General features: G+C 39.4%; 47 protein-coding genes, 3 pseudogenes and 1 riboswitch (1 of these 51 running past the window's edge). Of the genes and pseudogenes, 24 read left to right on the top strand and 26 right to left on the bottom strand.

All coding sequences use genetic code 11. From position 1 onward, the window contains the following. Window positions 1-782 carry the 5' portion of an amino acid aminotransferase gene (locus F8B77_RS14725; protein ID WP_151656164.1) on the bottom strand. The gene continues 409 nt to the left of window position 1, outside the view, so the window shows 782 of its 1191 coding nt (coding positions 1-782); the start codon lies at window positions 780-782; its stop codon lies off the left edge, out of view. A gap of 188 nt (window positions 783-970) precedes the next feature. Beyond that, on the bottom strand, window positions 971-2146 hold the full coding sequence (purT, locus tag F8B77_RS14720) for a formate-dependent phosphoribosylglycinamide formyltransferase (protein WP_151656162.1): 1176 nt from the start codon (window positions 2144-2146) through the stop codon (window positions 971-973). Window positions 2147-2377: 231 nt separating this feature from the next. On the opposite strand from purT, the gene F8B77_RS14715 reads away from it, so the two are divergent. Further along, window positions 2378-3529, top strand: coding sequence for an amidase family protein (locus tag F8B77_RS14715; RefSeq protein ID WP_244298267.1), 1152 nt, complete (start codon window positions 2378-2380; stop codon window positions 3527-3529). 69 nt (window positions 3530-3598) lie between these two features. Here F8B77_RS14715 and cdd read toward each other — a convergent pair whose 3' ends face one another. The 8 genes from cdd to F8B77_RS14670 all read right to left on the bottom strand — a co-directional run bounded on the left by cdd (window position 3599) and on the right by F8B77_RS14670 (window position 11571). Further along, a complete protein-coding gene (gene cdd / locus F8B77_RS14710; RefSeq protein ID WP_151656160.1) occupies window positions 3599-4507 on the bottom strand; it encodes a cytidine deaminase in 909 nt (302 codons plus the stop codon). Window positions 4508-4655: 148 nt separating this feature from the next. Continuing rightward, a complete protein-coding gene (locus F8B77_RS14705; RefSeq protein WP_130047939.1) occupies window positions 4656-5333 on the bottom strand; it encodes a CidB/LrgB family autolysis modulator in 678 nt (225 codons plus the stop codon). Continuing rightward, window positions 5333-5683 carry a CidA/LrgA family protein gene (locus F8B77_RS14700; protein ID WP_151656158.1) on the bottom strand — a complete coding sequence of 117 codons (351 nt, stop codon included), beginning with the start codon at window positions 5681-5683 and terminating at the stop codon, window positions 5333-5335. Before F8B77_RS14700 ends, F8B77_RS14705 begins: the two co-directional genes overlap by 1 nt. Further along, window positions 5680-7104: an exodeoxyribonuclease I gene (gene sbcB / locus F8B77_RS14695; protein WP_151656156.1), complete on the bottom strand. Its 1425-nt coding sequence runs from the start codon at window positions 7102-7104 to the stop codon at window positions 5680-5682. The genes F8B77_RS14700 and sbcB overlap by 4 nt, the downstream gene beginning before the upstream one ends. Before the next feature lie 531 nt (window positions 7105-7635). Continuing rightward, a complete protein-coding gene (locus F8B77_RS14685) occupies window positions 7636-7794 on the bottom strand; it encodes a hypothetical protein (RefSeq protein WP_151656154.1) in 159 nt (52 codons plus the stop codon). 152 nt (window positions 7795-7946) lie between these two features. Beyond that, entirely contained in the window at window positions 7947-8969 is a 1023-nt protein-coding gene (locus tag F8B77_RS14680) for a J domain-containing protein (protein ID WP_151656152.1), read from the bottom strand. Between the two features lie 160 nt (window positions 8970-9129). Continuing rightward, window positions 9130-11028 (bottom strand): molecular chaperone DnaK, encoded by a 1899-nt coding sequence (dnaK, locus tag F8B77_RS14675; RefSeq protein ID WP_151656150.1) that lies wholly within the window; start codon window positions 11026-11028, stop codon window positions 9130-9132. Between the two features lie 123 nt (window positions 11029-11151). After that, complete coding sequence (locus F8B77_RS14670; RefSeq protein ID WP_151656148.1) at window positions 11152-11571, bottom strand: Hsp20 family protein; 420 nt, start codon at window positions 11569-11571, stop codon at window positions 11152-11154. Window positions 11572-11968: 397 nt separating this feature from the next. Between F8B77_RS14670 and F8B77_RS14665 the strand changes: the two genes are divergently transcribed. Together F8B77_RS14665 and F8B77_RS14660 are read left to right on the top strand one after the other, a co-directional pair. Beyond that, window positions 11969-13066, top strand: coding sequence for a YcjF family protein (locus F8B77_RS14665; protein WP_151656146.1), 1098 nt, complete (start codon window positions 11969-11971; stop codon window positions 13064-13066). Further along, window positions 13053-14669, top strand: coding sequence for a GTPase family protein (locus F8B77_RS14660; RefSeq protein ID WP_151656144.1), 1617 nt, complete (start codon window positions 13053-13055; stop codon window positions 14667-14669). The genes F8B77_RS14665 and F8B77_RS14660 overlap by 14 nt, the downstream gene beginning before the upstream one ends. Window positions 14670-14725: 56 nt before the next feature. Here F8B77_RS14660 and F8B77_RS14655 read toward each other — a convergent pair whose 3' ends face one another. Further along, complete coding sequence (locus tag F8B77_RS14655; RefSeq protein ID WP_151656142.1) at window positions 14726-16411, bottom strand: amidohydrolase; 1686 nt, start codon at window positions 16409-16411, stop codon at window positions 14726-14728. 133 nt (window positions 16412-16544) lie between these two features. On the opposite strand from F8B77_RS14655, the gene F8B77_RS14650 reads away from it, so the two are divergent. Further along, on the top strand, window positions 16545-17432 hold the full coding sequence (locus F8B77_RS14650; protein WP_151656140.1) for a LysR family transcriptional regulator: 888 nt from the start codon (window positions 16545-16547) through the stop codon (window positions 17430-17432). Here the strand turns inward: F8B77_RS14650 and F8B77_RS14645 are convergent. Further along, on the bottom strand, window positions 17395-17934 hold the full coding sequence (locus F8B77_RS14645) for a CIA30 family protein (RefSeq protein ID WP_151656138.1): 540 nt from the start codon (window positions 17932-17934) through the stop codon (window positions 17395-17397). The genes F8B77_RS14650 and F8B77_RS14645 overlap by 38 nt on opposite strands. A gap of 1 nt (window position 17935) precedes the next feature. Then, the gene (locus tag F8B77_RS14640; RefSeq protein WP_151656136.1) at window positions 17936-18211 is read right to left on the bottom strand and encodes a DUF3081 domain-containing protein; all 276 of its coding nucleotides are present in this window, start codon (window positions 18209-18211) and stop codon (window positions 17936-17938) included. 174 nt (window positions 18212-18385) lie between these two features. Between F8B77_RS14640 and F8B77_RS14635 the strand changes: the two genes are divergently transcribed. From F8B77_RS14635 to F8B77_RS14625, 3 genes are all read left to right on the top strand, one after another. Then, complete coding sequence (locus F8B77_RS14635; RefSeq protein ID WP_167512831.1) at window positions 18386-19690, top strand: DASH family cryptochrome; 1305 nt, start codon at window positions 18386-18388, stop codon at window positions 19688-19690. 83 nt (window positions 19691-19773) lie between these two features. Next, window positions 19774-19914: a DUF2256 domain-containing protein gene (locus F8B77_RS14630; RefSeq protein ID WP_130087298.1), complete on the top strand. Its 141-nt coding sequence runs from the start codon at window positions 19774-19776 to the stop codon at window positions 19912-19914. Between the two features lie 37 nt (window positions 19915-19951). After that, entirely contained in the window at window positions 19952-21523 is a 1572-nt protein-coding gene (locus F8B77_RS14625) for a cryptochrome/photolyase family protein (protein ID WP_151656131.1), read from the top strand. A 189-nt stretch (window positions 21524-21712) separates the two neighbouring features. On the opposite strand, the pseudogene F8B77_RS14620 reads toward F8B77_RS14625, so the two are convergent. The 3 genes and pseudogenes from F8B77_RS14620 to F8B77_RS14610 form a co-directional block, all read right to left on the bottom strand. Next, window positions 21713-22339, bottom strand: a pseudogene (locus F8B77_RS14620) (HipA domain-containing protein); the annotation flags it as partial. Then, the gene (gene hipB / locus F8B77_RS14615; RefSeq protein WP_425277993.1) at window positions 22339-22590 is read right to left on the bottom strand and encodes a type II toxin-antitoxin system antitoxin HipB; all 252 of its coding nucleotides are present in this window, start codon (window positions 22588-22590) and stop codon (window positions 22339-22341) included. The pseudogene F8B77_RS14620 and the gene hipB, both read right to left, overlap by 1 nt. Before the next feature lie 166 nt (window positions 22591-22756). Further along, window positions 22757-23002 (bottom strand): annotated as a pseudogene (locus F8B77_RS14610) (carboxypeptidase M32); the annotation flags it as partial. Between the two features lie 230 nt (window positions 23003-23232). Here F8B77_RS14610 and F8B77_RS14605 point away from each other — a divergent pair. The 5 genes from F8B77_RS14605 to F8B77_RS14585 are packed head-to-tail and all read left to right on the top strand — an operon-like array spanning window position 23233 to window position 30508. Then, window positions 23233-26934 (top strand): ATP-binding protein, encoded by a 3702-nt coding sequence (locus F8B77_RS14605; protein ID WP_151656127.1) that lies wholly within the window; start codon window positions 23233-23235, stop codon window positions 26932-26934. 2 nt (window positions 26935-26936) lie between these two features. Next, window positions 26937-27569 carry a hypothetical protein gene (locus tag F8B77_RS14600; RefSeq protein ID WP_151656126.1) on the top strand — a complete coding sequence of 211 codons (633 nt, stop codon included), beginning with the start codon at window positions 26937-26939 and terminating at the stop codon, window positions 27567-27569. Beyond that, complete coding sequence (locus tag F8B77_RS14595; RefSeq protein WP_151656124.1) at window positions 27569-28810, top strand: hypothetical protein; 1242 nt, start codon at window positions 27569-27571, stop codon at window positions 28808-28810. Before F8B77_RS14600 ends, F8B77_RS14595 begins: the two co-directional genes overlap by 1 nt. Beyond that, complete coding sequence (locus F8B77_RS14590; protein WP_151656122.1) at window positions 28803-29675, top strand: DUF7281 domain-containing protein; 873 nt, start codon at window positions 28803-28805, stop codon at window positions 29673-29675. The genes F8B77_RS14595 and F8B77_RS14590 overlap by 8 nt, the downstream gene beginning before the upstream one ends. After that, window positions 29672-30508 (top strand): helix-turn-helix transcriptional regulator, encoded by an 837-nt coding sequence (locus F8B77_RS14585; protein WP_151656120.1) that lies wholly within the window; start codon window positions 29672-29674, stop codon window positions 30506-30508. Before F8B77_RS14590 ends, F8B77_RS14585 begins: the two co-directional genes overlap by 4 nt. A 67-nt stretch (window positions 30509-30575) precedes the next feature. Here the strand turns inward: F8B77_RS14585 and F8B77_RS14580 are convergent, their stop codons facing one another. Then, on the bottom strand, window positions 30576-32057 hold the full coding sequence (locus tag F8B77_RS14580) for a carboxypeptidase M32 (RefSeq protein WP_151656118.1): 1482 nt from the start codon (window positions 32055-32057) through the stop codon (window positions 30576-30578). Between the two features lie 153 nt (window positions 32058-32210). Further along, window positions 32211-32342 (bottom strand): hypothetical protein, encoded by a 132-nt coding sequence (locus tag F8B77_RS18050; RefSeq protein WP_130044623.1) that lies wholly within the window; start codon window positions 32340-32342, stop codon window positions 32211-32213. 235 nt (window positions 32343-32577) lie between these two features. Here F8B77_RS18050 and F8B77_RS14570 point away from each other — a divergent pair, with 235 nt between their 5' ends. Further along, entirely contained in the window at window positions 32578-33207 is a 630-nt protein-coding gene (locus F8B77_RS14570) for a LysE family translocator (RefSeq protein WP_151656116.1), read from the top strand. A 66-nt stretch (window positions 33208-33273) separates the two neighbouring features. Here the strand turns inward: F8B77_RS14570 and F8B77_RS14565 are convergent, their stop codons facing one another. Then, the gene (locus F8B77_RS14565; protein WP_151656114.1) at window positions 33274-34962 is read right to left on the bottom strand and encodes a mechanosensitive ion channel family protein; all 1689 of its coding nucleotides are present in this window, start codon (window positions 34960-34962) and stop codon (window positions 33274-33276) included. A gap of 382 nt (window positions 34963-35344) precedes the next feature. Beyond that, window positions 35345-36715, bottom strand: a complete 1371-nt coding sequence (locus F8B77_RS14560) for an alanine/glycine:cation symporter family protein (protein WP_151656112.1) — start codon at window positions 36713-36715, stop codon at window positions 35345-35347. A gap of 97 nt (window positions 36716-36812) precedes the next feature. Further along, window positions 36813-36918, bottom strand: a riboswitch (glycine riboswitch). A gap of 300 nt (window positions 36919-37218) precedes the next feature. On the opposite strand from F8B77_RS14560, the gene F8B77_RS14555 reads away from it, so the two are divergent. From F8B77_RS14555 to F8B77_RS14545, 3 genes are all read left to right on the top strand, one after another. Beyond that, the gene (locus F8B77_RS14555; RefSeq protein WP_130044619.1) at window positions 37219-37377 is read left to right on the top strand and encodes a hypothetical protein; all 159 of its coding nucleotides are present in this window, start codon (window positions 37219-37221) and stop codon (window positions 37375-37377) included. Between the two features lie 79 nt (window positions 37378-37456). Beyond that, the gene (locus tag F8B77_RS14550; RefSeq protein ID WP_151656110.1) at window positions 37457-38203 is read left to right on the top strand and encodes a hypothetical protein; all 747 of its coding nucleotides are present in this window, start codon (window positions 37457-37459) and stop codon (window positions 38201-38203) included. Window positions 38204-38296: 93 nt separating this feature from the next. After that, window positions 38297-39766: an MATE family efflux transporter gene (locus F8B77_RS14545; RefSeq protein WP_151656108.1), complete on the top strand. Its 1470-nt coding sequence runs from the start codon at window positions 38297-38299 to the stop codon at window positions 39764-39766. Between the two features lie 111 nt (window positions 39767-39877). Here the strand turns inward: F8B77_RS14545 and F8B77_RS14540 are convergent, their stop codons facing one another. Further along, window positions 39878-42559: an ExeM/NucH family extracellular endonuclease gene (locus F8B77_RS14540; RefSeq protein ID WP_151656106.1), complete on the bottom strand. Its 2682-nt coding sequence runs from the start codon at window positions 42557-42559 to the stop codon at window positions 39878-39880. 367 nt (window positions 42560-42926) lie between these two features. Here F8B77_RS14540 and F8B77_RS14535 point away from each other — a divergent pair, with 367 nt between their 5' ends. After that, on the top strand, window positions 42927-43781 hold the full coding sequence (locus tag F8B77_RS14535; RefSeq protein WP_151656104.1) for a DNA ligase: 855 nt from the start codon (window positions 42927-42929) through the stop codon (window positions 43779-43781). A 57-nt stretch (window positions 43782-43838) separates the two neighbouring features. On the opposite strand, the gene F8B77_RS14530 is transcribed toward F8B77_RS14535, so the two are convergent. The 5 genes from F8B77_RS14530 to fucP form a co-directional block, all read right to left on the bottom strand. Then, the gene (locus F8B77_RS14530; protein WP_151656102.1) at window positions 43839-44846 is read right to left on the bottom strand and encodes a substrate-binding domain-containing protein; all 1008 of its coding nucleotides are present in this window, start codon (window positions 44844-44846) and stop codon (window positions 43839-43841) included. A gap of 75 nt (window positions 44847-44921) precedes the next feature. Then, complete coding sequence (rbsK, locus tag F8B77_RS14525) at window positions 44922-45839, bottom strand: ribokinase (protein ID WP_151656100.1); 918 nt, start codon at window positions 45837-45839, stop codon at window positions 44922-44924. A gap of 77 nt (window positions 45840-45916) precedes the next feature. Further along, window positions 45917-46336: a D-ribose pyranase gene (gene rbsD / locus F8B77_RS14520; RefSeq protein WP_151656098.1), complete on the bottom strand. Its 420-nt coding sequence runs from the start codon at window positions 46334-46336 to the stop codon at window positions 45917-45919. A 144-nt stretch (window positions 46337-46480) separates the two neighbouring features. Beyond that, on the bottom strand, window positions 46481-47491 hold the full coding sequence (locus F8B77_RS14515) for an aldose 1-epimerase family protein (protein ID WP_151656096.1): 1011 nt from the start codon (window positions 47489-47491) through the stop codon (window positions 46481-46483). Between the two features lie 60 nt (window positions 47492-47551). Next, window positions 47552-48883, bottom strand: a complete 1332-nt coding sequence (fucP, locus tag F8B77_RS14510; protein ID WP_151656094.1) for an L-fucose:H+ symporter permease — start codon at window positions 48881-48883, stop codon at window positions 47552-47554. Between the two features lie 512 nt (window positions 48884-49395). Between fucP and nadS the strand changes: the two genes are divergently transcribed. The 7 genes and pseudogenes from nadS to F8B77_RS14475 form a co-directional block, all read left to right on the top strand. Then, window positions 49396-49683, top strand: a complete 288-nt coding sequence (gene nadS / locus F8B77_RS14505) for a NadS family protein (RefSeq protein ID WP_151656092.1) — start codon at window positions 49396-49398, stop codon at window positions 49681-49683. Between the two features lie 252 nt (window positions 49684-49935). Beyond that, entirely contained in the window at window positions 49936-50646 is a 711-nt protein-coding gene (locus F8B77_RS14500) for a Clp protease/crotonase-like domain-containing protein (protein WP_151656090.1), read from the top strand. 105 nt (window positions 50647-50751) lie between these two features. Continuing rightward, window positions 50752-51384, top strand: a complete 633-nt coding sequence (gene catB / locus F8B77_RS14495) for a type B chloramphenicol O-acetyltransferase (protein ID WP_151656088.1) — start codon at window positions 50752-50754, stop codon at window positions 51382-51384. A 68-nt stretch (window positions 51385-51452) separates the two neighbouring features. Then, entirely contained in the window at window positions 51453-52718 is a 1266-nt protein-coding gene (locus F8B77_RS14490; RefSeq protein ID WP_151656086.1) for a DEAD/DEAH box helicase, read from the top strand. A gap of 107 nt (window positions 52719-52825) precedes the next feature. Continuing rightward, window positions 52826-52987: a hypothetical protein gene (locus tag F8B77_RS14485; protein ID WP_151656084.1), complete on the top strand. Its 162-nt coding sequence runs from the start codon at window positions 52826-52828 to the stop codon at window positions 52985-52987. A gap of 370 nt (window positions 52988-53357) precedes the next feature. Continuing rightward, a pseudogene (locus F8B77_RS18060) lies at window positions 53358-53466 on the top strand (IS5/IS1182 family transposase); the annotation flags it as partial. A 277-nt stretch (window positions 53467-53743) separates the two neighbouring features. Then, a partial coding sequence (locus tag F8B77_RS14475; RefSeq protein WP_151656082.1) for a hypothetical protein occupies window positions 53744-57671 on the top strand: 3928 nt, incomplete at its 3' end.

Here is a 57671-nt window from a genome sequence, read left to right as displayed (position 1 = left end):
ACAAGAGTAAATGCACCAACACGCTCGTTATATAAACCAAAGTTCTTAGAGAACGAACTTGCTACAAGCAGCTCTGGGCAGTATTCAGCAAAAGTACGTAAACCAGCCGCATCTTCTTCAACACCTTTTGCAAAACCTTGGTATGCGAAATCAAACAGTGGAAGTAGACCTTTATTTGCACACAGTTTAGCTAGCTCTTCCCACTCATCAGCCGTTGGGTCGATACCTGTAGGGTTATGACAACAACCGTGTAGAAGAACCACATCACCAGCTTCCGCTTGTTGTAAATCCGTTAGCATTGCAGCGAAGTCTTTAGATTTCGTTTCTGCGTTGTAGTAAGTGTATTGCGCTGTTTCAATACCTGCAGCAGTAAATACACCAATGTGGTTTGCCCATGTAGGGTTACTGATCCAAATTTTCACATCGCCAAGTTGACGTTTGATGAATTCACCAGCTACACGTAGTGCACCAGTACCACCAGGCGCTTGAGCTGTTTGTGCACGTTTTTCAGTGATCACTTGTGCATCAGAGCCAAACAGTAGTTTTTGTACTGCAAGGCCGTACTCTGCGGTACCTTGAATGGTTAGGTATGACTTTGTTTTTTCTGTATCAAGCAATACTGCTTCTGCTTTTTTAACCGTAGTTAAAACAGGAGTTTGACCCGCTTCGTTTTTGTAAATACCAACACCAAGGTTGATTTTTTCAGCGCGAGGGTCATTTTTAAATTCATCTGTTAAGCCAAGAATTGGGTCAGCAGGAGCGGCAGCGATTTTTTCAAACATAGTCATCATCCATGGTGTAAGTAAAATAAAAGAGTTAGCTTATTTATACCTGTTAATCCTGTAAGTTTGCAACGGTTAGGTAACGAAAAAAGCAAATTAAATGGATTTAACAGTAAAAAAAGAATAAGAAGGTTAAAAAAGTACAACAGAACGGTATTTGAAACCATTCTGTTATACATATTTTTAACTTAATAGATCACTTGTACTTTATTTGAAGCCGTTACTGCATCCTCAATAGCGGTTTCAAGATTGTTACGACGAGTCATTGCTACGCCTAAACGTCGACGTCCATCAATCTCTGGTTTACCAAATAACTTTATCTGAGTTTGAGGTTGAGAAAGTGCGTCAGTTAAACCATCAAAACGAATATTAGCCGAAGAGCCTTGGCCAAGAATTACAGATGATGCCGAAGGGCCATATTGAGTAATTTGATTAATTGGCATGCCAGTAAAGGCGCGAACATGAAGCGCAAATTCAGACATTTCTTGAGATATTAGCGTTACTAAACCTGTGTCGTGTGGGCGAGGAGAGACTTCATTGAAGTAAATTTGATCACCTTTAATAAATAACTCAACACCAAATAAGCCATAACCACCTAGGGCATTAACGACTTTTTCAGCAGCGCGTTGGGCCAGTTTAAGTGCCGCTTCCGTCATTACTTGTGGTTGCCATGATTCACGATAATCTCCATCTTCTTGTCGGTGACCAATTGGCGCACAGAAATGAACGCCATCAACAGCGCGAACGGTTAATAATGAAATCTCATAATCAAAATCCACAAACCCTTCAATAATCACGCGACCGGCACCAGATCGTCCGCCATCTTGAGCGTAATCCCAAGAGGCTTTAATGTCCGCTTCAGTTTTAATTACACTCTGACCTTTGCCAGAAGAGCTCATTACGGGTTTAATAACGCAAGGCATACCGACAAATTTAACCGCTTCGACCAGTTCTTCGTAGGTATCTACAAAGCGATATGTAGAAGTAGGTAGCCCTAATTCTTCAGCGGCTAAGCGACGAATACCTTCACGGTTCATTGTGAGTTTTGTTGCATTCGCTGTAGGAACGACATTAAGCCCTTGTTTTTCTAATTCTACCAATTTATCGGTTGCGATTGCCTCAATTTCAGGAACGACGTAATCTGGCTGCTCTTTTTTAATAATAGCTTCAAGGGCGTCTGCATCAAACATATCAATAGCATAGCTACGATGAGCGACTTGCATCGCTGGCGCATTTAGGTAGCGATCAACAGCGATAACTTCTAAACCTAGGCGTTGACATTCAATAGCGACTTCTTTGCCAAGTTCACCAGAACCAAGTAATAAAACTTTTGTTGCAGAAGAGGATAGAGCAGTACCAAACATAATTAATTCTCATGTAATAGTGGGTAGTGGTTATATGAGCATGATACTAAAATTAGATAAATACGCAAACGTTTGCTTTATTTTTCATCACTTTCTATCTGTAGCTTCATGAGAGCTTAATCACACTATTAACTAAATGATAAGTTTGCTGAATATGATTATTTGTAATCACTATAATGATAGGTATGCTCCTTTGTTATTAAGTACTTGTATGAAATGATGGATAATTTGATGCCTTGCGTAACTCACTCTGGAGAGCAACAACAAAGTGCATTTTATGGCGCTTTAGAAAATAAAAAATTTGTCGTAAGTGATTGTATCAATATTAAAGATACGCCAAATGGATTAGGTAACCCTACTTGGTTATCCCAACAGAAAAAAGCAAAAGAAAATGCACCAGTAGTTGATCTGATATTACAAAAAGGAGCACTATTTGTTGGGAAAACCCAAGTCGATGAATTTGGGGTTGGGCTACATGGCAATAACCCGCATTACGATCCAATTTTAAATCCTAATAGTCCGAATCGATCCATCGGAGGAGCTTCTTGTGGTGCTGTTGCAGCTGTCGCTAATGGCTTTGCTGACTTTGGTTTAGGGACAGACTTAAATGGTGGAATTCGTATTCCAGCGCTATATGCTGGCTTATATGGATTTAAAGCATCAGTCAGCGGCATTAATATGGACGGCGTGTTTTCTATCGCTCAAGAAGAGACTGCATTAGGTTGGGTTGCTCGAAATTTATTAGATATTAGAAAAGTAGCAACCGTATTAACGCCAATGTCACCATTGGTAACCGTTGAGCGAATAGTGGTGCTAGACAGTCTATTCAGTGATATTCCTGAAGAAGCGAAAAATAAATTAGAGAAATTATTGTCGTCATCGCCATACGATGTGGTAAGAAGTAAAGCGATCAGTAAGATCATTACCACTAAAGCAGCGGAAAGCTTTAAAGTTATATCAGCAACCAAAGGGTTACGAAATATCGAACCATGGATTGAGCAAAATAGCCCAGAATTAAGCAATGAAATTAAGCTGCAATTAAAATGGCTTGATACATTAAAATATAAAGATGAACGCATTGCATTAGAGCAAAAAGAGCTGGTTCTCTCAGTGTTGGACTCTCTTTTGGATGAGAAAACACTCATATTGATGCCAACAACAGCCAACACGGCACCACCAATTTCTGCATCAGTAGAGCAGTTGTATAATTTGAACGATAAGATATTGAGATATACATCGTTAGCAAGTTTGGCTGATTTGCCTCAATTGCATTTGCCGTGGTTTACCGTAAATAATTCACCTTGGGGGATTTCTTTATTGGGTAAGCAAGGCATGGATAGACAACTGATTGATGCTGCTATCCGTTGGAAAAGTAATCAATAATAGCGATTAGATAGAAGAAAAAAGAGGAGGTTAAATTAATAACCTCCTCTTGTTTTTAGTGATTCTTTATTAAATAGATGCGTATTCTAATGTTACATCAGGGTTCAACGCCTCTAATGTACTTTGAGTGATAGCTAAATGGCTTATCTCACCTTTATGGCTTTCAACGAGCGCTGCCGCTTTAACTTCAGATAAACACTCGCGTGACATATTGGCATGAATAAGGGCCACTTGAAGTGGTGGTAAGCTTGGGTTGAATGCCGCATTCTCAGCGTACATACCGTGATAAACATGACCGCTTTTCATTTCAAGCGCAATACCACTGATGTTATGTGAATAAGGTGCATGGCTATGATTCGCCGCTTCTACAGCACTAATCAATAAAGCAGAATCCGTCTCTAGTGTTAGATTATGCGATACAGACGCTAATAAACCGCCTTCAATACCCAGATCTTTTGGACCAAAAGATTCAGGTAAATATTCTTGTAGAGACTTCTCATCGCGCTCAGGTAATTGAATCATCAAGCTATCAGCCGTTGTTAGCTCGTTCATGAATTGACGACAATGACCACAAGGGCTGAAGTTGATAGTGATATCAGAAATACCCGTTTCGCCTTTGATCCACGCATGGCTAATAGCAGATTGCTCAGCATGAATGGTTTGGCCTAACTGAACCCCACTAAACTCCATATTGGCACCAAAATAAAGATGACCAGAGTTACCACGTACAATAGCACCAACATAAAAATTAGAAATAGGGGCAACAGAGAATGCCGCAGCAAGAGGAAGCAAGGCTAAACGTAATTCTTTATCATCGAGTTTGCTGTCAGCGAGTAGGCCTTGAAATTGCGCTTTAGTAATAACGCCTTTAAATTGGGTATTAATGAAAGAAGACAGCGCTGATTGTAAATCTGCAGGCAGATCAGAAAGGGCATTTTCTAAGCGTTGTTGTACTGTTGTAGAGTGTAGAGTGGTCATCGGTGTGATCCTTTTTAATTTCTTCTGGGCTCATTATTAGGGACTATAGCCATAGAAACATAGATCAATATCACACTCATTGATGTAAAGATACATTATTTACATCAATGAGAGAGATGTCACACTGATTTGAAGGAGTTTTAAGCAATTAGCCTTTTATAAATACCAATAATGTATAAATAAGTGGAGCAACTAATGAAGTGATGATCCCACAAATAACCAAGGCAAGAGAGCTAAACGCCGCATCTTGAGAGTTAACTTCAGCAGCTTGTGCAGTACCAAGGGCGTGAGAGACATTGCCCATGGTTAATCCTCTTGCCAGTGAGCTTTTAATTCCCAACATATTATAAATAGGGTAAGCACAGATAGCGCCCATTAAGCCTGCTAATAACACTAAGATAGCCGCGATAGCCGCCTCACCTTGTAATTGACTTGAGATAGCCATCGCAATTGGTGTGGTCACTGATTTTGGTAAAATACTCGCAACCAACTGCATATCAGCCCCCATCCATACCGCTAAGAACGCACCTGACAGCATAGAGAACAGTGAGCCAACACTACAAGCAAGTAGGATGATTTTCCAGTTTGCACGAATATGCGGTAACTGCTCATACAGTGGGTACGCCAGAGCAACAACAGCAGGTTGCAGCAAGTAACTTAAAAACGCATTGTCAGCGTAGTAGGTTTCATAAGGTACCTGTAATACCATTAAGATCGGGATAACGATAAAAACACTCAGCAATAATGGATTATTGATTGGGTGAGGAAAACGTTTAGCGAACCAACGCGCCGAATAAAAAACAATAACGGTTAAAATGACCCACATTATTTATTTCCTCTATCAAGACGATCAATAAGTAATGAAAGGCAAACTAAAACTAATAATGAACCACCAGCGGTACTGACAATGATTGGAATCGCATTGTTGATTAATAAATCGAAATGCGTCATTAACCCAACAGAGATTGGAATAAATAAAATCAACATATTCCGCATGAAGAATTGGCAACCTGGCGCAGCCCAGTCCGACCTGCATACACCAATGACCATTGCAGTGAATAAAATCAGCATTCCAATAATACTGCCCGGTACTGAAATATCTAGCCACGATTGAATGCCGTTTCCAGCAAACAGTGAAGCAAAAATCCATGCGAAAGAGTAAAGGTATTTAATCATGATACTAACTGTTGTACGTAATTATAAACGGCCCGCAAAATAGCGGTTTTCTTGTCATTACCTTCAGATTCCAAGTACAAAGTTTCAAAACTTGATTCGTAATCAGGTAAATGGGTTTGGAAATAATCTTGCAGGTGAGCCTGCCACTTTAATTGTTCAGCTTCATTGAGTGTATGCGGAAAATTACGCGCACGGTAACGGAACAATAACGGTTTAATACGAGGGTCAGTGACATTAGGTTCAAAATCGATAAGCTGCTCAGGCGTTGATTGACGGATCATATCAATCGTCGTTTTATCAGCATGAGAGAAGAAACCATCATATAGAAGCGTATCTACATTGGTTGATTTCTCATAATTAGGCTCGATGCTGTAAAGCGCAATTAGCTTTTGTCTGATCTCTGGATTATCACGGATTACTTTAAGATTGCTTAGGCAGGCTTCTCTGTCCACATTGAGGTTCGCAGCATTCTCAGCAGTCAGTGTTTTAGCCGGTGCAAGAACAGGGCATTTGTTTAAATGCACTAACTTAACCGGAACTGGCAAATCATCAGGCGCGAGATCTACACGCTTGGTATACATTCGTTGATGCAATTGTTCTATATCTAATTCTAGGAATACACTTGGGTCTAACGCTAAATCAATCGTAATCACAGCGTTGTTATTGGTTGGATGCCAAGCAACAGGAACAATCCAGCTAATGTTGCCTCTATCTACGCCAAACATGCCAGATACATGCATTAATGGCGTCATTTCTACTATGTCTATTAATGTCGCTGCTTTTTTCTTGTTACGCATAGAAAGCAAGTAGTTAAACATTTTTGGTTGTGCTTTTTTAACGACTTTTGCTAACTCGATAGTGGCAATTACATCGGCCATGGCATCGTGGGCATTTTCATGCTCAATGCCATTTGCTTGAGAGAGTTTTTCTAATCTAAAGCTTGGTTTGCCTTCTTCGTCTTTTGGCCATTCGATGCCTTCAGGACGTAGGGCATAAACAGCCCGCATCACATCAAGTAAATCCCAGCGAGAGTTACCGTTCTGCCAACTCCAACCATACGGTTCAAAGAAGTTGCGATATAAGGTGTAGCGAGAGACTTCATCATCAAAACGAATGTTGTTGTAGCCTAATGAACACGTATTTGGCTGTGATAATTCATGATGGATTTTGGCGATAAACTCAGGCTCTGATAACCCTTTGCTTACTGCGGTTTGTGGTGTGATACCCGTAATTAAACATGCTTCAGGAGAGGGTAGATAATCAATAGGGGGGCGGCAGTAAATAACTAATGGCTCACCAATGATATTGAAATCTTCATCGGTACGAACCCCAGCAAATTGGCATGGGCGATCGAGAGATGGGCTAGTTCCCCATGTTTCATAATCAAAGAAGAAGAAACTTGGTGCGTTATCCTGCGGCATAAGTGTGTCCAATTAAGAGCAATACATTAATTATCAGAGATCTATCACATAATCGCAAGCCATTAGAAACAGAAGAGGAAGAAAAATGAGAACTATATTAGCCTTTCTTAATGAGAGGGGAGTATTTCAAATGTCGGAAATTTCAAGATAAATCAGTGTTGCAGCTCTTAGAATTATATCTTAAAAGTAAAAATAAGAGATAAATGAAAGCCTAAAAGTGTCTATTTTGTTAATCATTACCTATATTTTTTGAACAAAAACTTGATTCGGGATAAAAAATTAATGCGAAATCAAGAGATGAAAATTATATAGGAATCATTATGAATAAATACATGGCAGAGTTTATAGGTACGTTTTGGCTAGTTCTGGGTTGCTCCGATTGTAGGTGCCGTAATTGGTGCGCTTATCTATAAAGTAATGACAAAAGAGTCATAATCTTCTAGATATTGAATACAAAAAATGCCGATGATTGACGTCATCGGCATTTTTTATTTAACTTCTTTTCTGATGAGTTAAATGATTACTTTTGGTTTACTTTTCCATCTCAGCTAAATCGTATTCTCTGATATCGATTTTAGCGTAATCATTACAGCTTGAGCAGGCGTAGTACTTTGCGCCATCACAGTATTGATGCTGTAATACCATCGCTGGTTTTCTACACCAGTCGCAGTGACCTTCTAAATTAAACATATGACTTTCTCTATTATTTATTCTTTGAATTGATACGCTATATGAATATTGTTACATTTTTATAACATATAAAAGTGATGCAGATTATATAGAGATGCAATAATTTGTAAAGGCCTTCTGAGTTTTTTGTCGAGTAGCTTTGACGAGTAGCACTATTTGATTCGGCTATAGGCCTTATTTATTTCGGCTAACATCACACCATCAGTGCCATGATCAGGGTGGTGGAGTTGAGCAAGCTTACGATACTGCTTCTTAATATCAGCACTGCTGCTGTTTATATTAATGCCGAGTAATTGATACTGAGTAAATGATGAAGAAGATGATTTCTTTGCCGCCTCTAATTCAATGTGTAAACGCTTGATCGTGATCTCTTGAGCGTCCGCTCTGATCTTCAATTTATCATTGCTGTCTTGCAGTTGCTTTAACTTCTCATTTTGTAATGATTTTGAAAAACTGCTTTGTTGATCGTTATTACCTTTAGTTCGCGCAAGGGTCTGCTTTAATCGTAATAGTAAGAAAACAAGCACAACCACCATTATGGCAATAAGCAAATAGCCCCCAAGAGTGACAAGCGCAGTCGGCTTTTCCATCTGTGTTATGAAGATGGTTTTTGATTCGGGTTCGGACACAGGTACAACCGACTGTTCTAGTGTCACTTCTTTAGGCTTAACTTCTGTGGTTTCTTGTTGTTCAACGACCGGGTTTTGCTGCTGTTCGGCTAAGGAGTGTAATACTCGTTTATAGCCAAGCATTGCTTCGCCATGACCATTATGAGACGCGATTTGGTACCACAATGAGGCATTGTATAAATCGACACTACCGGACAAACCATATTCGTAAATCTCACCTAAATAGAACTGAGAAGGAGGGTGGTTTTGTGTGGCTGCTCGAGTAAACCAATAAATGGCTTGTTTTGAATCTTGAGCAATGCCATAGCCATTTTTATAGATCTGACCAAGGTTAAATTGTGCGGTTGTATTGTCTTGGATTGCCGCTTGTTTATACCATTGAATAGCATGGTCAATGTTAACAGGGCGATTAGTTCCAGATTCATATTCCATTGCTAATTTTACTTGTGCGCGAGCATCGCCTAACTCTGCTTTTTCCTCAAGAGGATCGGCATGTGAAGTGAGACTGAAAAGTAAAACAATAGCGAGTAATAGAGAGCGGATCATAAATTGTCAGTTATTAGCAATAAAAAGGCGGCAATAGTGTAGCGATAGGAAGGTAGAAAAGTAAAGATAAAAGGTTTGTACCGCTGAGTTGTAAGAAAAAGGGCGTATTGAGTTTCCTCTATACGCCCGAAATCTACTTGTTAACACTTAATTTGAGGTATTATTTTACCTCTTCAAACTCTGCATCAACCACATCGTCTTCTTGCTTAGGTTGCGCTCCAGCTTCAGCACCTTGTTGTGCTTGAGCTTTCTGTTGAGCGATTTCCATTAGCTTTTGTGCTGCTTGCATTAGCTCTTGAGTTTTCGCATCGATTGCTTCTTTATCATCACCTGACTTAACGCCTTCTAGTGCTGTAATTGCGGCTTCGATTTTTTCTTTCTCGTCAGCTGGAAGTGCATCGCCTGCTTCTTCGATTTGTTTTTTCGTACCGTGGATCATTTGATCCGCTTGGTTACGTGCTGTTACTAACTCTTCGAACTTTTTGTCCGCGTCTTTGTTTGCTTCAGCTTCTTGTACCATTGCTTCGATTTCTTCAGGAGTTAAGCCACCCGATGCTTTAATCGTGATCTTCTGCTCTTTACCTGTCGTTTTATCTTTTGCTGATACGTTTAGGATACCATCAGCATCTAGGTCGAATGTTACTTCGATTTGTGGCATACCACGTGGTGCTGCTTGGATACCTTCTAGGTTAAATTGACCTAGAGATTTGTTGTATGTCGCTTGCTTACGCTCACCTTGAAGTACGTGGATTGTTACCGCACTTTGGTTATCTTCAGCAGTTGAGAACGTTTGGTCCGCTTTAGTTGGGATTGTTGTGTTCTTCTCGATTAGCTTAGTCATTACGCCACCCATCGTTTCGATACCGAAAGAGAGAGGAGTCACATCTAAAAGAAGGACATCTTTAACATCACCCGCTAGTACGCCACCTTGAACTGCAGCACCCATTGCTACTGCTTCATCAGGGTTTACGTCACGGCGCGCTTCTTTACCGAAGAAATCAGCAACTTTAGCTTGAACCATAGGCATACGTGTTTGGCCACCAACTAGGATTACGTCAGTGATTTCGCTTACTGATAAATCAGCATCAGCTAGAGCAACTTTTAGTGGCTCAAGCGTACGGACTACTAGTTCTTCAACTAGAGATTCTAGTTTTGCACGTGTCACTTTAACGTTCATGTGCTTAGGACCGGTTGCATCAGCAGTAACGTAAGGAAGGTTTACGTCAGTTTGTTGAGCTGAAGACAGTTCAATCTTCGCTTTTTCTGCCGCTTCCTTAACACGTTGCATAGCTAGTGGATCATTTTTTAAATCAATACCTTGTTCTTTTTTGAACTCGTCAACTAAGAAATTGATCATACGGTTATCGAAATCTTCACCACCTAGGTGAGTGTCGCCGTTTGTCGCAAGAACTTCGAAAGTTTGCTCGCCATCAACGTTGTCGATTTCAATGATGGAAATATCGAAGGTACCACCGCCAAGGTCGTATACTGCGATAGTGCGCTCGCCGCCTTTTTTGTCTAGACCGTAAGCCAGTGCTGCTGCTGTTGGTTCGTTGATGATACGTTTAACATCAAGACCTGCGATACGACCTGCATCTTTCGTTGCTTGACGTTGAGCATCATTAAAGTAAGCAGGAACCGTAATTACCGCGCCAGTTACTTCTTCGCCTAGGAAATCTTCCGCTGTTTTCTTCATTTTCTTAAGAATTTCAGCAGACACTTGAGGAGCAGCCATTTTTTGGCCTCGCGCTTCAACCCAAGCATCACCGTTATCAGCTTTAACGATTTTGTACGGCATGATTTGGATATCACGTTGAACTTCTTCGTCTTCAAAACGACGACCGATCAGGCGCTTAATCGCAAACAATGTATTTTGTGGATTAGTAATCGCTTGACGTTTAGCTGGCTGACCAACAAGTGTTTCGCCATCTGTGTAAGCAATTACCGATGCAGTTGTACGTTCGCCTTCCGCATTTTCTAAGATACGTGGTGTGTCGCCATCTAAAACAGCAACACAAGAATTCGTTGTACCTAGGTCGATACCAATGATTTTACCCATAATAATTTTTCCTTTGAATTCGCATTAGTTATTTTAATGCAAATAATTTAAATTAGATGTTTTTTGTAAGCGTAAACCGAGTATAAAGATATAGGTTTACGCTATTCTCAATGAAATATATTGCTATTTGTTGATGGCAATCTTACGTGCTTGGACGGCTTCTGGTACTTCTCGAACAAGATCGATATGAAGTAATCCATTTTCCATGCTTGCTGCAGATACGGTTACATAATCAGCAAGTTGAAATTTTCGTTCAAAGTTGCGCTCTGCAATGCCTTGATAAACGTAAGTTGGTTTTATTTCAGATGAAGCAATGTCACCTGACACAATCAGCATATGTTCGTCTTGAGAAATTGTTAACGAATCTTCAGAGAAACCAGCAACAGCCATAGTAATACGGTAGTTGTTCTCGTCTTTCTGTTCGATGTTATAGGGTGGGTAACCATTTTGAGATGGTTTGTTAGCGCTGTTTTCTACAAGATTAAACAGGCGATCAAAACCAATGGCATGACGGTATAGGGGAGAAAAATCGATATTACGCATAATACTATCCTTTAAAATAAGCAATAGTTCTCGACGCACTAAGCGAGGAGAAAGAACACATATTCAGAGCCAACATAGACTCATTAATGACATATGGTTCAGGATTAAATGTTAGAAACAACGCTACTATTCTTTAGTAAGTAATCAGTAGAGCCGCTTCATTTTGATAACGTTCTGTTCCCTATAATAAGGCGAACTAGTTATCAATGAACTCCAAATGGCAATTCATGTAATCAATATATGCTTCCGAAACTTTGGTGTCAATACTTTGATTAGAAAATTTAATGATTATTTTTTGATTTGTATTTTTAATGCAGATATTCGCTTCCAATGATGATTGATCTTTTAGGTGTTATAATTGAGAGATACTTTATTCTTTTCGATTAGTTGGAATGATATGTTCGATCAAATCAAAGCATTCATAAACCCAAGTAAAAACCAAGACTTAACTCAAGCTCACGAGTTTCAGCGCAAGCATTTACCTACCTTATGGCTACTCGGTAAAACAGGTGCGGGTAAATCTTCATTCATTCAAGCCTTAACTGGATTATCATCGGTTGAAGTAGGTAATGGCTTTGCTCCTTGCACCATGACCGCCGAGGCGTATGAGTTTCCGCAAGATAAGCCAATTATGCGCTTTTTAGATACTAGAGGGCTAGGTGAGGCAGATTACGATCCAAAAGACGATCTTGAAGAAATTGGTCAATCAGGTCATGCCCTCGTTGTTGTAATGAAAGCAGATGAACCAGAACAATCTTCAGTCATAGCGGCACTAAAACAGATCAAGAAGAAAAAGAAAATTAAGCATTTATTGCTGATACATACCGCGGTACTTCTTAGTGAAAAGGCAAACCGTGATCGCCAAACGACCTTTAACGAACAGCAGGTTAAAGAGGGATGGGGTAAAAATGTTGAGGCAATCTCGGTTGATTTTAAAACCAGCGACGGCACAGTATATAACTATGATGAGTTAATAGAAAAACTCACTAAGATATTACCCGTCATCGGCATGATGGTGGATGATAAAGATCACGCCACTGTTGAAGAAGCAAATTTTGATAAAGTTGAGAACGAAGTGCTTTGGTATTCAGGCAGTGCCGGCGCTAGTGATTTAATTCCAGGGGTAGGGTTAGTCTCTGTTCCTGCCATTCAAGCCAAAATGTTACACAGCTTAGCCAATCAATACGGCGTTGAGTGGAACAAGAAAACCTTTAGTGAGTTGATCGGTACGCTTGGCAGTAGTTTTGCTTTGCAATATGGAGTAAAACTAGGCGCAAGGCAATTGGTTAAATTTATCCCCGTTTATGGTCAAACCGTGGGTGCGGTGGCCGCTGCTGCAATGAGTTTTGGAACCACTTACGGATTAGGCAGAGCCGCTTGTTTCTACTTTTATCATAAGAGTAAAGGCGAAGAAGTATCAACTCAGGACATGCAAGATCTCTATAAAGACTCTTTGAAAAAAGGTAAGGAAGCGTCAGGTTATGCACAAGATTAAACGCCTATATCGTCTATTATCGGATCTCTCTGGTGGACGTTGGGAGATTATCATTATCTCCTCAGTGCTTCCTATCATTATTATGATGGGTTTCGCTCTGTTTCTTGCAGTTAAATATGGCTACCTATTAGAGCTGTCTATTACCATTGCTATCAGCACGTTAGCGGTCAGTATTCCTTTATTTATTCTAAGCCGCACCGCAGATAAACCAGTTAAAGCCGTAACAGAAGAAACCAAAATTGAGATTAAACAGGGTCTGGTTAAAGCCTCTGAAGAGTGGTCTCATAATGAAGTCGCCATATGGAAGCAATCACAGCATTATTCACGAGAGTTACTCAAAGACAATGTTGTGTGGGGAAACCTTGATGAAATTGGGTTAGAGATTCTTGAATTTGTGGCAACAAAATTTGATAAAAAAGCGTTAGATTTCTCAATTCCTGAAGGCTTAAAACTGTTTGAAGAGATCAGCAAACGATACAAAGTCGTGGTGCACGAACATATTCCCGGTATTGAGTATTTAAAGCTCTCGTACATTAAAGCGGGATATGACGCTTATGATAAATATGGCGATGTGGGTCAAAAGATAATAAAAGCTGCGATCTGGGCAAATCATGCAAAAAATCTTTATTATAATCCGCTAAAAGTCGTATCTGATCTCAGTCGAGAACAAGCCACCTCATCAATGACCAGAGGGGTTGTGTCTGATATGCAGCAAACAGCCAAAGAAGCGTTATTAGATGAAGTCGCTGCGGTTGCTATTGATTTATACAGTGGTCGATTTAGTTTGGAAGAGGGCGATTTACAAGCATCAAAGATTTCAAAGCAAGATGAAAAGAGAGTAGCGACAGAGTTAGAGCCGATCCGTATTGTGATGGTAGGTCAAACCAGCTCTGGTAAGTCATCGATTATTAATGCATTAAAAGAGGAATTTGTCGCAGAGGTGGATGTACTGCCATCCACCGATAACGTGACGGTTTATAGTGCACTCGTCAATGAAGCCGAAGTGAATGTGGTTGATTTACAAGGACTAGACGGTAACGAAAAAACTGAAAAACAGATGTTAAAAGAGATGACCCAAGCGGATTTAGTGTTGTGGGTATTAAAAGCCAATCAATCGGCTCGTGATCTTGATAAGCAATTGAATGAAAAATTCGAGTGCTATTATGCCGATCCAAAAAATATCTCTCGTAAAAAGCCAACCGTTATTTCAGTGGTAAACCAAGTCGATAGATTAAACCCCGCTTGGGAGTGGGAGCCACCTTACGATCTAGAACAGCCAACAGCAGCAAAAGCAAAAGTGATTAAACAAGCGATGGAATACAACAAAAAGCTGTTGTGTTCCGATCTTGTTTTACCGTTATCAATCTCAATAGATAAGACGCATTTTGGTGTTGAAGAGTTAAAACAGACGTTAGTAGACAAAATCACCGAAGCTTATAACGTACAGCGTAATCGTCAGCGAAAAGAGGCGATGGAGAGAGGCGCATCATTGAAAAAACAACTGGGACGCGCAGTTAACGTCGGTAAGAAGGTAGTGCCAAGTGCCCTAAAAGCCGCCGCACCAAAACTGGCTGAAATGGCAATAAAGAAAACAATAAAATAGGTTTTTGTGTTAACTCGCCACCTTTAATAATAGAGGTGGCGATGATTTACCTCGGACTAGTCGTCACTATTTACATAGACCGTTTTCCCATCTTTAATCGTTTCTAAAATAGCGATGTCTTTTATCTTCATTGGGTCAATCTCAAGTAGGTTATCATTTAAGATCACCAAGTCGGCACGTTTTCCAACCTCAATAGATCCTTTATTTTTTTCTTCAAAGTTTTGATACGCCGCATTAATGGTTATCGCTTCTAATGCTTGATATGGCGTGATTTTATGGTGCTCGCCGAGTGTCTGGTTGCTTCGAGTTACACGGTTTATCGCACTCCACATATTAGTCATCATGTCTGGGAATAACACAGGGGCGTCCATGTGAATCGTAAACATCAACTCATTTGAATTTGCCCACCCCATAGGCGAGATGTTAGACGCACGCCAAGGACCTAACACTGAATCACGATGCCAATCTCCCCAAAAGAAGGTGTGAGCTGGGAAGAAAGAAGGGATCATCTCATTTTTCTTCATTCGCTTTATTTGGTCTAAACGTGTGGTTTGAGCGTGGATCACCACTGTTCGACGATCTTCTTTGCCATATTTCGCATCAGCAAGCTCAACCGCATTTAATAGGATATCTGCCGACGCATCGCCGTTACTGTGGCTTAGGATCTGAGCATTCATTTGATACGCGGTATCTACCCATTGATTCATTTCTTCTTGAGTTAACACTGGGTAGCCGTGGTAATCATAAGCGTGGCTGTGTGGCGGCTCAAAATATGGCGTTGATAGATAAGCAGTTTTACCTTGTGGAGAGCCGTCACCCACCATTTTCACTCCTGCTAACGTTAAGCCATTAATGGATGACTTCATTGGCATTATTTTTACCGCTTCTTTTAAATCGACCCATTTGGCATAAGCAAGCAGATCTATTTTTAGCAAATCATTCTCTGCCATGGTTTTCATTGCATTAAGTGCAGGAAGCGTCGCTAAGCCTTCTTGTGTGGTCGTAATGCCATAACCTGCGTATAAATCCTGAACCTTACCAAAGCGACGAACCGCATCTTCTTGCGTCATTTCAGGAAGGTTTCCTAAAATAGGATAAATGGCAGATTCTTCTAATACACCAGTCAGCTCACCATTATCGTTACGGCGTAACACACCGCCATCTGGGTTTGTGCTTTGTTTGTTAAATCCAATTAAGTCTAGGCCTTTGCTGTTACAGGTCGCAAGGTGTCCTGATATATGTATGGCACAGAAAGGGTACTCTTTACTGAACGTATCAAAGAACTGCTTCGTTGGGTGTTGTTTCTCTTTTAGCTCGGCATCGTCATAACCAAAAGCCACATGAAGGCTATTTTTATCAAGATTTGGTTGATTAAAATAGGCTGTCATTATCTGTTCAATATCACCAAACGAGTTCACCTTTCCCATTGGTGAAGGGTAAAGAAACGGGCTTTCAATTAAAGGCAGATATTGAGCAAAGTGTCCGTGACTGTCGATAAATCCCGGCGCAAGGGTTTTGCCTTTTAAATCTCTTACTTGGGTAGTGGTGCCTTTTTGTTTAAGGATCTCTTGGTTATTGCCTACCGCCACAATAATGCCATCTTTAATAGCGATAGCCTCTGCGTGATCAGATTCACCCGTCACCGTGATTACGTCACCATTGGTAAAAATCAGATCAGGTGAAGCCAATACAAAAGGTGAAACAAGAAAGCCTGCAAGTAAACTCAATGGGAACGTCTTCATAATGTCCTCTCTGTTTTTGCCATAACTATAAATTAAGTAATATCTTTTCATGTAATATCAAAACAAAGAAGTCAGTTATGATAGGGTATACCTAACAAGTTGGGTGGAAATATAAAATCAAAGGAGTGATTGAATGCATACATTAGAACAAGTGAGCGCTTTTGTTGCCGTATATGAACAAGGCTCATACAGTAGCGCAGCAAGAAAGCTTAAAAAATCCCGAACCACAGTACGTGAACATGTGGTGGCCTATGAAGATCTGTTAGGTTATTCGCTGTTTGTGATTGAAGGCAGAAAAGCCATTCCAACAGAGAAAGCTGATCATTTGTATCACCGTGCTAAGTTAGTTGAAAAACAAAATCGCTCTCTGTTTGTGCAAAGCCAAGCCTTGTACGAATCTAACGTTCATACCGTTACGATCTATTATGATGTGATCACGCCTCTCAGTTTAATTACGCACATTGAAAAACGTGTGATGGATTACAACTCAGACATCGTTATAAATTGGAAGCATCGCACTCGGCAAGAAGCAATGGATAAATTGCAAGAAGGTGAATGCGATATAGCCATCATGCCATATCGTGGGCAGTTGTTTGCAGAGAAAGAAGTTACATGGAAGGCGATAAAACCGATCCAAGTTGGGTGCTATGCAGGCGTCAACTCGCCTTTGGCATTAATTGATAATTTAAAGATCGAAAACTTAATGCTAGATACTCAATACGTCACAGAGAACTTCGTAACTTTAAAATTAAATTTTACCTCGGTTCAAGTTTCACCAAAAATGCACACCGTCAGTAATAACGATCTCCTATGTGAGTTAGTAAAACAGCATGGCTGGACAATTATGCCAAGGCATTACATGACGTCATACGTAGAGCGAGGAGAGGTGGTTGAATTGAAGCTAAAAGAGTTAGGAAGTAATGTGTCGTTTGGCCTCAATGCCTTTTATTGTTACGGCAAAGCAGAGGTGGAAGTGTTTGGGCTTATTCTGGAATGGATTGAGGAGTGGGATGGTTTTTGAGTGTTTTAAACTGAATTTGAGCCAAGTTTAGATTAAAGGGTGATGTTTGTTTATTCGTAATGAGAAAGCCAACTTGCTTGATGTCTTCCGCCACAAGATCGGGAGCGTGACTAAGTAATTGCCCTCTAAAAACAGCTTGAAAATTGTGTAAGTGAAATGTCTTTGTCTGCTGTTTACCTTTGATGGTAGTGAAATCGTGTTTGTATTGAATACGCTCACCATTCTTCCACATTGTAAGTCTTAATTGATAGGTATGCCCATCGCCCGTGAACATAAATTCTATTGTGTTTACTTCTTTAGATAGAGACTCAATATAGCGCTTTATAGAGCTAAAGCCTCCATTGTTTTCTAGTGATAATGCACCTAGAAATCGACATGTTTTCCCATCGTAGTAAAGCTGGCCAATTGAAATGCCACCCATTACGTTGTCATTTACCGCAGACCATCGTTGATACTCGTAGGGGTTTGTAAAATCAATAATTTCAAATTGTTGTTCACTCATCCTAACTTTCCTTAACACTATGATTTTCCGAGAGCACTGACAAACACTGTGTCGTGAAATCAGAATAGTTTGATGCGCGGTCAAATTCGATTTTGAGAGAGCCATGAAACATCAACGTGACGGTCACATCTTTATAGCCCAACCAACAGGTATATCCATCGTAATCGTGCCATGCACAGAGATCGCCCAATACATATTTGTCATTGAGAATATGTCCTGATGAGCGAACGCACTCAAATACTCTAAGAAACTCTTTAATGGTAAGTCTGTTTTCCATGAGAAACTCCTGACTTGTCTACGGGAGAGAGTAGTTTTTGTTATCTAGCTAACTACGACTGAGTGCCGTACCTAGATCACTCTGAATATAAATGAGTTGAAATAGTTGATTTTTTTGTGAACCACAAAGTGCTTTATTACGTAAATTTTAAGTAGTCAGATAATGAGGTTGAAGATGAAAAAAGCATTGTATTGGTTTAGTCATGATTTACGTTTGCAAGACAATTGCAGTTTGGCGTCATTATTAAAACTGGCGGATAAAATTGCCTTTGTCTATGTGGTCGATCCTAGATGGGTTAACTCTGATAATTACGGTCATAAGCAGGTAGGGTATCATCGTTGGCAACTGATATATCAATCGTTGCAACAGCTTAATTCACAGCTACGGGATCACGGGCATCAGTTGCATATTTTATATGGCCGTTGCGAGCAAGTGATAGTCTCTTTAGTGAAAGAGCAAAAAATTGATTTACTTGGTCATTCACAGCAAGTGGGTGTTTACGAGCAAAGCCATTGGCAAAAGGTTCAACAACCACTACCAGAGGTTCATTTTGTATCACATTGGGATTCAACCTTATTTTCACCAAACCAATTAACGTTATCTGAAAAAAATTTAGCGTCCTTTTCAAAATTTAGAAAATCAGTAGAAAAAGCGCCTATAGACCCTTATGAAATCACCGCTATTTCTCTTGAGTCGTTACCACAACCTATGCAAATTATGGATGCAGCAACGGCTGAGGCGGGATGGGCAAAAGCCAACACTTTATCTGCCGACGTTTATGGCAAAACAGAACACCATCATGGGCCATTTATAGGCGGTGAATTATGCGCAATAGATCATGTCATCGCTTACTTTGAAACCGATAGACCAAGCAGTTACAAAACAACCAGAAATGCGTTAGATGGCTGGGATAATTCAACAAAAATGAGCCACTTTCTAGCCCTTGGTAACCTTTCAGCCAGACAAATCTGGCACCACTTAAAATACTATGAAGCACATTACGGGGCGAACGAATCCACCTACTGGATTGGCTTTGAACTGCTCTGGCGTGAATACTTTCAATGGTTGGCCTTGCAGTTAGGTTCGCAATTATATCGCTTTCAAGGGGGTGCTGAACATGAGCCAGTAACACAGTATTGTGATGATCGTTTCATTCAATGGTGTGGGGGCAATACATCACACCCACTTGTGAATGCATGCATGAAAGAGTTAAACAATACTGGATATATGTCTAACCGAGGGCGACAAATCGTAGCCAGTTGCCTAGTTAATGAATTAGGAATTGATTGGCGTTTTGGTGCAGCTTATTTTCAACAACAATTGATCGATCACGATGTCGCCTCTAATTGGGGAAATTGGCAATATATCGCAGGAGTAGGCGCAGATCCTCGTGGTGGACGTCACTTTAATATTGAAAAACAGACTCAGCAATATGATCCAGATGGTCACTACACTAACAAGTGGCAAGCCGAAGAATAAGGATCACTTATAAGGTCGAGCCCTGAGCTCAAAGACTAATGGGTTAGGGCGTTATCAAGACAGATTAGATCAGGCATAAAACGATGAAAAAATCACAGTTACCAGAGAAGATATGCGTAGTTTGTGAAAGGCCATTCAGTTGGAGAAAGAAATGGGAGCGAGATTGGCCTATGGTTAAATATTGCTCTAGGCGTTGTCGGTCTTTACGGCATCAAAGTGAATAATAATTTTACAAACAAAGGTTTAAAATAAAGGATGATTATGAACGATACAGCTGACCGATTACGACTTATTTTAGGCGACCAATTAAATGCCAGTCATTCATGGTTTCAACACCGCGATCCACAAACGATTTATGTGATTGCAGAAATGCATCAAGAAACCGCCTATGTAAAACACCATGTGCAAAAAGTGTGTGCTTTTTTTGCTGCGATGACCCAGTTTGCAACCGCATTAGAAAGTGCAGGGCATCGAGTGATGCACTTAACCTTGGACGATACAGAGCCATTTGAAAAAATAGACGATCTATTAAATCACCTTATTGCTAAACACCAAATTACCCATTTTGAGTACCAACTCCCTGACGAATACCGTTTACGTAACATGCTCGATAAATACTGTTTGTCGTTAGCCATATCTTCTCAATCTTATGAAAGCGAACACTTCTTTCTCTCTGAAGCGCACATTGAAAAAGAGTTTAAGCCGAACCATCATCATCGTATGGAACCCTTTTATCGTAAAATGAGAAAGCGCTTTAATATTCTGATGGAAGAGGGGGATCCCGTTGCAGGGAAGTGGAACTTTGATGGTGCAAATCAAAACAAATTAAAGGCAGGTGAGTTTGACAGTGTACCCACGCCATTATTATTCGCGAACGATGTCACTGATATTCTTAAGCGCCTAGAACGTCATAATGTAACGATGATAGGCCAAGTAGATAATCATCTATTGTGGCCTGTAAATCGGCAGCAGGCGAGTGAGTTATTAGTGTTTTTCTGTCGTTATTGCTTACCCTTGTTTGGGAAATTTCAAGATGCAATGACATGTAAACTTGATGATATGCTCACGCAGAAACAATGGAGCTTGTTTCATAGCCGTTTATCCTTTGCTCTTAATGCAAAAATACTCAGTCCTATGCAAGTGATTGATGCTGCTATTACGGAATTTAATCAACGCCCAGATGCCATAGATATTGCTCAGATAGAAGGTTTTGTTCGTCAAATTCTAGGGTGGAGAGAGTTTGTGCGTGGGATTTACTGGCGCAATATGCCTGATTATCAAAACCTAAATAAACTTGAAGCGTCATTATCATTACCAAGTTGGTTTTGGACAGGGAAAACAAAAATGAATTGTATGCATCATGCAATACAACAGTCTCTTGATTTCGCCTATGCACACCATATTCAACGTTTGATGATCACGGGTAACTTTTGTCTATTAACAGGTATTAAACCTGACGAAGTAGATGAGTGGTATTTAGGGATTTATATTGACGCAATTGAGTGGGTTGAAATGCCAAATACGCGGGGCATGAGTCAGTTTGCAGATGGTGGCATTGTTGCCTCTAAGGCTTATGCCGCCAGTGGTAACTACGTAAATAAAATGAGTGATTATTGCTCTGATTGCCACTATAACGTGAAGCAAATAACTGAACCCAAAGCGTGCCCACTAAATGCACTGTATTGGCACTTTATGCATACACATATTGAGGCGTTTAATAACAATCCCCGCACCAGAATGGTTTATGCAAATTGGAAGAAAAAATCAGAAGAGCAGCAGCAAGTTATTTTAGATAGAGCGGAGCAGTTGTTGTTGAATATTGAGGAGTTGTAGGTATTATTGATTAAAACGTTGAGTAATGTGACTTGTTTTTGTCTCGAAGTTTGTTAGGTCAAATACTCATTTATATACTGTTAATGTAACTTTACTTTATCAAAATTTATCTGAAATCCTCTGTAGTGGTACGGTAAATTTGGTCACTTAGTTAGAGTCATTGTTATGGCCTAGTCGATTTGACCGTATTCGTAATACCTGAAATCGTATAAAAGCATCACGATCTTTTAGTGATTGGCTTGAGCCCATAAGACGATCCATAATGGTTTTTATACTTGGGCCGCCATCTGCTTCATATTTGATTGATGAGGGTAATCCAAATGCTTGGCACATATCTTCTTGCGGTAATCTTAATAGCTTGGTGTTATTTTTTAATCCATCGTCTATCAAATCGCTCTACAGCAATGGCTTTTATTCCATCGCAATGAATTATTTCAACATTAGGTACATTGAATCCTAACTTCTTCGCTAATTGGATGCACAGGTATTCATTTTCTACACTATTCATTATTTATTCTGAGTAACGCTGTCTTTTCCAACTTCATGAAGTAAATCGAACGTTTGACGAGATTTAGCTTGGTATCTGGCAACGATGCGATCTCTGACTTCTGATAAATCAGGTAATAGGTTGTCGAAGTAATTAATAACGCAATCACTGGTTATCTTTGGATACTGTAGGGGGAGAGATAATGAAAGAGGTCTTCCTACCGTGCTTTCAATCTATGATTTATCGTATTGAAACTGATGTGCACCGTTACTGAGTTTAGTAAATTCTCCAACACGCTCACCATTCATGTATGCAATTAATACAGCCATTACCACGCCTCATCGTCTAAATTGTCTTCGTGACTTGTTGGGACTTGCTCTTGAATAATGCAATGAACTTCTAATGCATGAAGGATCTTAAAGAGTGTTTGTAACTGAGTAGTTTCAGGATGATTCTCGAAGCTAGATAGAGTGGATTGTTTTACAACAACTTTTTTAGCAAGTTCTGTTTGAGTCAAATTGCGTTTGGTTCTAATAAGCTTTAAATGGTTAGCTAATTGCTTTGGATTATAAATCATCATACACCTCATCATATTATGTGATATCCCCGATCGAGTATAAAGTAGGGCTCATCCCTTGTCGGGGATAAAGTGATACTCAAAAACGAATTACAAAAAATGGATGCAGCCAAAACCACATCCATTTTCTTAATTACGTAGAGTAAAGTGACGAATTAACGTTTAGCTCTTACCCTAAATAACGCTTCTCTAGATGCGCCTTAAAGAAACTCGCATTCAGCACATCACCCGTTGCTTGCTTGACTAAATCATCGGTTGAGAATAGTGATGCCTTGCTCCAGATATTATCTGATAACCAAGTGAAAATAGGGCTTAAATCACCGCTTAGTGTGGCTTTCTCTACATCTACGGTTTGTTTCATTGCTGCCATAAACTGTGCTGCGTACATTGCGCCTAATGTGTAGCTTGGTGTATAGAAATGTTTTCTAATACTTCTATTCTGAGGGAACTTCAATTAAGAAAACTGTTCATCGTGATTGGTTTTCTTATTTTTAGCCATAGAGAAATAAACAAACTCTTTTTCAAGTCTTTCAGTAGATGACTTAGTGTTTCCGCAGATTATCCGTTGTACAAAAAAACAACTATCAATGTATATTGATTCAATGTACATTGTATTGGTGTATATTTGGTCAATTAGGTGTCGAAATGGAAAGCGGACTTCAGAAGATCTACCTTCATCACAGTTACTTCAAAGGAAGATTCACAGAAGTTGAGTGTGTTGGACATACAAACAATATGGGTACAAACGGTGCTGGTAAATCGACCATGCTTAGCCTTATTCCTTTTTTCTATGGTAAAGAACCGAGCTCACTGGTAAATCGAGCTGGAGAGAAGAAAGCATTTGCTGATTTTTTGTTACCATCAGCGCGGTCAATGTTGATTTTTGAGTATAAGCGTTTGGATGAACTCAAGTGCGTTGTAATGTATAAGTCGAAGAAATCGGTAGCTTATCGATTTGTTGATTGCAGTGCAGAAGGTGGCTTGTTTCAACAACATCTTATGGATCAGTTGCCCAGCACTAACGATGCGCATGATTGGTTGAAACACGTTGTATCTAAAAACTTTTATGTAAGTAATCAGATTGGAAGTTCAATTGATTACCGAGCAGTTCTACTAAACGATAAAAAGCGCCTGCAAAAGAAACGTAAGTCCCATCAATCATTATCCTCAACTGCTTACCAGTTTTCACTTTGTACAAACGACACCCAGATGCAGCATATCGATTCTTTGACAGCAGTAATGTTGAGACACGATAAGCTCCTTGCTCAATTTAAAACGATGGTGGTAGACAGCTTTTTATCTGACCAGATAGATATCGGAGATGCGCCTTTCCACAAGGACGATGCAGAATATATCAACAGCCTTAATGTATTGGTTGAGATTGAAAAGCATAGTGCTACGTTTCATGGTGCTTTGGATAAAGATGTAGAACTCAAAGAACAATGGTCGTTATTGCTAGCCTATAAAAAACAGTTAGACCAAGCTGCTTCTGAAGTGGGATTAAATCTGAGTACTACAGAGGCTTTAATAAAAGACTTGGAAATTCAAACAGGTGATCTGGAAGATGATTATAAAAGTAAAACAGCCGCATTAAGAGAACGTTATAACAACGAGTCTAATAACCTAGAGGGTAAAAATAGCCTAATTCAGACGATATATGATGAAAGAGAACGGTGGGAGGGGAAGGAGAACATTACAACCAAGATATCCCAGTATGAAGAATTGTCTGGCTATGAAGCCAAAATGAACAGTGATAGTAACCACTACACAGGTTTATTAGAAGCGGTATCACAGCAGGCTGATGCCCACCAAAAAAAAATTGGTCAACTGGAAACAGATACAACGAATAAGTTAAGCAAGGCAAAGGAAGAGCGATCCTCATTAGATAACTCAATGTCTAAGCATTTGAGGCTTGCTCTGCAAAGGGAAAGTGATTGCTCTGACGAAATGCATGTGCAAATTCGTGAATTTTTAAAAAGTCGAACCTCAGAAAAACAACGTATTAATGATGATGTTCAAGCGCTCTACGCTGATAAAACAGAGGCTTCTTTGTATTCTGAAGACGAGAATAAAGAAATAAATTCATATGAAAACCAGATTAATGAAATTGAAGAACAACTAGTAAAGCAAGCTAAAGATATATCGGAGAAACGAAGACAATTTGATAGTGATAAAAAGCTTCAGGACGGCAAACTAGATGAACTAGAACTCAAAAAGAAAGCACTGGGTAAGACGGAAAAAGAAAGAGAGAAAATCACTAGGCAGTTAAATCCTGAGCCTGATAGTTTGCATGAATTTTTGAATGAAACGAAATACGCTTGGAGAGACACAATAGGGAAAGTGATTCGACCTGAGCTCCTTAGCCAGAAGAATTTAAATCCTCAATTAGTCGGTGGGGAAAGTTCCCAAGCTCTGTATGGACTCGAAATAAACCTCAACCTTGTTGAACCGAACGAGTTTACTAAGTCTGAGAATCAGCTAAAGCAACAAAGAGAAGTTCTAAAAAAAGATATCCTTAATTATGAAGAAGATATAACTCGTATAAAAACAGAACTTGGAAAATTTAACAAGCAGGTCTCCCAGTCCGAAAAAGAACTATCTCAACAGGGAAGAGAAGAAGACAGATTGAACACTGAAAAAAAAGAGATAGGTCTATCAATAAAAGCAAAAAAAATTGATATAGAGAAGGCCATAACCAATAGGGTTTGGGAAATTGATAAACGTATTCAGCAGAGTATTTTAGAGCTAAAAGCATATGATCATGAAACGGATAGTGGTGTTGAAAAGTTAGAAGAAACTGCCAGACAAGGGATACTAACTTTGAAAGCCAACGCTTCGGTTGTAGAAGCAGCAATTCAAGATCAAATCGATCTGAAAGATCAATTAATTACAGGCATTAAAGATACTGCGGATAATCAACGTAAAGAGCTTGAGAAGATCTTTGAGGCGGTATTGAAAAATAAAGATATCGATCCTTTGACTGAGCAAGTAGCTAAAGAAAGGGCGGTCAAGTCTAAGAGTGAATATGAACTAATAAAAAGCTACGCACAGCTAATCAACGACTATCGTAGCTGGGAAAAATCGTTGTGGGTACATATAAATAAGCATGAAAAAGAAGCAACTGAACTTTCAGTATCAGTTGCTCGCCTATCTAGTCAGCTTGACGAAAAAAAGAAAAATCACCAAGAGCGATTGAAAGAACTAGAGGCCAAGATCAAAGAACAAAAAACGAAGCTAGGTCGGTTAGAGAAGGAGCACAAGAGTATAAATAACGCCTATGCAGATGTTAATGATGCACTTGATAAAGTCCCTGCTACACATGAATCATCCGAAATAAGAGATAATTTATCTTTAGAGCTGCTACTTGAACGACTAACAAAGAACATTAATAGGATTAAAGTATTGCGTCGAAGCATCGCTGATGCAGTAAAGAAAGTGGGAGAGGTGCTAACAAGTATAGGTTCAAAAAATAAAATCTATGCTTTGTGGGAGAACATGGAACAAGACAGAAGTCGTCGTTCGATTCATGCCAATTACACTGAAAATTTCTTAATTGAGGGTGTCGATGATGTAAAACGTCTGTTGGAGGTAGCCATCCCCGACATCAGAGAAGTTACCCTAGAGTCACTCAAAACTGTAGGTGAACGATATGTGCGTTTCTACCATTCATTGGACACATTAAATAGAAAAGTGAGATCAATTTCCTCAGCACTTGGTGAAGAGATAAATACAACAAATCACTTTGAAGCACTAAGCGACATTAATATAGAGTTGGTATCAAAAGTCGATGAATTTGATATATGGAAAGATTTAAAGGCGTTTAGTGAGGTCTGGTCTAACTGGGTGGAAAACGAACGGAATGTTCTTCCTAGTAAAGAATTTGTCACGATATTCCAAAGTACGACAGACTCTTTACGTAGTTGTCAGATAAGTAATGATATAGAGTCTTTAGTCGATATTGATATCTCGATGAGAGAAAATGGTCGACCTGTAAATATAAGAACCGATGCAGATCTTAAGGGGCTTAGTAGTGAAGGTATATCTACTTTGGCAGTGATTGTTGTGTTCTGCGGAATGACTCGTTACTTATGTAAAGACAATAATGTTAGGATACATTGGCCATTAGATGAACTTGGTAAAATTTCAGACGAAAACGTGATGATCCTATTCGAATTGATGGATGAACATAACATCTCGCTGTTTTGTGCTCAGCCTAACCCATCACCTGTATTACTCCGCTACTTTACCACCAAGAATTATGTAGACAAAAACTTGGGTATTAAACGTTATGTTTCAATAAAAGGTGATAAGAAAAATCCTTTATTACCTGAAAAAGAGGGCAAGTAATCATGAGCACCAGATTTGAAATTACGGTTGAATATCTACTTGATGAAAAAGTTATATGTGAAGCTTCTTATCCCGAAGCTTTTCGATTCCTCCAGGACTCTATAAATCGTTCCGAAGTTAATGCATTTCTGCATCGAGTTTCCAGACAAGTTGGAAAGACGAAAGACAGTAAAGGTTATTATTGTTCATATGAGACATTGGAAGATCCAAAGAGACGAAAAAAAGCGACGAAAAAGTTCTCTCATATGCTCACCGACCTAGAACCGTTGATAGATTGGCTTAGATTAGTAAGAAATGTAGATGCGGAATCTCGCCCAATAGAAGCAGGTACAAGAATCTCCGAGTCAGAGCTACTATCTGCAATAGAAGAGTCTTCCTCTATGTCTGAACTGTTGAGTCAGATTGCTTCTAAATTTAGAAAAGTTTCAAGGTCTGTTGAAACAAAAATCAAGCTGAGGTCTGTTCTGACTTATTTATCTGAAAATGGATACTTACTATCGATTGGTGGTTCTGGTGCAGTGTATAAAGCAACAGCTAAATGGTCTTTATTATTTGAACAATTAGAATTTATTCACTCATTTGAAGGTTACGAATTACCAGATGATGAACCAGAACCTCAGCAGGAGCTCTTCTGATGGGACGTAAAGAAGATTCTAAATCAGCGATTCGTGCACTAAGTAAGCATATAGAAGTAGTTGATGAAAGCTGCTATGTCACTGCTGGTCAAATTGACGACACACCTGAAAATGAATCTGCAATAACAGCCTTAGAAAAGAACCGATTAGCTTACTATGTAGATGATAACCTTGGTGTGCAGGTTCACAGTAAAGTTAGGAATTTGTTAGATCATGTTACTAGCAGATATAGGTTTAGAGAGAAAGTAGGAGCATATTCCAGCCTTATTGAAGATTTAGAATTTAGTATAGAGAGCTACAAGAAATCGAAGGTCAGGATACATACTACTCACGAGCAATACTTTAATGAAATCAGAGAGATAGTTATGGAAATAATGGACATGCTTACAGATGCGTTAAGCATGTATCACTATATTGTTTCTGATGAATTTAGTGTTGTGTCTGATATTGATGAACGTATAAGACAGACAACCCGCTGCAAAGATGAGTGCTATAAGCTCCGAACGACAATCAGCCACTTAAGTGTGGTAAAGATAAGAGAGTGGGTTGGAACTGATTTACTGCTTGAACGTTTACTAATGAAAGTCTTTAAAGCTCATATTGATCGTTGTTTAAAAGACTTAGCAGCGACCAATCGCAAGCTAAACAGTATGGTAGAGAAACTGCAAAAAGATAAAGCAGTTCGTCGGCTTAACATGCTGATTGATATCTTCTCGAGCAAGTTCAAAGAGCAACCAGGCTATCGACCCGATATATCAGGAATCATGGAGCTGCCAACTTGCGCCTCTCTTGCTGAAAGACAACGTTTGGGGGGATATGCTGATATCAGTAGTGCAAGGGATGAAGAGCTCCTGATGGATATGGCACTGGATACTTTGGAAAAGGTTCAACCAGAGCCGAATATTGAGCAACCAGAAGAAATTGAAGAGAAAATCTCCGATGCAAGAGGAGGAACTCTAGAAAATGTTCTTGATCCTCTAACAGAAAATGTTGAGCTACTATTTCAGGCTATTACTGACACATCCCACAAAGAAGATATTTCAGCAATGAATGCTTATGGAGTTCTTGGTGTTGAAGCTCTGCCTGAAGATTGGATGATCATGGTGATGAGCTATTATGAAGCACAGAAAAAATCAATTTCCAGATATGTAACTGTCGAAGAAGTCAGAGATATTGTTCAGCCTTTTGACGGTACTTTGTATATCAAAGATATGGTTTTCAGGAAAAGTAATCGTGAATAAGAAAGTTTTTAAACTTGCACTCCAAGTAGTTAAGTCATCAAAAAGACAGCTTCCAGACAGACCTTCTTATAGACAGATTTGCGATGAAGTAGGTATAGGCGATTATCGAAGTGGCAAAATTCATTTAAGCTCTTATGAGTTGAGAAAACTGGAAAACTTTCTTGATGAAATATTTGGTAAATCAGCAATAGATCTATCTCTTGAGTTTGATAACCGAATGGACGCATCAAAAACAGTACCTGATGAAAAATGGGCAAAAGGAGACGTATTTAAATCTATGATAAATATGTCTAGCTTCGCATCATCAATTCCCTTGGTAGGTAACGAGGAAATATCAACGCCCGTTGGTACTGTAGTATCTGTAAGAAAAGGTCATCTGGATGTCGAACGCATAAAGCAGTTGATAATCTTAGAAAACGGAGAAACCTTGGTTTACTGGGAGGAAGTCATCGACCGTATACCTTCTGAATATAAGGAGGCGGTAATGATCTATAAAGGGCATGGTGATAACCAGTCAGTTGTGATGGAAGTGATTAATAGTTTAGGTAATTCAGCAAAAGTTGCAATCTTCTTTGACTACGATGCTGCAGGTATTGATATGGCTCTAAAGGTAGCAGAGGTAAGACCCATTGATCTAATAGTACCAACAAGCTTATCTCAAGAAATACTAAAGTTAAGTAAGCTTAAGGAATTCCACAAGCAGCAGCCTCAGCTATTAAGGCGATTAAAGGATCCTCACACACCAGAGGTAGTTAGAGAGCACTTGATGAAAATGAAATTGGAACGTTTGGCAATTACACAAGAGCACCTGGTGGTACATAAAGCACAATTAAAAGTGATAGAGAATCTGGAGATTAAGCGATGATTGGAGGAGGTCTTAGTACAAAAGAAGCTCGTTTTAGAGTTATCGAATTACTCGCTTATTGGGAAGGAATGGTTAATGCCTCTAAGCTAGCAGTGTTGTTTCAGGTAACAGTAAATAATATTACTAAGAGCTTAGCGGAGTATCGAAAAGAATATCCAGACTCACTTTCTTACAATAAGAGTGAGAAAAGATTCGAACCAACTAGTGAGTTTCATCTCCAGTACATAGACGGCTCATGGGAGGAGTATACTGCATTCCTGAGGCTCAATAATGTTAGTTACACTTCAACGTTATGGGGGGAAAATACCATTGATTTTGGATCTGCGATTTCGGGTTATGTTGACCCACAAGTAAGTCGCATTCTGACACAAGCAATAGCAAAAAGTCTCGCTATCCAAGTGACATACTATTCTCTTAGTCATCCAGAAGGAATGAGAAGAACATTACATCCGATAGCAGTGGCAAACAGTGGACTCAGGTGGCATTGCCGAGCTTACGATGAGTACAGAAAAGAATTTAGAGATTTCAATGTAAGTCGTATAAAGGATGTAGCTATTACTGGTAGCTCATCTTGGACAGCTAAGGATGACGACTGTTGGATGCGGAGAATAACTTTAAGAATTTCTCCTCAACCAGCGCTAACTGTTGAACAGAAACGTGTGATTATGATGGATAAGGGGGAAGGGGACTTCTATGAGGTAAGTTTACGAGCAGCTATGGCGGAGTACTACTTACAATTTCACCTTATTGATAAGTATGAACGATCAGATGCTCCTACGGTGCGGCCGTTGTACCTAGAAAATTTAAATGAAGTTAGTAAGTGGTTATTTTAATGTAATTGAACAAAGAGAGCAGCACCTGTGCTGCTCTACATTTAATTTGACGCTTTATTTGTTTATTTTAAAGATAACGCTTCTCTAGATGCGCTTTAAAGAAACTCGAATTTAGCACATCACCCGTTGCTTGCTTCACTAAATCATCGGTTGAGAATAGTGATGCCTTACTCCAGATATTGTCTGATAACCAAGTGAAGATAGGGCTTAAATCACCTCTTAGTATGGCTTTTTCTACATCTACGGTTTGTTTCATTGCTGCCATAAACTGTGCAGCGTACATGGCGCCTAGTGTGTAGCTTGGGAAGTAACCAAAGCTGCCGTCTGTCCAGTGAATGTCTTGCATACAACCGTTTTTGTAGTTGCCTTTAGTGGTTAAACCTAGGTACTGCTGCATTTTTGCATCCCATAATTCAGGGATATCTTTATAGCTGATGTTACCGTTCATTAAATCACGCTCGATTTCATAACGTAAAATAACGTGGGCAGGGTATGTCGCTTCATCGGCATCTACACGGATAAAATCAGGGTTTACGCGTGTGTAGATCTTTTGCAGGTTATCGGTCTCAAAGATCTTCTGATCTGCGTTTATAAAGTTCTTTTGTACTAATGGCGAGAGCTGAGAGATAAACTCAGCACTGCGGCCTAGTTGCATCTCAAAAAACAGGCTTTGGGATTCATGAATACCCATTGAGCGAGCTTGTCCTACTGGCAGACCTGCAAACGCTTTTGGTAATCCTTGCTCGTAACGCGCGTGACCTGTTTCGTGCACGGTTCCCATTAATGATTGCACAAAATCGTTTTCATCATAACGCGTAGTGATACGAACATCTGTCGGTACGCCGCCACAGAAAGGGTGCATACTTACATCAAGACGACCGTGATCAAAATCGAAGTTCAAAAACTTCATCACATCCAAACTCAGCTGGCGTTGTTGCTCTGTTGGGTAATTGCCATCAGGTAAATAGATTGATTCTGTTGCTTGTTTCTCTTGAATGTTTTGAATGAGCGTTGGTAGCCATGATTTTACGTCGTTAAATACTACATCCAGTTTTTCAGTGGTGGTTCCTGGTTCGTATAGATCAAGCATGGCATCGTAAGGGGTTAGGCCTGTGATCTCTGCGCGAATTTGTGCTTCTTCTTGAGATAGGGCAACCACTTCTGCAAAGTTTTTGCTGAAACCTTCCCAGTCATTTTCGCTACGTTGTGAGCGCCATGCATGCTCACACTTAGAGCCAGCAAGAGATTGCGCTTCTACTAAGGTTTCAGGCAGGGCCGTGGTTTGTTGCCATTGTGATTTCATTTCACGAAGGCTTGCTTGTTCATTAGTAGATAAAGATTCTGATTCTGCTTTATCAAACCATTCTGCAAGCTGTGGGGCATTACCAAGTTGATGCAAATGAACAGACAATTCAGCCATGGCTTCAGATCTTGCTTCATTACCGCCCGATGGCATTACGGCAGCTTGATCCCAACCACAGATAGCGGAAAGATGCTCAAAACGAGAGATTTTTAAATGGTGTTGAACGAGTTTTTGGTAATGGCTCATAGATATTCCTTCATTTTAATTATTCTGACTTTTAATGATTGTAACTCTATGTTTATCGCAAGGTAAAATATTTATAGTAATCAATGACATTAAACAGATAAAAAATACCCCGCATTTAGCGAGGTATCAATTATCACAAACAGCGACAATAGGTTAACTGATTTTTACTGGCCAACCGTAAGATATGTATTCTTCAGCCAATTTCTCGGCAATATCGCGAGAAACGGTTGCTGAAATCCAGTTACCAAACCCCATTACTCGATATTCAAATTTTACGTGATTCATTACTCATCTCCCCCTGAATTAATGCGTGTACCTTATCGGGCTTCGTACCAAATAACTTTCGAATTAAGGTCAAATAGATCTCTATATGGCCTAATTTATATATCCCTATTAAGTTTATTGAATGCAGGGAATATATAGAGTTATTACTCAAATTTATAAATACAACAATTAATGATAGTAAATTCGTGTTTAATCGTTATATTAACAATAATCTCAATCAAATATGGATATAAGCATGATAACGGATTTTTGGGCATTCTTTATTGCTATATTGTTACTAACAATGACTCCCGGGTTAGATACTGCACTGGTTATTCGTAATACTACTCGTGGTGGTTGGAAAGATGGAGTAACGTGCAGTTTTGGTATCTGTTGCGGTTTGTTTGTGCATGCCACTATGTCTGCGGTTGGTTTATCCGTACTCCTTGTAAGCTCTGCGGAACTGTTTACTGCGGTAAAAACCATAGGTGCTATTTATTTGATTTATTTAGGAATACAATCAATAAGAAGTACATTTAACCAGTATCAATCGCAGAACGTTAATAATGTAATAAGCCGAGAGGGTCAGCCTTTATTGCTTTCATTTAAAGAAGGATTTTTATCCAATATATTAAACCCAAAAACAGCGGTTTTTTATTTGGCTTTATTGCCACAATTTATTAACCCTGAATACAGTGCGTTTGCTCAATCGTTACTGATGGCGAGTATTCACTTTATTATTGCTATGTTTTGGCAGGGTGGAATTGCGCTACTGGTTGAAAAGGCGAAAGAGTTAATGTCTAGCGAGAAGGTAACGAAACGCATAGAAAGAGTGACTGGAGCCGTATTAGTTTTATTAGGTGCGAACTTATTGGTTTCAAAATAAAACTCGTATTAAATAAGAATGCTATACATGGATGTTGTTGATTTCATGAATAGCATTCTTTTTTTGCTAACTCTCTTTTGAACGAGCAGAATCTATCACGCTACCAATCTCTTCAGCTATTGTATTTTCTTCGTTTGGTTTTTTATCTTTCTTGGCAAAGTGTACGTGTATATCTTGCTGTGCAAAAGGGATCGAAATTCCTTCTTTATCAAAACGCAGTTTTACCTCGCGGGTAATATCCCAATACACATCCCAATAATCATCGGTTTTCACCCATGGGCGTACAATAAAATCGATGGATGAAGCCCCAAGTGTATGAACACGAATGTTTGGCTCTGGTTTTTTCAATGTAGCAGGGTGGGCATCCACTATTTCAGCAAGAATTTTTTCTGCGTGCTCGATACTGTCGTCATAGCCAATACCAAATACCATATCGACACGGCGCAATCGTTCATGAGTGACGTTTTTAATTACATCGCCCCAAATCTTACTGTTGGGTAAAATAATGATTTGGTTATCAAAGGTTTTTATCGTGGTGTTAACAAGGCTCATGGAGCTTACCTTACCAGATACACCGCCAGCTTCAACAAAATCTCCTACATCGAATGGACGATAGATAAGCAACATCATGCCTGACGCAAAGTTGGATAAGGTGTCTTGCAGTGCAAAACCAATAATAATACCGGCAACACCAAAGCCTGTAAGAACTGGGGCGAGATCTAAACCAATTTTTGAAAACGCAATTAAAATACCAATAAAGTAAATTAACTTACTCGACATAGAGACGAAAAAGTCCTGCATTAATTTACTCATTCGTAAATGTGGCTGCACCACGGCTTTTAATACAGCTTTACGAATTAGGTTTGCCAGTATGCGGGTTGTAAATAGGATTAATAAGAAAATAAAGAGCTTAAAGAATTGGTCTGGTGCATGCTTAAATAGCCAGTCGCTGCCAGATGACAACCAGTTGCTTAAAATTGCAGCAATGACAGTGGGGTTTAGAATATCTTCAGTAAAATTTCCTGTGGTAGAAAACATTTGTCGTTTGTAATCAATTGTATTTATGTTGAGTTGATCCGCAATCGTGATCAGTTTACCAAGGGCGTAGGTTGAGTTAGAGACTTTTCGTTCAAAAAAGAGATGCTCTAGAGTAAGTGAAGATTTTTCTGAATCAGATGAGTGTTGAAGCTGACTTGAAAGCAATTGCTCTCGACTGTTATCAAAACTTAGTGATGCAGAAAGAAATTTTATTTTTTGATCGATGAAAAGTGTGAATTTTACTAAGTTGCTGGACTCTGGGCTGCCAAGTTTTTCAAGCCATTGATAATTTGTAAGTTGGTCGTTTAAAGACAAATAATAATAGTCTTGAAATTCTTTGATAGTATTTTGTAGAGTGAGTTTCTGCTCGATTTTTGCATCATCTAAGTCTGCTTGCTTTTCTTTTATGTTTTTATCAAGATAGGCAATGGTTCGATTGGCATAAGTAATTTGGTTTTTTACTTCTGTAACCAGTAAAGGGGTGGTTTCGTTATCGTGACGGTTAATTAAATCAGCTAAAACGGCTCTAAGTTGGTTATTTTTATCAAGCTGCTGAACACGTATAACCGTAAGATCATTCCCAGTAAATGAAGCTGCTTCTTGCTTAAGTCTGGCAACCTCTGTGTTTATTTTATTTAAATCAGCTAGATCTTGAGCTTCATCTGCAAAAGTGCTGCTGGTACAAAAAAGAAAAATTAGCCCAATAAGATAGCGCATAATACCTCTATTATTTTGATGTGGAATAAAACATATTGTAATGAAATACAAGATAAAGTAGCAGGGAAAATGTAATAGCAGATGTCACAAAAATGAAAAAGCAGCTTGGAAAGCTGCTTTTAAACGTAATTTTCTGGTTAGATAGTTAATCCAAATTTTTAAACTCAGTAAATAGAGCTTTGAAAAAAGAGATCAAAAAACCGATCGTTATCACTAATATAATTGAACCAAATATCAGAGTTAATACATCCATATATCACCACGTTTTACTTTATGTAGTGAAGGAAGTATAGCAAATTAAGTAGCATCTGGTCTGCATTGGTTGCAAAAATGTTTCTATTTGTCGATACAGGGCGCTTATTTTTGTTAAATATTTGATTTTTTAATTTTTATAAAAGGGCGTCGATTCTTTCCTACTAAAGAAGAGGTGAGTTTCTTCAATAATTATGTGGCGTAAGGCAATTAAACCGATCAAATTTGGGATCGCCATCAAACCATTAACAATATCTGCAATCACCCAAATGGTATCTAGGTGCATATAAGCGCCGGAAGCCACTAAAGCAATGAAGATGATTTTATATGGAAGAACACCTTTAGTACCAAATAAATAGGTAACACAACGCTCCCCATAATAGTTCCAACCTAAAATGGTGGTAAAGGCAAAAAACATTAATCCAATCGATACAAGGTAAGGGCCTAGTTGTTCAGAGCCTAGACCAATAGCAAATGCTTGAGTTGTCATTAGTGCACCAGCAGAATCCCCTTGCCAAACACCAGTAACGACTAAGGTTAACCCTGTCATAGTACAAATGATCACGGTATCAAAGAAGGTACCTGTCATTGAAACAAGCCCTTGTTTTACACAAGAATCCGTTTTTGCGGCAGCGGCAGCGATAGGAGCACTACCAAGACCTGATTCGTTTGAGAATACGCCACGCGCTACACCCGACTGAATAGCAAGCATGATAGACGCACCAATAAAGCCACCCGTTGCTGCTGTACCTGTAAAGGCGGATGAAATGACTAATTGAAAGGCAGCAGGCAGTGCTTCAGCTTGGAATAATAATACCGATGCACATGATACAACATAAATCACCGCCATGGTTGGAACGACTTTCTCTGCTACTTTCGCAATAGATTGAATGCCACCAAGCGTTACAACGGCAACAAGGACAGTAAGGATGCCGCCAGTTAACCATGCAGGCGCGTTCATTGTGAGGTGAGCTGAATCTACAATCGCGTTAATTTGTGGGAAAGTACCAATACCAAAACAGGCAACGCCTAAAGCAAATAGGGCAAACAATTTAGCGAGCCACTTATTACCCATACCGTACTCGATGTAGTACATAGGGCCGCCGATCATCTGGCCATTACTGTCTGTTTTTCTGAATTTTACCGCTAATAAACACTCTGCGTACTTTGTAGCCATTCCAAATACGGCTGCAAGCCACATCCAAAATAGAGCACCAGGTCCCCCCATTTTTATTGCGGTGGCAACACCAACAATATTACCCGTACCAATAGTGGCAGATAGGGCGGTGCATAATGCAGCGAAACTAGAGACATCACCTTTACCTGTACTTTGATTCTCTTCTTTTGAGAAGACCATTTTTAGTGCAGTAGGTAAGTGACGAAGTTGGAAAATACGAAGTCGGAACGTAAAGTAGATACCTGTACCCACTAATAAGATCAATAGAGGTGGACCCCAAATGAAGTTATCGATAGTAACAAGCGTGTTGTGAAAAGTGTTCATGGTTTCCCCTTAATAAAACATATAGAAAGGAGAAGAGAGAGTGGTGTACTAAAACTAAAAAAATAGGCAATAGTATAGAGCCGAGATTAATCGGATCACTTTCTCCTCTGTCCTTTTGCCTGAGAGTTTCACCGTTATCATTTTTCAGATAAGGGCTTGCTCCTTCGGCGGCCGATTTAACGGCTCTCTCCAGAGATTCCTCCAACTACAGTCCTCACCTTATTCATAAAAATGAACTAGGCACCTGAAAGATTTACTTCTTCGGTGGGCGTTGCCAAAAATGGCGTTGCCGCTCTCCTGCAGTCTTCATCGGATCAACAAATTGTAAGCTACGTAGTAGCTAAGTTGAGTATGTTAGACAAGTCACATTTTTTTGTCATGCATTTTATTTACAAAATAGATAAAAATTGATCGAAAACGGTTTCTTTGTTCAAAATAACAACGATAACTCAAGTATTTAGAGTGTAAAAATGTGCTAAAGTATAAGAAAAGCGAGGTGTACTATGTTACGAGTTGCTGTCATTATTTTATTGTTTGCTCTTTCGGCACTGTTATTCAAATACAGAGCAAATGAAAAAATTCAAAAATCGGTGGTTTATACGTCAGTGATTGGTGTTGCTATTTATGTGGCATACATCATGATTTCAGAACTGATCCGATAAACTGTTTGTTACTTATAAAATGTGTAGAGAATGCATCTATACTATCTATTGTTTATATATGAATGCTTGAGGTTAATGCGTGAGTGTAGAAAATCAAACCAGAACGACTGACGATCATGACGAAGACGTTATCATTATTGAAGAAAAATCAAAAACTAGTCATTGGGTTGCTGGGGTTACCTTAATCATTGGCGCCATTGCTGGCGGGCTAATTGGTTCGAGTCTGTCTGATAATAAATGGTCTGCGGCTTATACTCAGCTAGAAGCGAAAGCCAAGCAATATCAAGCAGAATTGAAGCAAGCTGACGTAAAAAATGCAGAGCTTGATGTGTTGATTTCGAGAGAAAAAGAGCAAGCTTTAGAAGAGCAAAAGAAAGTAAATGAGGAAGATAAGGCACAAGCTATTGCCGCTGAAGCTAAAAAACGCACATCGATAACCAAAGAAGTCGGGGCATTAAAATCTCATAACGCTTCATTGGGTATGCAAGTAGAAGAGCAAGATAAGCAAATCACTCAATTGACTAATCAAGTTGATCTACAGCTAACTATGTTGTCTCGTGCTAAGCAATTATTTCAGCGTCAGCTACAGTTAAAAGAAGAAGCGGGTGATCTTGAAGTGAAAATTGAAGTAGCAGAGGCTAATGAGAAGCAACTTGCTAAAGATTGTGCGGTGTATTTGGAAGGCAAAAGTTGGGATGTGAAATCGGACGTATGTAAGCGTCAAGAAGAAGCAAAAAAACAAATTGCACAATATAATGATGAACTTCAATTATTACAGATGGACATTAAAGAGATCGATCGTATTAGCGAAGATTTAGGAATGTAAGTACTTTTTTTGAATAAAGAAACCACACATTGGTGTGGTTTTTTTATAGGTTTAAATTGTATTGAGAATTATTTCAGTAATTGGAGAAGATGAGTGAGTGATCAATCGGCGAAATTTGTTCAGGGCTCTACAATGCGTCATATATTGGTGATGTCGGGAACGGCTTCTATCGGATTAATGGCATTGTTTGTTGTTGATTTACTCGATATGTTTTTCATTAGTATGCTGGGGCAGGTTGAGTTAGCGGCAGCTATCGGGTTTGCTGGGACAATTATTTTCTTTTCTACTTCTGTTTCTATTGGCTCATCCATTGCAATGGGAGCTCTTGTTTCTAAGGCATTAGGAGCAAAAGAAAATGATAGAGCAAAACAGCTGGCTTCAAGTACTTTAGTTATCGCTTTTATTGTAAATAGTATTGTTACTATCATCATGTTCTCCTTTATTCCTGAGTTACTTGCAATGATAGGGGCAAAAGGAGTTGTGGCAGAGCGAGCACAAGCATACCTTTCTATTTTATTACCAAGTACGCCTATTATCGCGATAGCAATGGCTGCTGGGGCAGGCTTAAGAGCCGTTGGTGATGCGAAGCGTTCTATGCTTGCAACGCTTTATGGCGGTCTTGTGAATGCGGTACTTGATCCTATCTTTATCTTTGGTTTTAACATGAATGTGGAAGGGGCTGCGATTGCTTCTGTTATTTCACGTTTGACGGTTTTAATTTTCTCACTCTATCCATTAATCGTGACTCATAAATTGGTCACACTACCTCAATGGAAAGACATCAAACATCATACGCCAGCCATATTTACTATTGCGATCCCGGCAATTATTACCAATACCGCAACGCCAATTGGAAATGCGATAGTGACCTCGACACTTGCACCATTTGGTGAGGATTTTGTGGCTGGTTTCGCCGTTATTGGCCGATTAATCCCTGTGACGTTTGCTGTGATTTTTGCTATGTCAGGTGCAGTTGGGCCTATTATTGGACAAAATTACGGTGCTAAACGAGTCGATAGAGTAAAAGAGACGTTAAGAAATTCATTATTATTTTCATCGGTTTATTGTGTCTTCGTTTCTTTGATTTTGTACCTACTTCAAGATCAAATTATTGCTTGGTTTAGCTTGGTGGACGATGCTGCTCTTATTATGACGACATTCTGTACCGTGGTTGCTATTACTTTTATTTTTAATGGTGCCATGTTTGTTGCGAATACGTCTTTTAATAATCTAGGCAAGCCATTGTATTCAACGGCACTGAATTTAAGTAAAGCCACTATTGGTACCTTGCCATTCGTGTATTTTGGGGCGCAGTGGTATGGCGGTATTGGCGTTCTTTATGGACAAGCTCTAGGTAATATTGTGTTTGGTATTATCAGTATTTTGGTATTAAAAATTCATGTTTCTTATATGGTTAAAGAGCATTGCAAAGCCGTTTCGTCTGAGGATACTTTAGGGGATATTACGGTAACCATGACACCATTTTGTAATAACGATGCAGTGATTATGCAAAGTGGTGTTGAGAATAAGGAAAAGTTAGATCATCCCTCTCTGTCGGGATAAATAGACCATCTAATTAGTTACATTGATATTATAAAAGTTAACTCTAATAAAAAGGGTGCCGTTGTATAAATAAAATACAGTCGCCACCCTTTGTTATTTTAAGTCTTGGTACTATTTTTGTTTAGAGAGTTTTCTGCGTAAGAAACCAAACCCAAACAATGAAGCCAGCGCAAAAAAGTTAAATGATGCTGCTTTTTCATACTCGAGTGAAATAACGATAGGATCATGATCGGATGCTGAATACATGTCATTGTATTTCGCCATGTCCCCCGTGTATTTCGGGCTGTATTCAAATAAATTACTTTCTGCTGCATTAATGTGCCAATCTTCAATTTCAGTAATACGTTCAACCAGTGATTCATTGGCTAAGGCGTGGTCAAGATTACCTAATTCACCAGAGTAGGTGTAAGAGAAGGTCTCTGTGCCATGTAGGTGTGTGTTTAGGTTGATATAACCATAACCTTGGGTTATTTGGCTGCCCGTTTCTTCATAAGGGAGTGGGTTACCTTCTTTATCAGTACCGAGTGTGGTGTAAGCTGCAGTAAAGATATCTCGGTTGTATTTCTCTTGGCTGTAATCGGTTAGTGTTAGTAGGGGATCTTCCATGCCATAGGCGTTCATATCACCTAGGATTAGAATATCGCCTTTAACGGTTTCAAGATCATCACCAATGGCTTTCGCTGCGGATACTCTAAAGCGGTTACAGTTACCTTGTAGGTCGGCTGGGTCGTTGTCTTCTTCAAAATTCTGCCATTGCTCGATACATTCTGAGCCTTTTGATTTTAGATGATTAACCACGACGGTTAATGGCTCCTTGGCTTCTTTAACCATGAATTCTTGCACTAGGCTATGACGTTGGTATTTGTCATAAGCAGGGTTAAATTCAATGGTGCCATTGTTGTCTCGAGTAATGGTGTTTTCGGCAATGTGTTGTTCTGGTGTTTTGATAACACGCGCTTTGCCTTTGAGTTTCACTTCACTTGGACGGTAAAGCAGGGCAACCATAATGGCATCTGAGCCTAAGTATTCGCCTTGGTACTTGTCTTTGTTTTTAATCTCAACGTATTTGTAGTGATCTTCTTCATCTTCAAATTGTGCATTTAATGCAGTGGTTAGATCATTAATCGCACTGTTTTCACCAAAGCCATTATTTTCTACTTCCATTAAACCAATAATATCGGCATCAATAGCAACGAGTGCAGATAAGATTTTTGCTTGTTGAACAGCAAAATCATCGGCATTAACGGCACCACGATTTTGGCCTATTGGATTTTGGTCACCACCGATAGCGACAGAGGTGAAGTAATTAAGTACATTAAAGCTCGTAATTGTTATGTCTTCACTAGTATCGGCTAAGGTTTCATTACCGATGCTTGGTTTATCTGTTCGCTCAACATTAAATAGTGTTGAGCCATCATCGTTCAGAGCTTGAGTAATAACATTGTTTTGTGTGATGGTATTTGAGGCAACTAAACGATATTGACCGTAAGAGTAAGCGATAACTCCTTCTAAGCCTTCAATACGTGCGCCTAAGCGTAGATAGGAATCCGCACTACCGTCTTGGTCGATATCAGTTCCAAAATCAGGGAAGTAAGGTACTTTTCCGTTCGCGGCTTTGTTATCAGATTCAATAGTAATTTGGCGTTTTGCATTTTCTTCTGCTAATGCAATGGCTTCAGGGCTTTCTGCAGCAAATAACTGTGTTGGTTTAAATAGTGGTTCACCATGAGATAGCACCATGTTGTTACGCTTGCTACCATAATCAAAGCTAAAGTTTCGTGTAATACGCAGATCTGAATGAGAAGTGAGTTGTACTTTCATTCCTTCATGACGTTCTAATGCGTCTGCTAGTGTTTCGCCTTCATTAATAACGAGTTTGTTGACCTTCGCTGGAGATTCAGTCTTTTGAACTACATAGTTATTGGTATCAGGCTTTAGTTGTGTTTGGTTATAGTATTCTTGAACTTTGGCTTTTACACACACAATAGCACCAGGTTGGATCTCTTGTGATGGCGCACTGCCTGTGCTTACGAAGATACCTTCTGAGCTGTTGGGATCAAAATCATCATTCAAGCCCTGTAAATAAAAGCCTTTTAACAAGCTTTCACCACGCGCAGTCACAATACCTTGAACAAAGTACTCTTCTTCAGAAATAAACCCACTGGTCACTAGAGGCGATTTGCTGCCTGTGCCTTGAATTTGATTAATTTCAGTAAAGGTTGGAGAGGAGCCAGAATCTGTTTCACAAGCAAATGGAGGAGGTGGCGTTACGCCTTCTTGATATTTACCAAGCCCTTCAATATTGTCTTTTGGTTTTTCAAGCCACATAGAGGCATTAAATGTGGTACTTGGGGTTAAATCAGCTCGAACAAAACTCTTATCTTTGCCCCAATCTACATCGCCATCAATACCAATTCGATCATGCTCTACGCCATCTTTAAACAGCATATAAGTTTCGTCGCCATTGTGATTTACAATGCTTTCAGTACTGTTTGTTACGGTTAGGATTGAGTCAGATGATCTACTGTTTGAAATAACGTAAACGCTTTTTGCATCTAAGGTAATGGAGGATAAATCGAGATCATTTTTCCATTCGTTTAACCCATTGTATTTGGATTTAAGAACGTAACCAGAGAGTGATATCGCGTTGTCACCAGTATTACTAATTTCTAATGATTTATTGTAACTTCCGCCTTCAACATATTGAGAAATTATAATTTCTGCGTATGCATTACTAGAGAGGGCTAAGCCAACAGCCATAGCGATAGAGGTTTTTAATTGAGGTCTTTTCATTTCACTGCTTTCCGTAGTCATGTTATATGAATTGATGTTTCTTATTTGTTTTATCTATAATTTAAAGCTCTCATATTGATATGTTATAAACATTACTTTTGCATGAATAATGTGAGACTAAGCAGTGTCGTTACGCTATTAATTTGGCAGAAGTCAATTTAATAACAAAAATAGTAATAGTGTATATACAAACAGGTCCTGTTGAGTGGATGCAAACAAATATGCATTACTTAAAGTAAGATTACATTGAATGTAGATATGGATCGTAGAGAAAGGGATAACTATGGAGTAGGTCTTTTTCTGTATAAATAATATGCAATGATGGTTCATCAATGAACAGTATTATTTATATATAGGAGATCATTAAATGAAAAAGGTCCAACTCTCAACACTTGTTGCTTTGGGAGCACTTTCTCAACCTGTTATTGCTTTAGATGAGCCAAACACAGCCACAATTGCGATTTCACTGGCGATGAATTACGAGAGTTCAGTTGATATTGATGCCTACTGGTTGAGTGAAAAACTCGATGGCATAAGGGCCTACTGGTCTGGTTCTGAGCTGTTAACTCGAAAAGGACACAAATTGCACGCGCCAGATTGGTTTACCGATCCTTTGCCTGATCACCCTATTGATGGGGAGCTATGGGCAGGTCGTGGTGGTTTTCAAAAGGTAGCGAGAACGGTACTTGATTCAGAGCCAGATGAAGACTCTTGGCGAGATATTCGTTTTATGATGTTTGACTTACCTAGCTCTGCGGGGATGTTTCCAAAACGGTACTATGAATTATCAACCATGATTAAAGCGCTTGATATTCCACATTTAAAATTAGTAGATCAACATCCGATAAGCTCTGAAGAAATGCTGTTTGATGTATTAGAAGATATTTCAGCACGAAAAGGGGAAGGGGTAATGTTGAGAAGAGTTGATACTGTATACCGTCCAGGACGACATGATGATTTGATTAAACTGAAAAAACATCAGGATGCAGAAGCAATTGTTATTGGCTATACCGCAGGAAAAGGAAAGTATCGGGGTATGGTTGGGGCATTGATATTGAAAATGCCAGATGGAAAAGAATTTAAGATCGGCAGTGGGTTAACGCAAGCGTTAAGAGAAGAACCGCCTAAATTGGGGCAGCAAATTACTTACCGATATAATGGCTATACAGACAACGGAATACCTAAATTTGCACGATATCTTGCGGTGCGAGAAGGGTATTAACGATAGAGTGCTTATTTTAGATGCACTCTATCTTTGAGGGGGATTGTTGAAAAATGATTAAGCGATTATTGGCTTGACGCTATCACGCACGACTAAAGTCGGCTCAAGCTGTATTACATGATTAGTTTCTGATTTGGTTTGGATTTTTTCCAATAATGAATCAACGGCTTGCTGCCCTAATCGGTGCTTTGGTTGGTGGATAGTGGTTAATGACGGCGTAATGTATTTGGCCATTTTTATATCATCATAACCAACAATTGAAATGTCATTAGGCACTGAAATGCCTTTTTTACTCGCGCAATTAATGACACCCATTGCCATCATGTCATTGGATACAAAGAGTGCGGTAGGTAACTTCCCTCGACGATGAAGTTCATTAAAAGCGGCTTCACCACCTTCACATTCAAAGTCACCAGAGGCAATCCATTCTTTATTGATCTCTAATCCTGATTCTTCCATTGCTTGCACAAAGCCACTTAAACGTTGTTGTGCTTGTAGCTTATTAAGAGGGCCAGTTAAACAACCAATTTCAGTATGACCTTGTTCAATTAGGTGTTTTGTTGCTAAATAACCCCCGTGGTGGGAGTTATCTTGGATTTTATCGCTTGGAAAATCAATCAGGCCCCAATCCATTACCACGGTTGGTACAGCTTGGTAACGAGAGAATAACTCAAGCACTTGGTTTTCAATTTCGGTACACATCAGCAATAAGCCATCAACGCGCTTTTGCAGTAGGGTATCTAAACTTGAATGGACACGCTTTGCATCGCCTTCGGTATTGCATAGGATGAGGTTATAGCCCATTTCATAACAACGTCGCTCAACGCCTTTTACGACTTCACCAAAGAAGGGGTTGGTAGAAGTCGTAACTAACATACCAAAGGTTTTTGTATGATTGACTTTTAAGCTACGAGCGAGTGCAGAGGGGGCATAATTTAGCTCTGTGACTGCGGTCATTACTCGTTCAGAAATGTCTTCACTAACAAAGCGTGTTTTATTTAAAACATGACTTACTGTAGAGGTTGAGACACTTGCATGTTTGGCTACATCTTTGATTGTTGCCATAAATTCAATCCTTTATTTATGTCTTTATGAGCAAATCACAAAGGTATTTTGCTCATAAAGACATCAAAATCGGTATTAATGCTCTAGTAAAAAACGTTCTACTTCTGTAATAGAAGGAATTGAGGTTTGAGCACCCATTCGAGTTACTGAGATTGCCGCCGCAGCATGAGCAAATTTGATTGCATCGTCCAATTTACGGCCAGACTGTAATCCTGTTAAAAACGCGCCATTAAAAGTATCACCGGCACCTGTTGTGTCAGTTGCTTGTACTTTGAAGCCTTCAACTTGGCGACCAGAACCATTTTGGCTTATCCATACCCCTTTACTGCCAAGGGTGATCATTACCGTTTCAATACCCTTTGCATGAAGGGCGTCAGCAGCCAGTTGAGCACTTGCCATATCGGTTACTTCAATGCCTGTTAGTAATTCAGCTTCTGTCTCATTTGGAGTAATCATATCAACAAGTTGCAATAAGTCATCACTTAATTGATGCGCAGGGGCTGGGTTTAATACGACTTTAGTACCTGCGGCTTTGGCAACTTGTGCCGCTTTTTCGATGGTTTCAATAGGGGTTTCAAGCTGCATTAATAGGGTATCAGCCGCTTCAATTAATCCGTGATGAGGGGCAATGCGCTCTGCTGTTAGTCGTGCGTTTGCTTCGGCGGAGATACAGATGCTGTTTTCACCCGTTGCAGCCACTTGGATCATTGCAATGCCTGTTGGGGTGTTTTCTTCTATCATTACGGCTTGGGTATTAATGCCATCGATTTTAAATGCTTCAATCATTTGGTGACCAAAGCTGTCGTCACCTACGCTTGCGATAAATGCGATATCAGCGCCTAAACGGGCTGCAGCAACGGCTTGGTTTGCGCCTTTTCCTCCCGGAATAACGGAATAACTGTGGCCGTGTAACGTCTCCCCTGGACGTGGGAAAGAAGCAACTTGAAGAACGTGGTCTGCGTTTACGCTACCTAAAACAACTAATTTATTCATAATGCGCCTTTATCTTTTTGGTTAATTCCTGATGTATTAGGATCAGGAATTACAATTAATTAAATGAGGGTAATAGGTTAAAAAACCACACCAGATTGAAAAATCACATTGGCATAAGGGGTGCATTCCCCAGTACGAACGATGGCTTTACTTTGATGAGTGCGCGTTTTAAATGTTTCATGAGGCAGATAAGAAATGGCAATTGGCTTCTCTCTTAATGCTTCTTCTATTTCAATCAAGCGGAGTAATTCTGCATGGCATTCTGGGCTGATGGTTTTAAATTCTTCAGCAAGGATAACGCCTTCAATTTGCATCTCAGAAAGGGTCGCTTTTACGGTATCAATAAACGTAGGAATGCCTTTAATTAACGCTAAATCAATGCGTTTAGATGGGGCAGGAATAGGCAACCCAGCATCGCAAATGGTGATTTCGTCAGTATGACCCAGAGTGGCAATACAATGGGATAAATCGGCGTTGAGAAGCGTGTTCTTTTTCATAAATAATCCTTAATATTATGGATACAACCACCATCGAAACGTTTCGATGGTTATTTTAAGCGAATGCAAACAGGATTTCATCCAATAATATAACTAAGTGTGATCGACCTTTACATATTGTGCTTTTAGCGGATAAGCGTGACTTTATTTGTGACAAATCCCCGTACGAACCGAGAAATGACGCTCTTCATTAGGTTGCAAATAGAGCAAAGTTCCTTTCTCTTTTGCCGTAAGAAACCCTTCAGGACGACAAGTTGCAGGCAATGCGTAAGCCGCCACTTGTTGATCGCCATTGTATAAAATCCATCGAGTCGCGCTGTTAAATTCAGCGGTACTAAACTCAGTTAGGAGACGGTGTTCGCCAATATCCATTTGGAAAGAAGCGGTTTCACCGTATTGAGAAAGATTATCCATAAAATAAACGATTTCAGGATCATACATCTCTGGTTTGTTGAGGGTATGAATGGGTGATGATACTTTTAATTCGTCATTATAAGCTTTCCATTGCTCTGTTGGTTTAACATGAGCAGGGATGCTTTCTCGTAGTGTTATGCCATTATCTGGAATGGTTTGCGTCATCAGGGCATCAGCAAAATACGCGCAATTAATATGACACATATACTGGAGTGGCATCGGTACGCTGGCGAGATTTTTTACGCTCATATTAATGTCAAATAGACTGCTGTCTTTCTTTAATGATACAGAAGGTGTGGCAAGGTAATGGTCACCAAAACCCATGACGTATTCATAGGTTCCTTTTAATGTAATGCAGTCTGAATCAATCTCTAACCATGCTTGATCCATCGAAGCGCATGGCATTTCACCATGCAGTGGATGCGTGTCTAATGGCGTAGGGCAACCCATGCTGATCATGCCAGCGTGAAATGCAAAGCAGCCGTAGGTTTCAATAATCGTTTTTGCAGGCTTTGGTTCACGAAACATATTTTTCATGCAGAGATCGATATTTAAAAACTCCGCATCCCAAATCATTTGTCCCATAAAAGGCAAAACAATAAGGTGGCCTTGTGAGTTTTGAATTTCAATGGCCTCAACACCTGACTGATAAGTAAATGTACTTACCTGGAAATCCGTTGAGCTGATTAAGGAATTTTTTTCTGATTTGAAAAGCGTTTTTGATAATGGGATAGTGAACATAGGGCAACTCGTTAATCAATGGGCCAACCATCAAGTGGTGGCCCTAGTTGGATTGATAGGTTATGCACTTACTGTATTGTTATAAGTGAAGGCTTGTTTGTGTTTCTTTTCATTCATGAAGTAAAAGAAAACAACAGAGAAACATACGGCATTCACGATAAAGGACGATTGCATACCAATAGAGTCTGCCAGTAGACCTTGAACGACAGGGATAGCAGCACCACCAATGATGGACATAACCACAAATCCGCCCGCGGTTTCAGTATAACGTGTATCAACCGATTGTAATGTTGATGCGAAGATCGTTGCCCAACAAGGTGCGAACAGCGCTGAAGTACCAACAGCAAACCATACTGCGCTAAAATCATTTACGAAGGTAACGTATAACAGACACACAACACCTATCGCCGAGTAGCCCATTAATACATTTTCTTGAGAAGTCTTAGTAAATAGGTAGTTAGCAACCAGTTTACCTAAAAAGTACATAATGAATGCATACAGTAAATAGTTGGCGGCATCGCGTTCTACCATGGTGTGGTCAAGATCAAGCGCTAAACGAATCGTGAATGACCATACTGCGACTTGCATACCTACATAAGCAAATTGTGTGATGATACCTTTAAAGAATCGTTTGTTATTCATAAGGTACGTCAGTGTTTCACCAAATGATGGTTGTGCAGTTTGTGTTGTTTGTCCCATTGTTGATTTACATTTCGGGTATTCTGTAATTGCAATTAAGGTCGCAACGGTAGCAATAATACCAACCAACCATTTGTATGGTGTCAGTGTTTGCTGCAGTACTTGTACTTTAAAGGCTTCAAGCTCGGCACCTGTTAACGTATTCATCATGTGTTCTACGTCAACGCCTTCTTGAAAGATAAGGTATTTACCAAGTAATAGACCAATAATGTAGCCCATTGCATTGATGGTGTGAGAGATATTTAATCGTAATGTTGCACGCTCAGGTTCACCGATCATGGCTGAATAGGTATTACAAGAGGTTTCTAAGAATGAGAGACCAATGGCAATGCAGAAAATAGCTGCTAAAAACATGGTGTAAGTACCTGCCAATGAAGCAGGGAAGAACATTAAGCAACCTAAAATGTATAAGCCTAAGCCCAGCAGAATGGCAAATTTATAAGACGCCTTTTTAACGACCATTGATGCAGGAATAGCAACAAGGAAATAAGCACCATAAAATGCAGATTGAACTAAAGCAGAAGCAAAATTGGATAGATCAAAAATAGCTCTAAATTGTGTAATCAGTACATCATTTAGCGCAGCTGCTGCAGACCAAAGTGCAAAAACGGAAGATAATAACAAGAACTGAAAAATAGGTGTCTTATTTAAGAATCCGTCAGGATGTTGAGTAGTACTATTTTTAATAAACATAATGTTTCATCCATTTATTTTATCATTCAGAATGCACTGAATAATCTGTTCTACATTTAGAAGATGCAAGCCAGTAAAGACTGGAGACATGCATAATTTATTTTAAAATCTACATCTCTATTCTGAGTTTTATTATGAAACAACACTCATCGAAACGTTTCGATGGCATAGTAGAACGAATTATTTAATTGGCTAGAGGCAAAGCATCAAGCTGTGAATGAGATCGATTCTTTGTTGAAAAAAAACGCACAAAAAGATGGTGTGATCACATTTTAATTGGGGATATAAGGGGGATGTTAAGTCATGCAATTGAGTTTATTGCTCGCAGTGTGTTGCGTTTTGGCGCAAGCACCAATTAAATAAAAAGCCTAAATTGCTCTATTTTTAATCTCATGTATACTCACAATTGAAGGGGTACTATGTACCTCATTTTACTATCGAGAAGGATAGGGCTATTAGCCATGCAATCAAATGAAGACGCTAGTTTCTATATTGAAAAATGAGGTACAACCATGAGTAGTATTGCAGATGACATCATTAAATCACTAGAACAAGCGGTTGAAATAAAAAAAGGAAATTTGGAAGGTAACGTTACACGTTATGAAATAGCAGACGTAAAGGCCATCCGAGAACAGTTACATGTAACGCAAAAAGAGTTGGCACAGGCAATGGATGTTAGCGTTGATACCGTGAAAAGTTGGGAGCAAGGAAGACGTAACCCAACAGGTTTAGCCAGTAAGGTACTTAATTTATTAAGCAAAGAACCTGAATTGTATTCTAAATTTTCGGATCAAGTGTAGAGTCTGAATAATTCGCCCAAGAATCAGTTCATTATCTAGTCGTCAGCTTCTTACTGACGGTTAAATATTGCACTCTAATCAACATATGATTCGTTTTGGTTACGCTACGATGATGGGGGAAAATATATTACTTTTAAATGTGCAATCTCTAGGAACTAAAACTTCAATTGAATATCGAATGACTACTTATACTTCAGTATAACGAATAGATTGGCGTTTATTATTTTAGAAATTTAACATTGAGGTTGAATAATGCGTGTAACCAATTGTCTTTATTTAGGTTTTGTTTTATGTAATGCACCCTCAGCTATGGCTGAGTTAGAGACGACGGTGGTCGTTAAGGGAGATAAGTTCGTCTATGAAGGGGATATCTCTGACGACGCTAATGAAACGCTGTTGTCGTTATATAAAAATAATGGACAGATTAAAACATTAGAAATTAAGAGTTATGGTGGAGAAATTAACCTTGGGATGGATCTCGGTGAGTTTGTTTATAAAAATAACTTAACCGTTGAAGTGAACGATTATTGTTTTTCATCATGCGCAAATTATGTATTTCCAAGCGGAAAAAGAAAAGTAATAAGTAACCGTGCTGTTATTGGTTTTCATGGTGGGGCAAGCAGTAACGAGTTTGATTATAGTGAGTTCGAAAAGGAGCTGGCGAGTTTATCTACTCAACAGCGTGAAGAGACATTAAATGAAATGACTAAATACATGGAAAAATCCACAAAACGTGAAGCGGATTTCTATTCCATGATGGGGGTTGATCAAAGGATCACGACATTGGGCCAAAGTGCGGCTTTTTCTCTGTTTGACGGAGAAGATTATGATGGTTGGTATTACTCAATATCAGCTTTAAACAAATTAGGTGTAGATAACGTCTTTGTGATTGATCCTCCCTGGGAATATAAACCAATCAGAAGTGATTTAACGCTTTTTGAAATTGATGCGGATAAGTTTTAACACACAAAGTTACTGAGAATTATTTGGTGTATTAAAAAATAGGTATTTATAATGGCTTTGTGATTTTGGCTAATATCTAGCTGTTTATTAAAGAGAGAGTAGATAGTGAACAATTATTTCGAAAGCCCTTTTATTGGTAAGTCATTAAAAGAGCAAGTAACTAACCCCAATATTATTGTTGGTGAGCACAGTTACTATTCTGGTTATTACCATAATCACAGCTTTGATGATTGTGCTCGCTATTTGCTTTCTGATAGAACAGATATTGATAAGCTAATTATTGGTAGTTATTGTTCTATTGGGTCAGGCGCTGTTTTTATGATGGCAGGAAACCAAGGACACCAACATAAATGGGTAAGCTCCTTTCCATTTTTCTATCAAGATAACGATAACGATAACTTTGCTGATGCTAAAGATGGCTTTGAACGTGCTGGTGATACCGTTATTGGTAATGATGTTTGGATTGGTACAGAAGCAATGATCATGAGTGGTGTCACTGTGGGTGATGGTGCAATCATAGCAAGTCGTGCTGTGGTGACTAAAGATGTAGAACCATACTCCATTGTGGGTTCAAATCCGGCTAAACATATCCGCTATCGTTTTACAGAGACTGAGATTGCTCAGCTAGTAGAAATGAAGTGGTGGCAGTGGAGTGAAGAGAAAATTAAAGGTGCAATGGACTTACTGTGTTCGTCTGATATTAATGGCCTTTACGCGTATTGGAAAAAAACGATTTAATTAACCGTAGAGGGCATAAATAAGCTAAAATAACCGGCTATTATTTTAGCTTTGAGCCCTTTATATTCATGAGCACGACGACAGCACCAGCCAACTTTGCAGAACTTGGCCTTATTTCACCATTGTTAGCACGATTAACAGAGTTGGAATATCAACAGCCAACGCCTATTCAAGCACAAGCTATCCCAAGTGTATTAGCCGGACGTGATTTAATTGCAGGGGCAAATACAGGCTCAGGTAAAACAGCAACGTTCGCATTGCCTATGTTGCAGCAAATTTTTGAGCAGCAGTCAGGGAAACCCCACAGCAATAAAGGCAATTATGTTACTGGCCTTATCTTAGTTCCTACTCGTGAGCTTGCACAACAAGTCGCTGATAGTATCAAATCATATTCTGCGCATTTTAATGGTGCGATTAAAACGGTGTCTGTGTTTGGTGGTGTATCTGTTAATAAACAAATGCTGAACCTTCGTGGTGGTTGCGACATTTTAGTTGCAACGCCAGGTCGATTACTAGATTTGATCTCAAGTAATGCCATTAAGTTAGATCAAGTAAAAACCTTAGTACTTGATGAAGCCGATAGAATGCTAAGTCTTGGTTTTACTGAAGAATTGTCTCAGCTATTAGCGTTAGCGCCAAAGCAAAAACAAACACTGTTATTTTCAGCGACGTTTCCAGAAGAAGTAGAAACGTTAACTCAGGCATTACTTAATAACCCTGTAGAACTTCAATTACAAAGTGCAGATGCAAGTACGTTAGTACAGCGCGTATTTACCGTTAATAAAGGTGAAAAAACAGCCGTATTAGCGCATTTGATCCATCAGCAGCAGTGGCGCCAAGCGCTTATTTTCGTTAATGCTAAAAATAGCTGTAATCACTTAGCAGATAAGTTATCTAAACGTGGAATTACCGCTGAAGTATTTCATGGTGATAAAGGCCAAGGCGCTCGTAGCCGTGTTCTTGAAGGCTTTAAAGCGGGTGAGATTGATGTACTGATTGCTACAGATATTGCCGCTCGTGGTTTAGATATTGAAAAACTGCCAGTGGTTATCAATTTTGATTTACCAAGAAGCCCAGCAGATTACATGCACCGTATTGGCCGAAGTGGCCGTGCTGGTGAAGTGGGTCTAGCATTATCATTAATTGATTTTGAAGATTACCATCACTTTAAAATTATTGAAAAGAAAAACAAGATCCGACTTGAGCGTGAGCAAGTAGAGGGTTTTGAAGTAGATGAAGAGATCACAGAAGCTTTATTAGAAGCAATTAAACCAGTAGCAAAACCAGAAGGTACTGGTAAGAAGAATAAAAGAAAATACCCAGATAACTGGTAATAAATAGATCACCTAATTAATTACATTGGTATTATTAAAAACACTCGGCACTTCATATTGTCGAGTGTTTTTCTATAGTTAAGAATTTGCCTAACTTAGGAGTGCTTGTGAGAAAATTTTATACAACGGAAGGAGATACGTCTTCCAAAAGACAAAAAGAAACCTATCCTGTATTTTCACTGTGTGAAAACTGTGTGGGTCAATACACGGTCATTAGTGAAGGAGAGAGAACCTATGATGAATGTGCAAAGTGTGGCGCTGACGATTAACTAAAGTGATCTAATTTACGGTTTAATCAATTATCAGTAATCGAATGATAAGATAAGGGAAATAAAATGAGCGCAATTGGCCATTTAATTTGGTTCCTTTTGGTTGTGTTTTTATGAGGCTATACCCATTCAATTGACGATGCAGCCCCCAGTATCTGAACATTATATGTAATTCTGGATACAAGTAAGCTTGTAGCGGTGTAGCTCACACCAAATTCCGTCTTGACGTAAGTAATGTTCTGACTCGTATTGAAATAGATTTCTTAGTTAAATGCTCGATGAGCTGCATGGTCCGAGTTTTAGAAAGTAGACTTTATCTCCCACCATCTCAGGTTTAAGTTTTTCAGAAACAACAAAATCACTAAGATGACGACTAAGCTTAAGAAATTACAGTGCACAGGTAGGTAACTTAGGCGATGATAAAAGCGTTAAACAAGCTTACTGGGTTAGGTATGCCTAAAATTTGTCATATTGACTAAAAAATACATGGACGAGGTTGCTCCAATTTTAAATTAAATACACAACAAAGCCGTATTTGAGGATTAATTTTAAAAATATAGTCTATGGTTATAACTATAGTGAGTTTAAAATCATTCATTTAATGTAAAATATGGCGTTGAAATAAAGTGATGAAAAAGTGTTTTTAAACAATGCTTTATTCAAGAATTTTACTTGTATAGCGCAAAAAAACAATGCCAAGCTCAGATTATACAAAAATGAAGCTCACTGATTCATTCATGTCATGAGGATAATATTTTGTTTAATTTTTTATTTTGGAACAAAATTACATTTTTATTTAAAATGGCAATCGTAACGGCCCTAGCTTTTGGTATCGCTTTTAAGGCGTATGCCCAAGACATCAGTTTGACATACACCCAGCCTCTTGCTGCTGGCACTGAAGTCGGTTTAAACCCGAGTGATGAACTAAGGTATGGCCGCTGGCAAATCGATTGGTATAAAACGGACGGAAACAGTGAGCAGTTATTGAGCAGTAATAGTCCCACAATACAGCTCAACGACAATGATATGAACGTAGGTGAGCGTATATTTGCAAGACTCACATCTGGCAACATCATAATAGACTCAACGCAAACGCCAGCATATCAAACAGCAACAGCTTTCCAATATAACATCCTCAGCGCTCATGATATAAGATTCCCCATTATTGAAAATGGTGAGACGATCACGATTACCTCAAGCAGCTTGCAGATAAATGGCATTGCGGTAAACCGCAATGTGACATATCGATGGTTCGGTACCAATTCAGCAAGTGACTTAGGTGAACCGTACAATAATGTTAACTCACCGATTAATCTGACAAATACGACAAACAGTTACACCGTCGATAGTAGCGGTAGTGCTCGCTATAATGCGGTGGAAATTGCGTTTGTCGATAATAACACGACTATCACCAAAGTCCTGTATTTTGACACTTCTATCGCTCGTTTACCCCTGTCAGAAACTAAATACACAGTATTTGAAGACATCATGCTCAATCAGTTAGATTTAAAAAGCAGTTTAGAGTTATGGCTTGATGTGAATGACTCTAACACACTGTTTACTGATACAGCATGTAGCACACCGGCCAGCGATGGCGATGAGGTAGCATGTTGGAAAGATAAGTCTGGGCTGGATCGGCATGTTTACGACATGAATTATACAGGTAATGGTGGCCTTGCCATACCGACTACTGACAGCGCTGTCGGGGATGCTGGGCGACCAGTGTATAACGCATCATCAATGATGTTTAAAGGTTCTGCCTCACTCGAATTTGAAAGCACAGAATTTGATGCATTAGTGCACAAGCTAGATAGTAGTGATGTATGGTTCGATAATTTTACGCTGATCCAAATCTTAGGATATACAGAAGTAGCCGTGGATTGGTATTCAACCTTCTCAACAAGGACCGTTCAACTAACAGGCTACTCGTGGCCAAATGAACCAAATATGTCGCTACAAATACATCAGTTTGGAGGTAAATATGAAACAAGTTGGCGTGCGTGGCAGCCTAATGATAGCGGTGCAGGTATTAACTACAGCGGGGATTTTGGGGACTGGGAACAAGATGTGTCTCAAGTGCTTGAGTTAAGAAATTCGTGCATGCCAATTCCAAACGCAAACCCTATGCAGGCAAATCGTCAGGAATGTACACAAAACCTATACCGAGAAGGTGAGTTGGTTGACACAAATAGTTTAGACATTGGCGCTGATTCGAGACTCTTTAGTGAGTACGGTATTAATAAAAACCGTGGTGGTCATCTTACTCCGACAGCCTCTCATAGTGAGGTGTTACTGTTTAGAAAATCGCTTTCAGGTTGTGAAGCATTTGTCGTTGGTCGTTACATTGGTTTAAAACTCACACGCGCGATAGGACGGATCCCACAAAGTCAAACTGGCACAGGTTATACCAACGATCTGGAAGTCTTGGGTCACAACGCATCAGCATCAACTGATTGTAATCAAGACTTTTTTGTTGATGTCGGAGCATCCAGCTTTTTACAATTGGGCTTTGACCCTTATTCACCTGTTGACAGTGACTATGATTTAATTAACAAAAATGAGTTTTTGTTGTTTGGGCACGATGACGGAGATTTTTCAACCGTACAGACGAGTCCGAGCGCAACATTACCACCTATTCCATCAGGCTCAACGATCAACAGCTTTGTGGAAAGAAAGTGGCAAGTTGAGTTTGAAAGCCCCAATAACGCACCAGCCCCAATTAAACAGATAACATTGGTATTTAATACGGTTGACTTAGCTTTACAATTATCCAGTGTATCCTACGCCAATCCATATTTGCTGATCCAGCGTGGATCACAGTCGTTAGAAGTTGACGGTCGATATTCAGGTAATAATACCATCACATTTGATCAAGTCGATCTAGAACATGATGATATTGTGCAACTAACTTTCGATCTTAACCAACCGAACCGAGCACCGACTTCGGCGGACGTATCGATTTATGGTCAATCACCTTTTAGCTTTAGTGCCACCGATTTTAGTTATAGCGACCTTGATGGCGATGATTTTTACCGCGTTCGAATAACCAGTGTACCGAGTGAAGGTCAATTAACATTTAATGGCACTATTGTTAATAATGGTGATGAGGTATTGATCAGCGACATTACCGATCTGGTTTACAGTTTTGATCGAAGCGATTCCATGCCACAAAATATGACTTACGAAGTGTCTGATGGTATGGGGTGGTCTAACCCTTATACCTTAACTTTCAATAGTTATGATTTTTTCCAACAAATATCACCGACGTTGAATCAATATAGAATCGGGGATGGTCTAGAGGTTACGACACGTGTTGAAATTAACCGAGTGGAACAGCCCATGGCACAGGTTGATTACATTTGGTGGGCTGTTAGTTCAGTAAACGATACAAATAGCGAATACAGTTCACGTTTTCCTCAGCTAAGTACCGGCACCCGCTTGACCGTCAATAATGATCAATTTGGTCAATATCTCATGTTACAAAGCAGCTATACGATTGCTAATGTCGAAACTATCACAGAGCTGAGTAATTTAGGTCAAGTAGGCGCACTTCAGCCTGATACAAGACCAAATCGACCTTGGCCTAGGCAAATGCAGACTAATAGTCAATATGTCTATGACGGGTTGACTATTACACCATCATTAGTGATAGGAAGTGGTGAAATCAACCCGCCGTTAGTCGAATATTGTTATTACAACAATGATACTGATACGGTGCTACAGGCTTGTGGAAGCAATGATGCGTTTTCTGTTGATAGTACAAGCAGTAGTCTTGCCATTCGCGTTGAAGCGATCATGTCTGATCCAAGCAATACGAACATCGAAAATCAAACATTGTCTACGATATTGACGCCATTAAACAGTAATATCGATCTGAGTCAACCTGTCATTCAACCCTCGCTTAGGTTGATGCCAGGGGTGACCGTCAATTTAGAACCGCCAACGCGTTTTGCAGGCAATACTGTTGTATATCAATGGTATCGTTACCAAAATGGGCAATACACACCTATAGGACAAGATCAAAATAGTTATACTGTGACCTTTGATGACATCGGATTTCAACTCGTGTTACAAGTGGCGGTTAATGATAATGGCACGAATGTATTCTTGACCTCTGGAGTGACTGCAACTGTTAATTTAATAAGTGAGATTGCTCTTTTCCATGAAAGGCCGCTAAGTGAACAAGATGAAATTGGAATAGTAGATCCTAATGCGTTAGAGGATGATATTTCTTCATTGATTAACTTAAATGGTAACTTAACCGCTAGTTATCAGTGGGAGGAAAGTATTAATGGCGTGAATTGGATGGCAATGGGAATGGCTGAACAAATCTATTCACCGCGCCAAAATCTCAATGCAGGTCAATATTATCGGCTGAAGGTCAATATGTCAGAGCCTGGCTTTGGAGGCATGGGAGGTGGCACGACGTACAGCACATACAGTAATGTAAGCTCGCAAGTCCAAAGTACCTTAGGTAATATTGATTATGACATTAACATTGACGCACTCGAGACACCGACAGAAAATATCGAATATCGCGTATATAGCGAATTGACGACAGCGAGTGGGCAAGCCAGTTATAGTACACGACGTCATAACTGGTATCGAGTCAATCAAGGAGGCAGCTTAACGGCGTTATCGACACAAGCGATGTATACCCCGGTTATCGATGACATTGGTTTGA

It is taken from the genome of Aliivibrio finisterrensis, from assembly GCF_008933155.1.
Lineage (GTDB): Bacteria > Pseudomonadota > Gammaproteobacteria > Enterobacterales > Vibrionaceae > Aliivibrio > Aliivibrio finisterrensis.
The sequence above is the reverse complement of the archived record's forward strand: the minus strand, read 5'-3'. Positions and strand labels throughout refer to the sequence as shown.

What these genes read in the sequence shown, in the direction of transcription:
- purT (WP_151656162.1), bottom strand. Translation starts at nt 2,146, where the DNA reads ATGTTTGGTACTGCTCTATCCTCTTCTGCAACAAAAGTTTTATTACTT.
- F8B77_RS14715 (WP_244298267.1), top strand. Translation starts at nt 2,378, where the DNA reads ATGCCTTGCGTAACTCACTCTGGAGAGCAACAACAAAGTGCATTTTAT.
- cdd (WP_151656160.1), bottom strand. Translation starts at nt 4,507, where the DNA reads ATGACCACTCTACACTCTACAACAGTACAACAACGCTTAGAAAATGCC.
- F8B77_RS14705 (WP_130047939.1), bottom strand. Translation starts at nt 5,333, where the DNA reads ATGTGGGTCATTTTAACCGTTATTGTTTTTTATTCGGCGCGTTGGTTC.
- F8B77_RS14700 (WP_151656158.1), bottom strand. Translation starts at nt 5,683, where the DNA reads ATGATTAAATACCTTTACTCTTTCGCATGGATTTTTGCTTCACTGTTT.
- sbcB (WP_151656156.1), bottom strand. Translation starts at nt 7,104, where the DNA reads ATGCCGCAGGATAACGCACCAAGTTTCTTCTTCTTTGATTATGAAACA.
- F8B77_RS14685 (WP_151656154.1), bottom strand. Translation starts at nt 7,794, where the DNA reads ATGTTTAATTTAGAAGGTCACTGCGACTGGTGTAGAAAACCAGCGATG.
- F8B77_RS14680 (WP_151656152.1), bottom strand. Translation starts at nt 8,969, where the DNA reads ATGATCCGCTCTCTATTACTCGCTATTGTTTTACTTTTCAGTCTCACT.
- dnaK (WP_151656150.1), bottom strand. Translation starts at nt 11,028, where the DNA reads ATGGGTAAAATCATTGGTATCGACCTAGGTACAACGAATTCTTGTGTT.
- F8B77_RS14670 (WP_151656148.1), bottom strand. Translation starts at nt 11,571, where the DNA reads ATGCGTAATATCGATTTTTCTCCCCTATACCGTCATGCCATTGGTTTT.
- F8B77_RS14665 (WP_151656146.1), top strand. Translation starts at nt 11,969, where the DNA reads ATGTTCGATCAAATCAAAGCATTCATAAACCCAAGTAAAAACCAAGAC.
- F8B77_RS14660 (WP_151656144.1), top strand. Translation starts at nt 13,053, where the DNA reads ATGCACAAGATTAAACGCCTATATCGTCTATTATCGGATCTCTCTGGT.
- F8B77_RS14655 (WP_151656142.1), bottom strand. Translation starts at nt 16,411, where the DNA reads ATGAAGACGTTCCCATTGAGTTTACTTGCAGGCTTTCTTGTTTCACCT.
- F8B77_RS14650 (WP_151656140.1), top strand. Translation starts at nt 16,545, where the DNA reads ATGCATACATTAGAACAAGTGAGCGCTTTTGTTGCCGTATATGAACAA.
- F8B77_RS14645 (WP_151656138.1), bottom strand. Translation starts at nt 17,934, where the DNA reads ATGAGTGAACAACAATTTGAAATTATTGATTTTACAAACCCCTACGAG.
- F8B77_RS14640 (WP_151656136.1), bottom strand. Translation starts at nt 18,211, where the DNA reads ATGGAAAACAGACTTACCATTAAAGAGTTTCTTAGAGTATTTGAGTGC.
- F8B77_RS14635 (WP_167512831.1), top strand. Translation starts at nt 18,386, where the DNA reads ATGAAAAAAGCATTGTATTGGTTTAGTCATGATTTACGTTTGCAAGAC.
- F8B77_RS14630 (WP_130087298.1), top strand. Translation starts at nt 19,774, where the DNA reads ATGAAAAAATCACAGTTACCAGAGAAGATATGCGTAGTTTGTGAAAGG.
- F8B77_RS14625 (WP_151656131.1), top strand. Translation starts at nt 19,952, where the DNA reads ATGAACGATACAGCTGACCGATTACGACTTATTTTAGGCGACCAATTA.
- hipB (WP_425277993.1), bottom strand. Translation starts at nt 22,590, where the DNA reads ATGATGATTTATAATCCAAAGCAATTAGCTAACCATTTAAAGCTTATT.
- F8B77_RS14605 (WP_151656127.1), top strand. Translation starts at nt 23,233, where the DNA reads ATGGAAAGCGGACTTCAGAAGATCTACCTTCATCACAGTTACTTCAAA.
- F8B77_RS14600 (WP_151656126.1), top strand. Translation starts at nt 26,937, where the DNA reads ATGAGCACCAGATTTGAAATTACGGTTGAATATCTACTTGATGAAAAA.
- F8B77_RS14595 (WP_151656124.1), top strand. Translation starts at nt 27,569, where the DNA reads ATGGGACGTAAAGAAGATTCTAAATCAGCGATTCGTGCACTAAGTAAG.
- F8B77_RS14585 (WP_151656120.1), top strand. Translation starts at nt 29,672, where the DNA reads ATGATTGGAGGAGGTCTTAGTACAAAAGAAGCTCGTTTTAGAGTTATC.
- F8B77_RS14580 (WP_151656118.1), bottom strand. Translation starts at nt 32,057, where the DNA reads ATGAGCCATTACCAAAAACTCGTTCAACACCATTTAAAAATCTCTCGT.
- F8B77_RS18050 (WP_130044623.1), bottom strand. Translation starts at nt 32,342, where the DNA reads ATGAATCACGTAAAATTTGAATATCGAGTAATGGGGTTTGGTAACTGG.
- F8B77_RS14570 (WP_151656116.1), top strand. Translation starts at nt 32,578, where the DNA reads ATGATAACGGATTTTTGGGCATTCTTTATTGCTATATTGTTACTAACA.
- F8B77_RS14565 (WP_151656114.1), bottom strand. Translation starts at nt 34,962, where the DNA reads ATGCGCTATCTTATTGGGCTAATTTTTCTTTTTTGTACCAGCAGCACT.
- F8B77_RS14560 (WP_151656112.1), bottom strand. Translation starts at nt 36,715, where the DNA reads ATGAACACTTTTCACAACACGCTTGTTACTATCGATAACTTCATTTGG.
- F8B77_RS14555 (WP_130044619.1), top strand. Translation starts at nt 37,219, where the DNA reads ATGTTACGAGTTGCTGTCATTATTTTATTGTTTGCTCTTTCGGCACTG.
- F8B77_RS14540 (WP_151656106.1), bottom strand. Translation starts at nt 42,559, where the DNA reads ATGAAAAGACCTCAATTAAAAACCTCTATCGCTATGGCTGTTGGCTTA.
- F8B77_RS14535 (WP_151656104.1), top strand. Translation starts at nt 42,927, where the DNA reads ATGAAAAAGGTCCAACTCTCAACACTTGTTGCTTTGGGAGCACTTTCT.
- F8B77_RS14530 (WP_151656102.1), bottom strand. Translation starts at nt 44,846, where the DNA reads ATGGCAACAATCAAAGATGTAGCCAAACATGCAAGTGTCTCAACCTCT.
- rbsK (WP_151656100.1), bottom strand. Translation starts at nt 45,839, where the DNA reads ATGAATAAATTAGTTGTTTTAGGTAGCGTAAACGCAGACCACGTTCTT.
- rbsD (WP_151656098.1), bottom strand. Translation starts at nt 46,336, where the DNA reads ATGAAAAAGAACACGCTTCTCAACGCCGATTTATCCCATTGTATTGCC.
- F8B77_RS14515 (WP_151656096.1), bottom strand. Translation starts at nt 47,491, where the DNA reads ATGTTCACTATCCCATTATCAAAAACGCTTTTCAAATCAGAAAAAAAT.
- fucP (WP_151656094.1), bottom strand. Translation starts at nt 48,883, where the DNA reads ATGTTTATTAAAAATAGTACTACTCAACATCCTGACGGATTCTTAAAT.
- nadS (WP_151656092.1), top strand. Translation starts at nt 49,396, where the DNA reads ATGAGTAGTATTGCAGATGACATCATTAAATCACTAGAACAAGCGGTT.
- F8B77_RS14500 (WP_151656090.1), top strand. Translation starts at nt 49,936, where the DNA reads ATGCGTGTAACCAATTGTCTTTATTTAGGTTTTGTTTTATGTAATGCA.
- F8B77_RS14490 (WP_151656086.1), top strand. Translation starts at nt 51,453, where the DNA reads ATGAGCACGACGACAGCACCAGCCAACTTTGCAGAACTTGGCCTTATT.